General features: G+C 54.2%; 50 protein-coding genes. 43 read left to right on the top strand and 7 right to left on the bottom strand.

The genetic code is table 11. The annotated features are described in order from the left end of the window. The first annotated feature begins 294 nt into the window (after positions 1-294). On the top strand, positions 295-2,115 hold the full coding sequence (locus tag PT964_RS16035) for an extracellular solute-binding protein (protein WP_274364373.1): 1,821 nt from the start codon (positions 295-297) through the stop codon (positions 2,113-2,115). Positions 2,116-2,483: 368 nt separating this feature from the next. Here the strand turns inward: PT964_RS16035 and PT964_RS16030 are convergent, their stop codons facing one another. Then, on the bottom strand, positions 2,484-3,506 hold the full coding sequence (locus PT964_RS16030; protein WP_274364372.1) for a LacI family DNA-binding transcriptional regulator: 1,023 nt from the start codon (positions 3,504-3,506) through the stop codon (positions 2,484-2,486). A gap of 257 nt (positions 3,507-3,763) precedes the next feature. Between PT964_RS16030 and PT964_RS16025 the strand changes: the two genes are divergently transcribed. Genes PT964_RS16025 through PT964_RS16015 form a run of 3 tightly spaced genes read left to right on the top strand, consistent with a single transcriptional unit; the run spans position 3,764 to position 6,738 of the window. Beyond that, complete coding sequence (locus tag PT964_RS16025; protein ID WP_274364371.1) at positions 3,764-4,726, top strand: MTP-1 family protein; 963 nt, start codon at positions 3,764-3,766, stop codon at positions 4,724-4,726. Positions 4,727-4,766: 40 nt separating this feature from the next. Then, positions 4,767-5,702, top strand: coding sequence for an MTP-1 family protein (locus PT964_RS16020; protein WP_274364370.1), 936 nt, complete (start codon positions 4,767-4,769; stop codon positions 5,700-5,702). Positions 5,703-5,727: 25 nt separating this feature from the next. After that, a complete protein-coding gene (locus tag PT964_RS16015; protein ID WP_274364369.1) occupies positions 5,728-6,738 on the top strand; it encodes a zinc-dependent alcohol dehydrogenase family protein in 1,011 nt (336 codons plus the stop codon). Positions 6,739-6,757: 19 nt separating this feature from the next. Here the strand turns inward: PT964_RS16015 and PT964_RS16010 are convergent, their stop codons facing one another. After that, complete coding sequence (locus PT964_RS16010; RefSeq protein WP_274364368.1) at positions 6,758-7,450, bottom strand: DUF421 domain-containing protein; 693 nt, start codon at positions 7,448-7,450, stop codon at positions 6,758-6,760. A 175-nt stretch (positions 7,451-7,625) separates the two neighbouring features. On the opposite strand from PT964_RS16010, the gene PT964_RS16005 reads away from it, so the two are divergent. The 21 genes from PT964_RS16005 to PT964_RS15905 all read left to right on the top strand — a co-directional run bounded on the left by PT964_RS16005 (position 7,626) and on the right by PT964_RS15905 (position 34,965). Continuing rightward, positions 7,626-8,690: a LacI family DNA-binding transcriptional regulator gene (locus tag PT964_RS16005; RefSeq protein WP_274364367.1), complete on the top strand. Its 1,065-nt coding sequence runs from the start codon at positions 7,626-7,628 to the stop codon at positions 8,688-8,690. Positions 8,691-9,244: 554 nt separating this feature from the next. Continuing rightward, positions 9,245-10,198, top strand: coding sequence for an ABC transporter permease (locus PT964_RS16000; RefSeq protein WP_274364366.1), 954 nt, complete (start codon positions 9,245-9,247; stop codon positions 10,196-10,198). Between the two features lie 60 nt (positions 10,199-10,258). Further along, complete coding sequence (locus tag PT964_RS15995; RefSeq protein WP_425262757.1) at positions 10,259-11,095, top strand: carbohydrate ABC transporter permease; 837 nt, start codon at positions 10,259-10,261, stop codon at positions 11,093-11,095. 45 nt (positions 11,096-11,140) lie between these two features. Next, complete coding sequence (locus tag PT964_RS15990) at positions 11,141-12,808, top strand: type 2 periplasmic-binding domain-containing protein (protein WP_274364364.1); 1,668 nt, start codon at positions 11,141-11,143, stop codon at positions 12,806-12,808. Between the two features lie 97 nt (positions 12,809-12,905). Then, on the top strand, positions 12,906-14,174 hold the full coding sequence (locus tag PT964_RS15985) for a Gfo/Idh/MocA family protein (protein ID WP_274364363.1): 1,269 nt from the start codon (positions 12,906-12,908) through the stop codon (positions 14,172-14,174). A gap of 211 nt (positions 14,175-14,385) precedes the next feature. Then, positions 14,386-14,895: an SRPBCC family protein gene (locus tag PT964_RS15980; protein WP_274364362.1), complete on the top strand. Its 510-nt coding sequence runs from the start codon at positions 14,386-14,388 to the stop codon at positions 14,893-14,895. A 198-nt stretch (positions 14,896-15,093) separates the two neighbouring features. Then, positions 15,094-15,573 carry a DUF6530 family protein gene (locus PT964_RS15975; protein WP_274364361.1) on the top strand — a complete coding sequence of 160 codons (480 nt, stop codon included), beginning with the start codon at positions 15,094-15,096 and terminating at the stop codon, positions 15,571-15,573. Between the two features lie 12 nt (positions 15,574-15,585). Then, positions 15,586-15,972, top strand: coding sequence for a GIY-YIG nuclease family protein (locus tag PT964_RS15970; RefSeq protein ID WP_274364360.1), 387 nt, complete (start codon positions 15,586-15,588; stop codon positions 15,970-15,972). A 136-nt stretch (positions 15,973-16,108) separates the two neighbouring features. Continuing rightward, positions 16,109-16,582: a hypothetical protein gene (locus PT964_RS15965; RefSeq protein ID WP_274364419.1), complete on the top strand. Its 474-nt coding sequence runs from the start codon at positions 16,109-16,111 to the stop codon at positions 16,580-16,582. Between the two features lie 256 nt (positions 16,583-16,838). Further along, positions 16,839-18,908, top strand: a complete 2,070-nt coding sequence (locus tag PT964_RS15960; protein WP_274364359.1) for a bifunctional aldolase/short-chain dehydrogenase — start codon at positions 16,839-16,841, stop codon at positions 18,906-18,908. 29 nt (positions 18,909-18,937) lie between these two features. Continuing rightward, complete coding sequence (gene rhaA, locus PT964_RS15955) at positions 18,938-20,221, top strand: L-rhamnose isomerase (protein ID WP_274364358.1); 1,284 nt, start codon at positions 18,938-18,940, stop codon at positions 20,219-20,221. A 19-nt stretch (positions 20,222-20,240) separates the two neighbouring features. Continuing rightward, entirely contained in the window at positions 20,241-21,722 is a 1,482-nt protein-coding gene (locus tag PT964_RS15950; protein WP_274364357.1) for a rhamnulokinase, read from the top strand. Positions 21,723-21,760: 38 nt separating this feature from the next. Further along, positions 21,761-22,525 carry a DeoR/GlpR family DNA-binding transcription regulator gene (locus tag PT964_RS15945; RefSeq protein WP_274364356.1) on the top strand — a complete coding sequence of 255 codons (765 nt, stop codon included), beginning with the start codon at positions 21,761-21,763 and terminating at the stop codon, positions 22,523-22,525. Between the two features lie 33 nt (positions 22,526-22,558). Continuing rightward, on the top strand, positions 22,559-23,287 hold the full coding sequence (locus PT964_RS15940; protein ID WP_274364355.1) for a (Fe-S)-binding protein: 729 nt from the start codon (positions 22,559-22,561) through the stop codon (positions 23,285-23,287). After that, positions 23,284-24,804 (top strand): LutB/LldF family L-lactate oxidation iron-sulfur protein, encoded by a 1,521-nt coding sequence (locus PT964_RS15935; protein ID WP_274364354.1) that lies wholly within the window; start codon positions 23,284-23,286, stop codon positions 24,802-24,804. Before PT964_RS15940 ends, PT964_RS15935 begins: the two co-directional genes overlap by 4 nt. Then, on the top strand, positions 24,797-25,528 hold the full coding sequence (locus tag PT964_RS15930; protein ID WP_274364353.1) for a LutC/YkgG family protein: 732 nt from the start codon (positions 24,797-24,799) through the stop codon (positions 25,526-25,528). The genes PT964_RS15935 and PT964_RS15930 overlap by 8 nt, the downstream gene beginning before the upstream one ends. Before the next feature lie 227 nt (positions 25,529-25,755). Then, positions 25,756-30,213 (top strand): glycerophosphodiester phosphodiesterase family protein, encoded by a 4,458-nt coding sequence (locus tag PT964_RS15925; RefSeq protein ID WP_274364352.1) that lies wholly within the window; start codon positions 25,756-25,758, stop codon positions 30,211-30,213. Positions 30,214-31,740: 1,527 nt separating this feature from the next. After that, positions 31,741-32,238 (top strand): GNAT family N-acetyltransferase, encoded by a 498-nt coding sequence (locus tag PT964_RS15920; protein ID WP_274364351.1) that lies wholly within the window; start codon positions 31,741-31,743, stop codon positions 32,236-32,238. A gap of 80 nt (positions 32,239-32,318) precedes the next feature. After that, entirely contained in the window at positions 32,319-33,200 is an 882-nt protein-coding gene (locus PT964_RS15915; protein WP_274364350.1) for an ROK family protein, read from the top strand. A 165-nt stretch (positions 33,201-33,365) separates the two neighbouring features. Continuing rightward, positions 33,366-34,664, top strand: coding sequence for an ArsB/NhaD family transporter (locus PT964_RS15910; RefSeq protein WP_274364418.1), 1,299 nt, complete (start codon positions 33,366-33,368; stop codon positions 34,662-34,664). A 19-nt stretch (positions 34,665-34,683) separates the two neighbouring features. After that, positions 34,684-34,965 (top strand): hypothetical protein, encoded by a 282-nt coding sequence (locus PT964_RS15905; protein ID WP_274364349.1) that lies wholly within the window; start codon positions 34,684-34,686, stop codon positions 34,963-34,965. A 47-nt stretch (positions 34,966-35,012) separates the two neighbouring features. On the opposite strand, the gene PT964_RS15900 is transcribed toward PT964_RS15905, so the two are convergent. Further along, positions 35,013-35,717: a hypothetical protein gene (locus PT964_RS15900; RefSeq protein WP_274364348.1), complete on the bottom strand. Its 705-nt coding sequence runs from the start codon at positions 35,715-35,717 to the stop codon at positions 35,013-35,015. 231 nt (positions 35,718-35,948) lie between these two features. On the opposite strand from PT964_RS15900, the gene PT964_RS15895 reads away from it, so the two are divergent. The 6 genes from PT964_RS15895 (at position 35,949) to PT964_RS15870 (ending at position 42,705) form a co-directional block, all read left to right on the top strand. Beyond that, complete coding sequence (locus PT964_RS15895; protein ID WP_274364347.1) at positions 35,949-36,875, top strand: nucleotidyltransferase domain-containing protein; 927 nt, start codon at positions 35,949-35,951, stop codon at positions 36,873-36,875. After that, complete coding sequence (uvrA, locus tag PT964_RS15890; RefSeq protein WP_274364346.1) at positions 36,872-39,778, top strand: excinuclease ABC subunit UvrA; 2,907 nt, start codon at positions 36,872-36,874, stop codon at positions 39,776-39,778. The genes PT964_RS15895 and uvrA overlap by 4 nt, the downstream gene beginning before the upstream one ends. Positions 39,779-39,885: 107 nt before the next feature. After that, positions 39,886-40,443, top strand: coding sequence for an NUDIX hydrolase (locus PT964_RS15885; protein WP_274364345.1), 558 nt, complete (start codon positions 39,886-39,888; stop codon positions 40,441-40,443). 39 nt (positions 40,444-40,482) lie between these two features. Further along, positions 40,483-40,779 (top strand): DUF6509 family protein, encoded by a 297-nt coding sequence (locus PT964_RS15880; RefSeq protein WP_274364344.1) that lies wholly within the window; start codon positions 40,483-40,485, stop codon positions 40,777-40,779. Between the two features lie 151 nt (positions 40,780-40,930). Further along, positions 40,931-41,464 (top strand): YceI family protein, encoded by a 534-nt coding sequence (locus PT964_RS15875; RefSeq protein WP_274364343.1) that lies wholly within the window; start codon positions 40,931-40,933, stop codon positions 41,462-41,464. 134 nt (positions 41,465-41,598) lie between these two features. Then, a complete protein-coding gene (locus tag PT964_RS15870; protein ID WP_274364342.1) occupies positions 41,599-42,705 on the top strand; it encodes a polysaccharide deacetylase family protein in 1,107 nt (368 codons plus the stop codon). A 20-nt stretch (positions 42,706-42,725) separates the two neighbouring features. On the opposite strand, the gene PT964_RS15865 is transcribed toward PT964_RS15870, so the two are convergent. Then, on the bottom strand, positions 42,726-43,310 hold the full coding sequence (locus PT964_RS15865; RefSeq protein WP_274364341.1) for a GNAT family N-acetyltransferase: 585 nt from the start codon (positions 43,308-43,310) through the stop codon (positions 42,726-42,728). Between the two features lie 165 nt (positions 43,311-43,475). Between PT964_RS15865 and PT964_RS15860 the strand changes: the two genes are divergently transcribed. From PT964_RS15860 to PT964_RS15845, 4 genes are all read left to right on the top strand, one after another. Beyond that, positions 43,476-43,970, top strand: coding sequence for a DUF2243 domain-containing protein (locus PT964_RS15860; RefSeq protein WP_274364340.1), 495 nt, complete (start codon positions 43,476-43,478; stop codon positions 43,968-43,970). Between the two features lie 491 nt (positions 43,971-44,461). Further along, positions 44,462-45,289 carry a sugar phosphate isomerase/epimerase family protein gene (locus PT964_RS15855; RefSeq protein ID WP_274364339.1) on the top strand — a complete coding sequence of 276 codons (828 nt, stop codon included), beginning with the start codon at positions 44,462-44,464 and terminating at the stop codon, positions 45,287-45,289. Positions 45,290-45,412: 123 nt separating this feature from the next. Continuing rightward, the gene (locus PT964_RS15850) at positions 45,413-46,771 is read left to right on the top strand and encodes an MATE family efflux transporter (RefSeq protein WP_274364338.1); all 1,359 of its coding nucleotides are present in this window, start codon (positions 45,413-45,415) and stop codon (positions 46,769-46,771) included. Positions 46,772-46,817: 46 nt separating this feature from the next. Next, positions 46,818-47,198 carry a VOC family protein gene (locus tag PT964_RS15845; protein ID WP_274364337.1) on the top strand — a complete coding sequence of 127 codons (381 nt, stop codon included), beginning with the start codon at positions 46,818-46,820 and terminating at the stop codon, positions 47,196-47,198. On the opposite strand, the gene PT964_RS15840 is transcribed toward PT964_RS15845, so the two are convergent. Further along, the gene (locus PT964_RS15840; protein WP_274364336.1) at positions 47,173-47,775 is read right to left on the bottom strand and encodes a CGNR zinc finger domain-containing protein; all 603 of its coding nucleotides are present in this window, start codon (positions 47,773-47,775) and stop codon (positions 47,173-47,175) included. The genes PT964_RS15845 and PT964_RS15840 overlap by 26 nt on opposite strands. A 312-nt stretch (positions 47,776-48,087) precedes the next feature. On the opposite strand from PT964_RS15840, the gene PT964_RS15835 reads away from it, so the two are divergent. The 3 genes from PT964_RS15835 (at position 48,088) to trxA (ending at position 49,951) form a co-directional block, all read left to right on the top strand. Next, on the top strand, positions 48,088-48,669 hold the full coding sequence (locus tag PT964_RS15835) for an isochorismatase family protein (protein WP_274364335.1): 582 nt from the start codon (positions 48,088-48,090) through the stop codon (positions 48,667-48,669). A 432-nt stretch (positions 48,670-49,101) separates the two neighbouring features. Continuing rightward, complete coding sequence (locus tag PT964_RS15830; protein WP_274364334.1) at positions 49,102-49,539, top strand: RrF2 family transcriptional regulator; 438 nt, start codon at positions 49,102-49,104, stop codon at positions 49,537-49,539. Between the two features lie 97 nt (positions 49,540-49,636). Next, the gene (gene trxA, locus PT964_RS15825; protein ID WP_274364333.1) at positions 49,637-49,951 is read left to right on the top strand and encodes a thioredoxin; all 315 of its coding nucleotides are present in this window, start codon (positions 49,637-49,639) and stop codon (positions 49,949-49,951) included. A 50-nt stretch (positions 49,952-50,001) separates the two neighbouring features. Here trxA and PT964_RS15820 read toward each other — a convergent pair whose 3' ends face one another. Next, the gene (locus tag PT964_RS15820; RefSeq protein ID WP_274364332.1) at positions 50,002-50,907 is read right to left on the bottom strand and encodes a GNAT family N-acetyltransferase; all 906 of its coding nucleotides are present in this window, start codon (positions 50,905-50,907) and stop codon (positions 50,002-50,004) included. Positions 50,908-51,128: 221 nt separating this feature from the next. Between PT964_RS15820 and PT964_RS15815 the strand changes: the two genes are divergently transcribed. Genes PT964_RS15815 through PT964_RS15800 form a run of 4 tightly spaced genes read left to right on the top strand, consistent with a single transcriptional unit; the run spans position 51,129 to position 56,590 of the window. Beyond that, positions 51,129-51,791 carry an ABC transporter ATP-binding protein gene (locus PT964_RS15815; RefSeq protein ID WP_274364417.1) on the top strand — a complete coding sequence of 221 codons (663 nt, stop codon included), beginning with the start codon at positions 51,129-51,131 and terminating at the stop codon, positions 51,789-51,791. Beyond that, positions 51,784-52,821, top strand: a complete 1,038-nt coding sequence (locus PT964_RS15810; protein ID WP_274364331.1) for an efflux RND transporter periplasmic adaptor subunit — start codon at positions 51,784-51,786, stop codon at positions 52,819-52,821. Before PT964_RS15815 ends, PT964_RS15810 begins: the two co-directional genes overlap by 8 nt. Before the next feature lie 30 nt (positions 52,822-52,851). After that, positions 52,852-55,704, top strand: a complete 2,853-nt coding sequence (locus PT964_RS15805; protein WP_274364416.1) for an ABC transporter permease — start codon at positions 52,852-52,854, stop codon at positions 55,702-55,704. A 4-nt stretch (positions 55,705-55,708) separates the two neighbouring features. Continuing rightward, positions 55,709-56,590 (top strand): ABC transporter ATP-binding protein, encoded by an 882-nt coding sequence (locus PT964_RS15800; RefSeq protein WP_274364330.1) that lies wholly within the window; start codon positions 55,709-55,711, stop codon positions 56,588-56,590. A 16-nt stretch (positions 56,591-56,606) separates the two neighbouring features. Here the strand turns inward: PT964_RS15800 and PT964_RS15795 are convergent, their stop codons facing one another. Next, positions 56,607-57,056, bottom strand: coding sequence for a MarR family winged helix-turn-helix transcriptional regulator (locus tag PT964_RS15795; RefSeq protein WP_274364329.1), 450 nt, complete (start codon positions 57,054-57,056; stop codon positions 56,607-56,609). Positions 57,057-57,202: 146 nt separating this feature from the next. Between PT964_RS15795 and PT964_RS15790 the strand changes: the two genes are divergently transcribed. Continuing rightward, the gene (locus tag PT964_RS15790) at positions 57,203-57,586 is read left to right on the top strand and encodes a hypothetical protein (protein ID WP_274364328.1); all 384 of its coding nucleotides are present in this window, start codon (positions 57,203-57,205) and stop codon (positions 57,584-57,586) included. Positions 57,587-57,671: the final 85 nt, after the last annotated feature.

The raw sequence follows: 57,671 nt of genomic DNA, 5'->3' as shown, positions 1-57,671 counted from the left end.
AGACGCTATATCGCCGTTTTTGCCACCGCCAAACCGCTAACGGACGCCACAGACGCTAAACCTCGATTTTTGGCACTAATCCCTGCTATTTCGAGGGAATAACTGCAGTGGCGTCCGTTACATCTGCAAACTCGATTCAAAACGCCGAATAACTGCATCCCTGACCGTTAGAGCGAGCTTATCCGCCACCTGCAAGGAAGGAACCGGCTTAACGGCTAACGAACCATTAAGGAACCGGAACGTTATGCACGTTCTCATCGATGCTTTTCGTCTGATGGATAGAGGAGGTAGAGAATGAATCTTATTCCGGATGCAGAGCTCGTAAAGAAAGCGTTGGCGGGAGACGTCGAGTCGTTCGCGTCCTTGGTCCGCAGCTATTCGAATGCCGTGTTCACCGCAGCGTTTCAATATGTGAAAGATTACCACCACGCCCAAGATATCGCTCAAGAAGCGTTTGTCCGCGCGTGGCGGAACCGGATGCGCATTCAAGATCCGGAGAAGTTCGGTAAATGGCTGTATACGACCACAAAACGAATCAGCATCGACTGGATTCGCAAATCCGGCAAGCTCGGTCAGTGGTCGGAGCTTGATCGCGCCGAAATACCGGCAAATCAAACGACAGAGGATCAAGCAATCCAGAACGAGCGGAAAGCGATGCTGCGGGATGCTTTGCATCGGCTGAGTGAAAATGATCGCACGGTTATTTTGCTCTATTACATGAGCGGGCTCAACACCCGAGAAATTTCCAGGTTTCTGGGGGTTTCCGTAAATACGGTGGAAAGCAGGCTCAGAAGGACGAGAGAGAAGCTGAAGGGGGAGCTGTTCGTAATGGTCGGAGACGTATTGAAGGAGGAAAAAGGATCCCGCGGGGAAGGTAAAACAATCCATCTATCTTATGCTCTCGGTTCATTTTATATTGATTTGTTTAATGAACATGTTGTGAAGCGTTTCGAGCAGGCAAACCCGAATATAAAAGTGAAAGTAACAGCTTACGACCTTTGCGAGCTGCCGAACTTTACCTTCGAGGAAGAGTTAATAAAAATGGCCGCCAAGGGAACGTTGCCGGATGTTGCTCTATTCGATCCGGCTCATATTCCTTCTTGGGCGGAGAGAGGACTGCTGCACTCTTTAACCGATGATGTGAAGGAAGATCGGATCCGGTTCGAACGATTTTATGAAAGCGCTTGGGACTCTTGCGGCTACATGGGAGAAGTGTTCGGCTTGCCATGGAACATGAGCAACGCGGCGTTGTTTTATAACAAAGCCTTGATGAGGGAAGCGGGATTGGATCCCGAGCGCCCTCCCGCAACGATCCGAGAGCTCGATCGAATGGCGGAGCTTATGTTTAAGAAGGACGGAAACGGGGAGTACACGCAGGCTGGCTTTATTCCATGGTTCAGTGCGGGAAGCTTGTTCTTGAACAGTCTCATTTGGGGCGGGGAATGGAGCCGGGACGGAAAGCTAACTCCGAGCGATCGGAATATCATCGAGTCCTTGTCATGGATGAAGAGCTATGCGGATCGATATGATCGAGGCAAGCTCGAAGCTTTTCTGCATTCGGTTTGCCAGGAGCGAAATCCGTATGAGCGATTCGGCTTTGTATTTCTAGGATGCTGGGATATGTACAGCATTTATCCCCGCTACGTTCATGCCGACGACGATTGGGGAATTGCGCCGCTTCCGACAAAGGACGGGATCACGCGAACGACATCGCTGGGGGGGTTCTCCTTCGTTGTTCCGAAAGGCGCGGCTCATCCGAAGGAAGCATGGGAATTTATGAAATACGCCGCTTACGACGAAAGGCTGAAGCTTTGGGTGAAGGCGGATCCGGAATCGAACCACGCCGCAATGCCCGAAGCAAACCGCACGCATCCGCTGGCCGGGGAACCGAAGTTTCAGGTGTTCTTGGATGCCATATCGTATGGAGTACGCAAACCCCAAAGCCCGCTGTTTCCCGACATGTGGCTCGAATTGCAGCGAATCACCGAGGCGGTTGTTTCAGGAATAGGCAATCCGCAGGAGTTGCTGGAGCAGCTGCAGGCGAGGCTAGACGGCCGCTCGCAGCCGACTCCCGGCTGGATCCGGGCCGCTAATTGCCGACCTCTGCGGAGCTAACGGACAACACGGACGCTATATTGCCGTTTTTGCCCACCGCCAAACCGCTAACGGACACCACAGACGCTAAACCTCGATTTTGGGCGCATACCCCTGCTTTTTCGAGGGAATAACTGCAGTGGTGTCCGTTAAAACTGCAAACTCTATTCAAAACGCCGAATAACTGCATCCCTGACCGTTAGAGCGATCCGCCAATGGCCGCGACTGACTACGAGCACCCTGTTGCTTACCGGATCGTGCAGGACGCGGCATGTGTGCCGATCGAAAAGCGGCGCTAAAATGGAGCGTGTGTGGGATATGCCGGAGGCGCGGCTTTTGCAGTGTTAACGGTTTTTTCGGCGGACTCTTCTGCTGCGCTTCGGGCAAGCTTAAGCATGCTTCGCCGCGCGATGCTGTAAAGTAACTACCGAGTTTCTTTCAATTAATTTCGTGTGTATATAAATGCGCTGCGGTTCGCCGGTCATGTTATTCAGCCTCCACAGCATTTGCTGGAACGACTTTTGGGCGAATTCGCGTTTGCTGATATCTATGGTTGTCAGAGGCGGCGTGCAATTGCGGCTTAGCTCCGTGTTGTCGAAGCTCACAAGGGACACCTGATCCGGCACGGAAATTCCGAGCGTCTTGAACCGCTGCATCAGATGCCACGCCGCCATATCGCAATGGCAAATAAAGGCCGACGGAAGTTTGTCGGGCAGCGCATAATCCATAATGTAAGCTCCGGAAGAATCGTTGTTCACGATATTCCACTCCTCCCGAAACTCCAGCCCGTTGCCCCGGATTGCCTTTAAATATCCGTAAAATCGATCCAGAACACTGGACGTATAATTCGGGTCGCCAACGAACCCGATATTTTTGTGGCCTTTGTCGATCAAATGAAGGGTGGCTAAGTAGCTTGCGTAAAAGTTGTCGGTAATAATGCAATCCGCTTGGATGTGATGATTGTAGAAGTCGATCGCCACAACGGGAATATTCAGATTTACGATGGCTTCAATAAACGAATTTTTAAACTCGCCCGCGATAAACACGCCGTCCAGCGCCCCGTACGAGAAGGGCAGCACCAGGTTGTCCTCATCTTTGGAGTTGACGATGTACAAGCTTAAGTTTACGTTTTTTTGAGCGCATTCCTTGCTTAAATAGTAATAGATTTGAGTATAAAAGTTATCGCTCTCCAAAAAAAAGCGCTTTGAAATCAAGAAGGCCAATTTTACGTCTTCCTTCGCTTGTTTCTGGCTTCCTCTTTTTGAATACCCCATTTGGGCGGACACTTCCAAAATACGCTGTTTCAATTCTTCGCTGACGCCCGGTTGATTGTTAAGAGCTTTCGAAACGGACACTTTCGTAATTCCAAGATGATCCGCGATCGCTTGCATTGTAACAGATTTCGTATTCATTACTTTCTCTCCGTGTATTTACATTTTATTTTTGTAAGTTAACTATTTTCTTCTTTTGTAACTTAACTTTTGTGTGCAGATTCATCATGTAAAATTTATTCCCTGTAATTGATTTTATACGTTAAACGGCGATATATCAAGGTTTTCGACGGTTGTAAATTTATCTTGTAAATGAAATGTGAATCATTTAGAATGGCGTTAAGTTATTTTGGTTAATAAATTGTAAAGTTACTTAGTTTACAAAAGGAGTAATAACGATGACGACAAAATTGGTAGAGCAAAGAAAGCTTTTTGAGAACACGAAGCGGATCTATGAGAGCACAAAGCTTACCTACTATGGCGTTGAAGGATTTGACGTGTACAACCCGTCGATCCCCTTTGAATGGAAGGGCAAAACATACATGTTCGGACGCGTTGAGCACCGCGACGAATGGGCGCGCTCTTGGGTACGGCTGTTTGAAAATACAGGCAAGGACGAATGGACGCTGGTGCCAGATTCTATGATCTATCAGCTTGAAGATCCTTATATTCAAATCATCGGGGACACCTTGGTGCTTGGCGGCACGCACGTTAGATACAAGCAGGGCAAGCTGGACACATTTTACGGATATTTCTATAGAGGGACAGATATCCACAATATGTATTATTTTACGACAGGCCCCGATTATATGAAAGATATTCGGCTTGTCGAGCTGGCGGACGGACGGATCGGCGTATTTTCCCGGCCGAGGAACGAAGAAGTGCGGAAAGCGTACGGGAGCGAGTCGATCGTAGGCTTTGCGATTATCGATCATCTGGACGACTTGACTGCTGAAGTCATTGAAAATGCCCCCTACATACCCGGACTTTTCGACAATGACGAATGGGGCGGCTGCAATCAGGCCTATCTGCTTGACAGCGGATTGATCGGCGTGATCGGCCATAAATCTTATAAGGAAACGGATGATGGCGGACAAGAAATTTTGTGCTATATGAATTTTTCGTTCGTATTCGATCCTGAGCAGCATGAGGCGAAGGACGTCAAGATTATCGGAACGCGCCCATGCTATCCTGATGGACCGGCCAAAAAGCCCGATTTGGTGGATTGCGCGTTTACTGCGGGCATTGTGATGAGAGACGACGGAAAGGCGGAATTATACAGCGGGATCGGAGATTGCGAAACGGGAAGAATCGCCATCGATTATCCGTTCGAAGGCTATGGAAACATCGTATCGCGCTAAATAGGCAGCCATCTAACCGGTTGAATGGAGGAATCTACACATGGTAAAAATGCAAGGCAAAGCGCAAACGTGTAAAGAGCTGTTGGAGCTTTATGTAAACCGAGGCGTCAAGCCTTCCCGCCCGGAACGGATCATGTTCGCAGGCGTCGGAGACCGCGACGTATACAATATTACCGCTCCGTTTGAGGACGAAGGGCAGAAGGTCATTGCCGGGCGCGTGGAATCGAGAGACAGCGAAAGCTCGACCGTCGTCTTCTTTGTGAAAGGCGCAGACGGCGTTTGGTCGCCAAGGGAAGGAGCTCCGACCTTCGATCTGCAGGACCCGTTCTTTACTCGAATCGGCGGCGATTTGGTGCTGGGCGGCGTTCAAACGTTCCCGCACCCGACCAATCCGCACGGCTTGATGTGGAGAACGATGTTTTACAAGGGCTCTAGTATTGCGGCGCTGCGGCCGCTCTTTAAAGGGCCCGACGGAATGAAGGATTTGCGGCTCGTAGAGCTCAAAGACGGGAGCATCGGCATATTCACCCGTCCGCAAGGAGAGAAGGGCGGCCGGGGCAAAATCGGCTATACTCGCATTCCGTCCCTTGATGCGCTTTCCATCGAAGCGATCGAGCGGGCGCCTTTGCTGGAGGGACAATTTATCGACGACGAATGGGGTGGAGCGAACGAGCTGCACCTGCTGGAAGACGGGCGAGTGGGCGTGCTCGGTCATATCGCTTCTTTTGATGCCGACGGAGGCAGACATTATTATCCGATGGCTTTCCTATTTGACCCGAGCAGCGAAAGCTTTACGCCGATTCGGCTGATCGCGCAGCGAAGCGATTTTTTGCCCGGCGCGGCCAAACGTCCGGATTTGGAGGACGTCGTATTCAGCGGAGGGCTCGTCCGACAGCCCGACGGTACGGCTGATCTTTACGCTGGGATCAGCGACGCGGAAGCCCATCGGATTACGATTCCCGACCCGTTCTTATAAAATCGGGAATAAGGAGGAGGTAACGATGCGGGCAGCGATTTTGAAGGGAAAGCGGGCAATCGAGCTGGTTACGGATCGGAATGCGCCCGAGCTCCGGCCGGACGAGGTTCGCGTTCGGGTGAAGGCGTGCGGCATTTGCGGAACGGATCAGCATATTTATCACGGTCATCCCGGCTCGGCCGAGGTTGAACCGCCGATTGTGCTCGGCCACGAGCTTGCCGGAGAGGTCGTGGAGGTCGGCGGCGCCGTGACGGAATTGCAGGCTGGAGACCGCGTGTCGATCGATCCGAACATGTATTGCGGCGGTTGCGAATACTGCCGCAACGGAACGCCTAATCTGTGCGATCGCCTGCAAGCGATAGGAGTAACGAGAGACGGGGGCATGGGGGAGTATTGCAGCGTACCCGCCGTGAACTGCTATCTGCTGCCGGCAGAGGTCAGCGACGTGGAAGGCGCTCTGGTCGAACCGCTGGGCTGCGTGCTTCACGGATTCAAGAAGCTGGACATTCGCCCGATCCATACGGTAATGATCGTAGGCGGCGGATTTATCGGGCAGCTGTTCCTGCAGCTGGTCAAGCAGGCGGCTCCGGCGAACATTACGGTCAGCGAACCTGTCGACGAGAAGCACGAACGTCTGCTAAAGCTCGGCGCCGACCGCGTCATCCGGCCGGGCGATTCGGAGGCCGTTCGCGAATGGGTGGGCAAAGCGGACGTCGTCATCGAATGCGTCGGTCGGAAGGATTCGATGGAGCTTTCGCTGCAAGCGGCCAAGAAGGGCGGGCAGGTGCTGCTTTTCGGCGTGGCTTCGCCGGAAACGGAAATTTCCGTTTCGCCGTTCGCGATCTTCTCGAAGGAATTGAAAGTGATGGGCTCGTTCATTAACCCATATACGCATGAGGAAGTGATAGCGCTGATCCGGAGGAAGGCCGTTCGGGTCGAGGAGCTGGTCAGCCATCGGTTTTCGCTGGAGGAAATCCCGGAAGCGATGGAGAAATACCCGCAGCTGAACGTGTCCAAAGGCGTCATTGTGTATTGAAAAATAGGATTCTGTCGTGTTAATGCATGGCGGAATCCTTTCTTGCGTCAATATACAACCGGCCAAGCTCGTCCACTTGCGCGAGGGCTACGCCGTTCACGTCAGAAATTCCTTGAGCGTCAAGCTGCCGTTTTAGCCATTCCATATCTTTTTGGGCCGCCATAAGGTTATGGGGTAATACCGATCCGTCGATAATGACCGTTCGCGGCATCCCTCTGGACGGCGTAAATAATTGCAAATCTTTCCTCGTTACAGGCTGGGCGTCGCTTTTTTTAAGAACCGACAAGCTTCCGTCAATCTCGAAGAAAGCGAGCTCAACCTCATCGACGTAAAATACATTCTTCTTTCGGAGCAGCAACAATAAACTATTCATCGTCATGCGGGTTTTCGACAAGCCGCTTTCAAGAATTTGCCCGTTCCGTATGATCAATACCGGCTCCGAATTGATCCATTTTCTCATTCGAAGGCTTTTTAAAGAAAGTACGTCGGAAAGAAGCGCCAAACCGCAAAAGACGCTTAACCCGATAAATCCTACCGCTACAGATATCGATTTCGTAAACATAATGCTCCCGCCGATCGTTCCGATCGTTACGCCGGCGACGAAATCAAATAAAGTCATTTGCGAAATGAGCTTCTTTCCCAGCAGTTTCGCCCATAACAACAAAAATAGAAACGCGAAGAAAGCACGCAAGGCCAGTTCATACCAACTCATGATCGGTTCCTCCCGTGAGCGGTTTTGGTTTGGCATAGTTTTCCATGTTCCGAATTTTTGTATACCTTTTGGAGTGCGAACGTGCCGTAACATACAATTGACTCCAAAAACATGCAGGCTTATGATAGTGAATTAGATAGCTAGTCCTAGATTTGCCTAGAAGGGAGGGATGCATGTGACGACGTTGAAGCAGATCGCCGAGCATGTAGGCGTTTCGATTTCGACGGTTTCGCGTGCGATCAGCAACGATATGTCCCGTCCCGTAAATGCGGAAACCCAGCGTAAAATACGAGAAGCGGCCACCCGGCTCGGCTATGAGTGGAACGAATCGCAGAAAAAACAGAAGCGTTCGGCTTCAAAACCGGCATCCAAATCATCCAAACGAATCGGCTGCATCGCCAAACAATCGTTGTTGGACAATCATCCCTTTTTCTCGTCCTTGCTGTCCGGATTTCGCAAGAAGTTGGCCGACATGGGAAGCTCCGCGGAGTTCGTACGCACGCTTGAGGAAGTTGACGATGAAACGAAAATGCGCGATTACCTCCGGGAAACCGGCGTTCAAGGAATTCTTGCCATCGGATGGTACGACAAAGCGCTGTTCGAATTATTGAACGAATCCGGCATCGTGCTGCTGGGCGTCAGTATGAATGACGAGACCGTTACGATTCCGATCGTCGATTGCGACCGCGTTTCGGCCGCCCGCACGGCGGTACGGCATTTGATTGCGCAAGGGCACCGGAAAATCGGGTTTATCGGAGGAACGGATTTTTCCAGAATGACGATGGAGTCGGAGGAACGGTTTCTTGGGTATAAATTCGCCATGCTGCAAGCCGGTCTGGAAATAAACCGCGATTGGGTTCTCAACGCGAACTGGAACGTAGACCGCAGCTACAGCGTGATGGCGGATATGCTCGAGAGGCTCAAATCCGACGAAGAACGTCCGACGGCCATGTTTTGCGCAAGCGACATGCTGGCGATCCCTGCCATGCGTGCCGCCCATGAGAAACAATGCTTGATTCCCGGGCATATCGCGTTTGCCGGCATGGACGATATCGAGGTGGCGCAGTATACGTCGCCGCCGCTCACTTCCATTCAAGTGCCCAAATATGAAATCGGCGAAACGGCGGCCAAAACGCTCATCGAGCTTCTGGAGGGGCAGTATGCTCTTCCGCCTAAAATTTTGCTGCCCTATAAGCTGATCGTACGGGAATCTTCGGAATTTACGAGGACCCCGCAGTAGCCCCCAGCCTATACGCAAGCCTCGGCGATATCGCCGAGGCTGTTTGTTTTTTCCGTTCCTCGCTAACCCCCGCGGTGCTAACGGACACCACAGACGTTATACCGCCAATTTGCCCGCCGTAATCCCGCTAACGGACACTACAGGCCGTAAACCACGAATTTTGAGGCGTATCCATGCTTTTTCGAGGCAATAACTGCAGCGGTGTCCGTTAAAACTGCAAACCCCCTTCAAAACGCCGAATAGCTGCATCTCTGTCCGTTAGAGCGAAGCCCGCGCGCTAAAGTGGAACGGGTGCGGGATATGCCGGAGGATAGCCTAACACTCTAAAAAAAACGCCGACTGGCGTTTTTTTTACGTCTTTCCAAGGCGGAAATTTGGCGCCAAACCGACAAAACAAAATCGTTGACACAACAATGTAAGCGGTATTATGATTGTGAAAATGAAAAGTTTGGCGCAAAATATATGCAATTTTACGCCAAATACAGAGTTTTTGGCTTCGGGTATGCTGTTTTTGGCTCAAAAAAATGAAACAAGATGAGGTGGGCGCTTTGACGATGCATCCGGCAGCACGGCCGTCCGCGAATGCGGGTGCAAGGAGTAAAGGCAGGATCAATTGGCGGCTCGTTACGCGCAATTGGCAGTTGTACTTGTTGATCTCTCCGGTAGCGGCGTACTTCATTTTATTCCATTACGTGCCGATGTACGGAATCCAAATCGCATTCAAGGATTTTGTCGCAACGAAAGGAATATGGGGGAGCGAATGGGTCGGATTGAAGCATTTCGAGCGGTTTTTCAACAGCTACTTCTTCTGGCGGTTGATCAAAAACACGCTGGGCATCGGTCTGTACAGCTTGGCCGTCGGCTTCCCGATTCCGATCCTGCTGGCGCTTATGCTGAACGAAGCCCGGAGCGAGCGATTCAAAAAATTCGTGCAAACGGTTACGTACGCCCCGCATTTTCTTTCCACCGTCGTCGTTGTCGGCATGCTTATGATTTTTTTGAACCCCCGTTACGGCATCGTCAACCGCTTTATCGAAATATTCGGCGGCAAGCCGATCAACTTCATGGCCGAGCCTTCCTGGTTTAAGACGCTCTATGTGTTTTCGGACGTTTGGCAGACGATGGGCTGGAGCTCGATCATTTATTTGGCGGCGCTTGCCGGAGTGGACCATCAATTGCATGAAGCGGCGCGGGTCGACGGCGCAAACAGACTGCAGCGCATTTGGCATATCAACATCCCGAGCATTATGCCGACGATCATCATTCTTCTCATTCTGAACTTGGGGAGCGTCATGGCGGTAGGCTTCGAAAAGGTGTTTCTGATGCAGAACAATCTCAATCTGCAAAGCTCGGACATCATCGCAACTTACGTTTACCGCAGCGGCATTTTGGATGCGGAATACAGCTTTTCGGCAGCCGTGGGGCTGTTCAACTCCGTCGTCAATTTCGTGCTGCTTGTCATCGTCAACTTCATTTCCAAACGCGTAAGCGAAACGAGCCTATGGTAGGGGGTGGCGGATGTGGTTGATCAAACGGCGGGAGACCGCATTTTTAACGCAATCAATTATATGCTTCTTACGCTGATCGTGCTGATCGTCCTGTACCCGCTAATATTCGTCGTAAGCGCCTCCTTCAGCGACCCGCAAATCGTGCTGCGCGGCCAAATGCTGCTGTGGCCGAAAGGCTTCAATCTGGAATCGTATGCGAAGGTTTTGCAGGACGACGGGATCATAACCGGCTTTATAAACACCGTTATATACACCGTCCTCGGCACGACGGTCAACCTGATCATGACGATCTGCGGCGCGTATCCTTTGTCCCGACGCGATTTTGTCGGCCGGAACGCCTTCATGGCGCTGTTCGTATTCACGATGTTTTTCAGCGGAGGGCTTATCCCGACCTACATGCTGATCAAGAAGCTGCAACTGATGAATACGCTATGGGTCATGATTTTACCGGGCGCGGTTTCGATCTGGAACATTATCATTATGCGCACCTTTTTCCAAATGACGATTCCTTACGAGCTTCAAGAGGCGGCGACGATCGACGGCTGCTCCAATTTTCAAATTTTGCGGAAGGTCGTATTGCCGCTATCCATGCCGATCAACGCCGTAACCGTTCTGTTCTATGCGGTCGGACATTGGAACGCCTTCTTTAACGCGCTGCTTTACTTGTCGGACAAAGGGAAGTTTCCGCTCCAATTGATTTTGCGCGAAATTTTGATCCAAGGACAAATGGACGATATGATCCGCGCGACGACGGAGTCCGCGATCAAGCAGCAGCGCGCCGTCGAAGGCATTAAATATGCCGTGCTCGTTGTCGCGAACATTCCGATCCTTGCGCTTTACCCGTTCCTGCAGCGTTATTTTGTCAAAGGCATTATGATCGGGGCCATTAAAGGGTAATTCCCTTGATGGATACATGATTTCAATCATAAGGGAGGAATCGAAATGATGAGTAAAAAATGGGGAACGCTCATGCTGATTTTGATCATCGCCGCGGTATCGTTATTATCGGCATGCAGCGGCGGCGGAAGCGAAAGCGGAAGCGATAACGGCAACGGCGGAGGAGACGGCGGCGCGGCCGAAGCTTCCGGTGCGGCGGAAGGAAGCGGCAATTTGAACTTGTCCGGCTTCCCGATCGTAAACGACAAAATTACGGTGAAGGCGTTCGCGGCGAAGTTTTTTGCAAATGCGGATTGGAACAATATTAAGATTTGGCAAGAGTATGAAAAAATGACGAACGTTCATATCGAATGGGATACGGTTCAAACGAGCGTGCTGAAGGAAAAGCGCAACCTGCTGTTGGCGGGCGGCGATTATCCGGAGCTGTTCTACGCGTCGGCGTTCAGCAAATCGGATGTGTTCAAATACGGAAGGCAAGGCACGTTCCTAAAGCTGAACGATTTGATCGACCAATACGCGCCGAACTTTAAAGCGCTGATGGAAAAGTATCCGATCATCAAGAAAGGGATTACGAGCCCCGACGGCAATATTTACGGATTCCCCACAATTTACGACCCGGAGTTCAAATCGGTATTTTTCAGTACCCCATGGGTAAAGCAAGAGTGGCTTGACAAGCTCGGCATAAAGGAACCGACGACGCTTGACGATTTCGCCGCCATGCTGAAGGCGTTCAAGGAAGGCGATCCGAACGGCAACGGCCGGAACGATGAAATCGCTTGGGGCGGTACGGGCGTAGCGGGCTTGCTGGGTTATCTCAAGGGTTCGTACGGACTTAACAATCACGGCAACGCCAACGCGAACATCGATACGGACCCGGAGACCGGCAAAATCCGTTTCGTGCCTGCGGACCCGAGATATAAGGAAATGCTGCAATTCGCCAATAAGCTGTACAAGGACGGCTTGCTCGAACAGGACATATTCTCCGTAAAAAGCACGGAAATCGACGCGAAGGGCACCGAAGGGCTGCTCGGCGTCATCGACAACGTCGATCCGATCGCGATTTACAATCAGCAGGGCTACGTAGGCTTGCCGGTGCTGAAAGGACCGCACGGGGACCAAATGTACACGTATATCGGCGCTCCGCTCGGCAACATCGGCATGTTCGTCATGACCGACAAAATGCAGCATCCGGAAGCGATGGTGCGCTGGATGGATTACTTCTACAGCGATGAAGGCATCAAGCTGTTCTTTATGGGGTGGAAGGACGAAACGTACGTTGAAGATGCGAACGGAAACGTAGACTATGCGGACGTTATTAAGAACAATCCCGACGGGCTGACGCTCGACCAAGCCGTCGGACAGTATTTGGTATGGCCGGGCGGCTATTACCCGGGCTTCGTGAAACAGGCTTATTTCAAAGGAGCGGAATCGCTGCCGACTTCCGTCGACAATGCGAAGAAAGCGGGACCTTATGTGCTGAAGACGGAAGACATTTGGCCGTCGCTCAACTTTACGGAGGACGAACAATCGGAGCTTACGACGCTGCAAACCGACATTCATACGTATGTGGATGAAATGAGGGACAAATTCATCTCCGGCAACGTATCGTTCGACGAATGGGACAATTATGCAGCGACGCTTAACAAAATGGGCCTAGACCGCTACATCGCAATTTATCAAGCGGCTGCCGACCGTTATTTGAACGAAAAGTAAAAGCTGCCGGCGGCGATTCAAACGGGCATGCAGCGTCCGCGTCGATAAGATTTCCGGTACATCAAGATAAAAAGGGTACGACGAGGGAGAGAGTACGATGAGTCAACTTACAGCCATATTGATCGGCGCCGGTGCGCGCGGAGCGGGAGGATACGCTCCATATTCGCTGAATCATCCTCATGAATTAAAATTTGTGGCGGTGGCCGAGCCGAACCCGGTGCGGCGCGCTGCGTTCGCCGAGAAGCACGGCATATCGCCGGAGCGGTGTTACGGCTCTTGGGAGGAGCTGCTTTCGCAGCCGAAACTGGCCGACGTCGCCATCATTTGCACGCAGGATCGCATGCACCGCGATCCGACGATCGCGGCGCTGAACAAGAAGTACCACGTAATGCTTGAAAAGCCGATGTCGCCGGATCCGAAGGAATGCCTGGAGATGGAACGGGCCGCGAAGGACAACGACCGTCTGCTTACGATTTGCCATGTGCTCCGATATACGCCGTTCTGGAGCAAGATCAAATCTTTGCTTTCGGCGGGGACGATCGGTGACGTCGTATCGATCCAGCTGAACGAGAACGTAGGCTATTGGCATATTGCGCACAGCTTCGTCCGCGGCAATTGGAACAACTCGGATAAATCGAGTCCGATGATATTGGCGAAGTCGTGCCACGATATGGACGTTCTGGCTTGGCTGATGGACCAGCCGTGCACGCGCGTCAGCTCCTTCGGCTCGTTAATGCACTTCCACAGCGGGAACGCGCCGGAAGGCTCGACCGAACGATGCCTGGACTGCCCGATTAATAAAACATGCGCATACTCGGCGCCGAAGTTTTATTTGAGCGATCAATTTAAAGGGTGGGCGCGGCATTTCACCCCCGATCTTGCGAAGGATAACATCATCCGGGGGCTTCGCGAAACGGATTACGGCCGCTGTGTCTACCGAAGCGACAACAATGTCGTCGACCATCAGGTCGTCAATATGGAGTTTGCGAACGGCGCGACCGCGATGTTCAGCATGTGCGGATTTACGTTCGAGCAGGAGCGCCGCATTCAAATTATGGGGACGCGGGGGGAGCTGCGCGGGGAAGAGGACCGAATCGTATATTGGGATTTCGAAACGCACGAGAAGACGGAAATTACGATCCCGGATCAGGGGAGCGGACACGGCGGCGGCGACGAAGGCATCGTAGGCAGCTTCCTTCACGAGGTGCGCCATTACAACGGTCAGGAGAGTTTGACCTCCGCATCCGCCTCCGTTCGCAGCCACCTGATGGCGTTCGCCGCGGAGGAGTCCCGATTGAACGGCGGAAAGGCGATCGATTTGAACGAATACGCCAAGTCGCTGATGGAACCGGTGCGGCAACAATAGAAACGTATATGTACCGAAGAATACCCTTGACGCACCAGCAGCAGGAGCCGTCAAGGGCTTCTTATATTTTTAAAATTCCTTTACAGGAATATTCCCCATATGCTATATTTAGGTTACGAAAAAGGTTAACAGTCACCCGATTCAAGGCCCTCTTAGACGTTCAACGATGAGGAGAAAGTGAATCATTGTTCAAAAACAAGGAGGAAGTATGATGGCTGACAATCAAGCAGAAAGCAAACAATTGGTGTTAACCCGCGTCTTTGACGCACCGCGTGAGCTTGTGTTCAAGGTTTGGACGGATCCGGAGCATTTCGGCAAGTGGTGGGGACCGAAAGGTTTTTCCTTGAACGTCGTTAAGATGGATGTTCGCCCCGGAGGTATGTTCCTGGGCAGCCAATCGTCTCCCGACGGACACGTCATGTGGGGGAAGTTCGTATATCAAGAAGTAAATCCGGTGGAGCGGCTCACTTTCATCCAATCTTTTTCGGACGAACAAGGCAACACCGTAAGAGCGCCGTTTCATCCGAACTGGCCGCTTGAGATCATGAATATATTGACGCTTGCCGAGGAGAACGGCAAAACATTGCTCACGCTGCGCGGCGGGCCGCACAACGCAACCGAAGAAGAAAACGCGGTGTTTGCGGGAATGAGTCCGATGCTGGAGCAAGGCTTCGCGGGCACGTTCGATCAGCTGGCCGATTACTTGGCAAGCCGGAAATAAATCGCATCCGCCACAAACGAAAACACCCGGAGATTACGGCAATCGCCGTTTTCTTCGCGGTGTTTTTTGTTGACTTGAGAAGCGATGTGCAATATAGTTATTTTTATCGTCAGTAATTTAGTAAATTAGTAAATTAGTGAATCGGAATCGTCATTGCGATCAACCGACATATTAACGAACGATCCGGAGGAAACAACGATGAAAATACCGACTACCTTAAAACATAAGCCAGTAATCGTCGCAGAAAACTATGACAATGTGGACGGCCGGTACGCGAATCAATCGGATGCCAAAGGCCTTTCACTGGGCTTGGCGCAGTGGAACGACAGAGGAAAGGTGGACATCTCGGCCAAAGTTTGGAGGTATACCGGAGAGAAGTGGTCGAGACAATCGGAGGAGCTGCCGCTTCATCGGGTGCTGGATCTTGCGATTTTGGTGAGCCGGTCGATGCTTCATTTTCGCGAGGCATATCGGTACGAGAACTTGTACGACGCCGAACAACCCGTGATTGACCGCATAGGATTGCAGGGGGACGCCTTGACGGTGGCGGTTTGTACGGAGAACGACAAAATCAACGAGGATATCAAGCTGTTCCGCGAGGCGCTCAGCGAGGACGACGAGCTGATCGGGGAGCGGCTGAGGATGCTGTCGACCATTTTGAAGGAAATGGGATATTAAGGGGGGACAACGGTGACAATCGATAAACAAAGGAAGAAAGAGCTTGCGACGGCGTACAAATCGACGTTTCGCCCGATGGGCGTGTTTCAAATTCGTAATACGGAGAGCGGCAAAATTTATGTGGACTGCACGATGGATCTGGACGGGGCGAGAAACCGGTTTGCTTTCTCCAAGCAGATGAATATGATTACGTACAGCGAATTGCAAAGCGATTGGAAGAAGTACGGAGGAAGCAGCTTCGTATTTGAAGAGCTCGACCGGATTAAGCCACGAGAAGAAACGATGAACGACGTATCGGAGCTGAAGGAGTACCGCGATGAGGTGGAAGCGCTGCTCGGGCTGTGGCTCGAAAAGCTGCAGCCGTTCGGAGAGCGCGGGTACAATAGGCCGAAACGATAATTCGTGAAATTGCTTTTAAAAAATTGTATAAAATATACAATTGCGGGTAGCATAAGCTTACTTGGCAACGATGCCGCTCGATCGCCAATTCCTCATACGATACTGCCGACCACAAATTGGGAAATGCGGGGAAATGATGAAAAGTAAGCCTTTGGAAGTTTTGCTGTGGTCTATTGCGTTGCCGGGCTTCGGACAGCTGCTCAACAAACAGTATTTGAAGGGCGTCGTGCTTATTGCCCTGGAGTTTCTCATTAATATTGGGTCTCACCTCAATTTGTCCATCATGTACAGCTTTAAGGGAGATATTTTAGCGGCCATACAGCATACTGATTATCAGTGGCTTATGTTTTATCCCTGTGTGTACATGTTCGGAATATGGGACGCCTTTAAAGCGGCCGGCGGCGGCGCTACCGCTTTTTCGGCGCTTCCGTTCGTCAGCTGCGCGTATTTCGGCACGGTCGGCGTCATGTACTCCGACATGAGAATTTCAGGCGTGCTGCTCGGTCCGGTTTGGCTTCCGATGCTGTCCGCTTTGTTCGGAATCGCGCTCGGAATCGCGCTTAAGGCGGCGATCGGCAGGCATACCAAACCGCTTGCCGGCGAACCATAGTTCGTTTGCAGACAGCTGTGCCCGAAAGGGTGCGGCTTTTTTTGCGTCTCGCGGCCGGCTGCGCGTTGACACTCAACACGCTTGTAAATAAATAGAATTAGAATGAATATAAATTGAATGAATACAAATAAACCCGTAAAGCGCTAACATTTTTCCGTTTATATTTGAATATAGTTATATTCAAACAAAAACAAAAATGATATACTCCAATCAATCAAAAACAAAATGATAGATCGACATGGAGGTAGCCGCACTTATGGTAAGCAATTTATGGGATTCATCGAAGGCTCCGCAGCGGAAGGGCGGATTGGAGGAGCTGGTTTACCGCTCCAACCTGATCGGCTCGGACCGCCGGGTATGCAATTGGGGAGGCGGCAATACGTCCACAAAGACGACCGTGGCCGATTTCCGCGGGCGCGAGGTCGAGGTCATGTTCGTCAAAGGAAGCGGCTCCGACTTGGCCACCATGAAGGCGGGCAATTTTACCGGACTCCGTATGGAGGATATTCGTCCGCTCATCGAACGGGACGCGATGACGGATGAGGAAATGGTCGCTTATTTGGCTCATTGCATGATCGACGCCAAGCATCCCCGCGCCTCGATCGAGACGCTGCTGCATGCGTTCCTGCCGTTCAAGCATGTGGACCATACGCATCCCGATGCGATCATCAGCTTGTGCTGCGCGGATAACGGGAAGGAGATCGCCCGCGACATATTCGGCGACCGGTTCGTGTGGGTGCCTTACGTCCGCCCGGGCTTCACGCTTTCCAAGATGATCGCCGAAGGCGTCCGCAGCAATCCGAACGCGGAGCTCGTCCTGATGGAGAAGCACGGCTTGGTCACCTGGGGCGACACATCCGAAGCGTGCTACGCCAAGACAATCGCCGTCATCAATGAAGCGGAAAGCTATATCGAAGCGCGCGTGAACGAAAGCGGCCTATTCGGCGGCGTCATGCACGAAGCGCTGCCGGCGGAAGCTCGCCGACGCATTGCTGCGCAGGTTATGCCTGTCGTTCGGGGCGCCGTGAGCGACTCGAAGAAGATGATTCTCACCTTCGACGACGAGCCGGACGTGCTGCAATTTGCAGGCGGCAGAGATTCGGCGCAGCTTTCCCAAGTCGGCGCGGCTTGCCCGGACCATCTCGTACATACGAAGGTCGTGCCGCTCTTTATCGATTGGACGCCGGACGAAGAGGATGTTGAGGGGCTCGGCGCGAAGCTGAAGGAAGGCATTGCGGCTTACAAGGAGCAATACAAGGCATATTTCGAGCGGAACAAGAACGAAGGCGACGTCATGTTCGAAGCGGCGCCGCGCGTCATTCTCATCCCGGGCGTCGGCATGATCAACACGGGCAAGAGCTGGGCCATGTCCAAAGTGAGCGGCGCCTTGTACCATCGGGCGATTGCCGTTATGAGAGGCGCGACGGCGCTCGGGCGGTTCGTCTCCTTGAGCGAGAACGAGTCGTATAACGTGGAATATTGGCCGCTCGAGCTTTATAAGCTGACGCTCGCTCCGCCGGAGGCCGAGTTTTCCCGCAAGGTCGCGTTCATTACGGGCGGCGCGGGCGGCATCGGCAGCGAAACGGCTCGCCGCCTCGCATCCGAAGGCGCACACGTCGTGCTTGCGGACTTAAACCTTGAAGGCGCACAGAAGGTGGCCGCAGACATCAATGACAAGTACGGTGAAAACCGAGCGATCGCCGTGAAGATGGACGTGACGAAGGAAGAGGAGGTCGCGGCCGCTTACGCCGACACGTCGCTTGCATACGGCGGCGTCGATATTATCGTCAACAACGCGGGCCTGGCTACTTCCAGTCCGTTCGACGAAACATCGCTCAAGGAATGGAACCTGAATATGGGCGTGCTCGGCACCGGTTATTTCCTTGTCGCTCGGGAAGCGTTCAAGCTGATGAAGACGCAAGGCGTCGGAGGCAGCATGGTATTCATCGGCTCGAAAAATTCCATATACGCCGGCAAAAACGCTTCCGCCTACAGCGCGGTTAAAGCGCTTGAAGCGCATCTCGCCCGCTGCATCGCGGCCGAAGGCGGGGAGTTCGGCATTCGCGTGAACACGATTTTGCCGGATGCGATCCTGCAAGGCTCGCAAATCTGGAATTCCAGCTGGCGCAACGAACGGGCGGCCGCATACGGCATCGAGCCGGATCAGCTGGAGGAGTATTACCGGAAGCGCACGACGCTGCAAGTGAACATCTTCCCGAAGGATATTGCGGAAGGAATCGCGTTCTTTGCGTCCTCCAAGTCGGAGAAAACAACCGGGTGCATGCTGACGATCGACGGAGGGGTACCGGCGGCGTTTACAAGATAAACTTTCAATTCGCAGGAGGGGAAACACGAATGGAGAGCAATGTCGAAAAAAGCTATGAGGCGGCGAAGGCGCTCTATGCGCAGCATGGGATCGATACGGACCAAGCGCTTGAAAAGCTGGAGAGCATCAAAATTTCCATGCACTGCTGGCAGGGAGACGACGTAAGGGGCTTCCTTAACCGCGAGCAGGAGCTGACCGGGGGCATTTCGGTAACCGGCAATTACCCCGGGGCGGCGCGGACGCCGGAGGAGCTGCGCGCCGACTTGGAGAAGGCGTTCTCGCTCATACCGGGCAAGCACAAGGTGAACCTGCACGCCATTTATGCCGATACGGACGAGAAGGTGGAGCTCGATAAGCTCGAGCCGCGGCATTTTCAAGGCTGGGTCGACTGGGCGAAGGAGCAAGGGCTGGGCCTCGATTTTAACCCGACCTGCTTCTCGCACGAGAAGTCGAAGGACGGCTTCACGTTGAGCCACTCCGACCCGGCCATCCGGAAGTTCTGGATCGATCACTGCAAGGCTTCGCGGAAAATCGGCGCTTACTTCGGCCAGCAGCTGGGGCAGACGTGCGTCACGAACATTTGGATCCCGGACGGCTATAAGGACACGCCTGCGGACCGCATGTCGCCGAGGCAGCGGCTGAAAGACGCCCTCGATGAAATTTTCGCCGAGGAGATTGATCCGAACGTCCATCTGGACGCGGTGGAAAGCAAGCTGTTCGGCCTCGGCTCGGAAGCGTACGTCGTCGGCTCCCACGAGTTTTATATGGGCTACGGCATTCAGAACAACAAGCTGATTTGCCTTGACGCAGGACACTTTCACCCGACGGAGACGATCTCGGGCAAGCTGTCGGCGCTGGCGCTGTTCGCGAGCGGCATCCTGCTTCACGTAAGCCGCCCGATGCGGTGGGACAGCGACCATGTCGTCATCCTCGACGACGAATTGATGGAAATCGGCCGCGAGCTGGTGCGGAACGACCTGCTTGCCAGGACGCATATCGGCCTTGATTTCTTCGACGCGAGCATCAACCGGGTGGCGGCATGGGTCATCGGTACGCGCAATACGATTAAGGCGCTCTTGAAGGCGATGCTTGAGCCGGTGGAGGCGCTCAAGCAGGCGGAGCTGGAAGGAGATTATACGACCCGGCTTGCGCTGACGGAGGAATTTAAATCGTATCCGTTCGGAGCGGTTTGGGATTACTACTGCGCGAAGATGGGCGTCCCGGTTCGCGAGGAATGGCTTGCGGAAGTGAAGACGTACGAGCGGGAAGTGCTGCTTCAGCGCGAAGCGGCGGCCGCTATGCAGGAAGCGTAAAGAAGGCGGTGTTCCGGACGTGAGCGAGAGCATTCTGGCGTACGATTTGGGGGCGAGCAGCGGACGGGCGCTGCTCGGCCGCCTCACGGACCGCAAGATCGAAGTGGAGGAGCTTCACCGCTTCCCGAACGATCCGGTGCAGGTGGGCGGCCGGCTCCATTGGGATATTTTGCGGTTATATCATGAAATCAAGCAAGGTTTATTGAAAGCGAAGCATCAGGGGGCGAACGTCCGGAGCCTCGGAATCGACTCCTGGGCGGTCGACTTCGGACTTGTCGGGACGGGCGGCGAGCTGCTCGGCAACCCGTACCATTATCGGGACAGCCATACGGACGGAGCGATGGAGAAGCTGTTTGCGGAGATCCCTCCGTCCGACATATTCAGCCGGACGGGCATTCAGTTTCTTCCTTTCAATACGATTTTTCAGCTGTATGCTTTGAAACGGGCGGGCTCGCCGCTGCTGCGCGAGGCCGAGCGCTTTCTTATGATACCGGACTTATTGCGTTATTTTCTTACCGGCGAGACGGCGAACGAATTTACGAACGCCACGACGACGCAGCTGTACAATCCAATCGACGGCCGGTGGGATTCGGAGCTGCTGCGCCGGCTGCAGCTGCCGGAGACGTTGTTCGGCGCGGTTGTTCAGCCGGGTACCCAGGTGGGCACCCTGCGAAGCTCCGTCCGCGAGGAGCTCGGCGTCGGAGGCATTCCCGTCATCGCCGTGGCGGAGCACGACACCGGCTCGGCGGTCGTGGCCGTCCCCGCGACGGAGCGTTCGTTTGCGTATTTAAGCTGCGGCACGTGGTCGCTGATGGGGACCGAGGTAACGTCGCCGGTCATTAACGGAACGGCGCAGCGGCTTAATTTCACCAACGAGGGCGGCGCGTACGGCACTTTCCGTCTGCTCAAAAACATTATGGGGCTGTGGATTTTGCAGGAGAGCCGCCGCGAATGGGAGAGAGCCGGGGCGACCTATACGTTCCCCGAGCTCGTCGCTTTGGCTGAGCAGGCACCCGAGTTCGGCACGTTCATCGATCCGGACGATTCGGTGTTTATGCCCCCGGGCGATATGCCGGAGCGAATCCGGTCGTACGCGCTTCGAACGGGGCAGAAGCCGCCCGAGGGGCCGGGCGAGACGGTGCGCTGCATTCTCGAAAGCCTGGCGCTCAAATACCGCTACGTGTTCGAAATGACGGAGCGGCTGTCCGGGCAAAGCTTCGGCGGCTTGCACATGGTCGGCGGCGGCATCAACAATACGCTGCTCTGCGGCTGGACCGCCAGTGCGATCGGCAAGCCCGTCTGGGCAGGACCGACGGAGGGAAGCGCAATCGGCAATTTAGCGGTACAATGGATAGCGCGGGGAGAGCTGTCGGACATCCGGGAGGCGCGCAGCGTCATCCGGGAATCGTTTCCGGTCGCTGTCTATGAACCGCAGCAGCAAGACGCGTGGAATGAGGCGTACGGCCGGTTCCGCGTGTTGACGGGGTTACAAGTCGAGTAATAGAAACGCAAAGAGAAATAGAAAGAGGTAGGCAATCGATGCTGGTCGCGGAGCGCTACGAAAAAATTGTGCAGCTGGTAAACGAGAGAGGAAGCATCCGGGTTACGGAGCTGAGCGAATTGTGCGAGGTGACGGAGGAGACGATCCGCCGCGATCTGGACCGGCTGGAGCAGGCCGGGCGGCTGCGCCGCTCGCACGGCGGGGCGGTGAGCGTGAAGGGTGTCCAGACTCAGCCGGAAATTCCGTACTCGGAACGCGAAATTATTAATGCCGAAGAGAAAAAACGGATCGCAGAGGAAGCTGTGAAGCTCATTCGGCCGAAGGACCGGATCGTGCTGGACGCAAGCACCACCGCCTGGTATATGGCTCGGATCGTCCCCGATATTCCGTTGACGGTACTGACCAATTCGATTAAGGTCGCCATGGAGCTTAGCGGCAAGGAGAAAATAACCGTGCTCTCCACCGGCGGCCTGCTCGCCTCTTCATCGTTATCTTACGTAGGGCCGCTTGCGGAGCGCTCGCTGGATGCCTACCACGTCGACAAAACGTTCCTCTCCTGCAAAGGGGTCCATCCGGAGCGGGGGATCAGCGAATCGAACGAGCTGCAGGCGAAAATCAAGCAGAAGATGGTCGGTATGGCGGATGAGGTCATTTTGCTCGCCGACTCCAGCAAGTTCGGCGTTCAGGCGTTTACGCACGTGGCGGACGTAACGGAAATAAATGCGATTATTTCGGACAACGGGCTTCCTCAGAAAGAGGCGGAGGTGTACAATAATCAGGGAATTGCGGTCGTTACGGTATGACCGGATTCATTTTCGCGTAAAGAGGGTGCAGCAATGAAGGTGTCCTTATTTATTACCTGTTTAAGCGATGCATTGTTTCCTTCCGTAGGAGAAGCCATGGTTCGTCTGCTCGCAAGGCAGGGCGTGAAGCTCGACTTTCCGCCCGCGCAGACGTGCTGCGGACAGCCCGCCTTCAACAGCGGGTATTGGGACGAGGCGCGCACGGCCGCCACGACGGTTTTGGAAGCGTTTGACGAAAGCGATTTCGTCATTTCGCCTTCGGGCTCGTGCACATATATGATCCACCACTATTCGCAGCTGTTTAAGGACGATCCGGCGCTGCTTGCGAAGGCGGAGCGGCTGCAGCAAAAAACGTACGAGTTTTCGCAATTCATGGTGCAGGTGCTCGGAGTGACGGATGTCGGCGCCGTTTTTCCGCATAAAGTGACCTACCATCCTTCCTGCCACGGGAGCCGGCTCCTCGGAGCGAAGGACGAGCCGATGAAGCTGCTCGCCGGGGTGAAGGGGCTCGAGTTCGTTCCGCTGCCGTTTGCGGAGGACTGCTGCGGGTTCGGAGGAACGTTCGCGGTGAAGATGTCCGACATTTCGGGAGCGATGGTGACGGAGAAAACCGACCATGTGAAAGAGACGGAGGCAGAGGTGCTTGTCGGGCTCGATATGGCTTGCATGATGAATATTGCAGGCAATTTGCGGTACCGTGGGGAGAAGGTCCGGGTCATGCATCTGGCAGAGCTGCTGTACGAAGGGGTGAAGCAGGCATGAGCGGAGCGGGAACGAGCGGGACAAGCGTGAAGGAGCGCGCGGAGCTGGCGCTGAACAACGAGTTTTTGCGCAAGGCGGTTCGCTTTACGACGGAGCGGCTGCGCAGCGGCAAGAAGAGCGCGGCAGAGGAGCACGGCAATTGGGACGAGTGGCGCGAGCGCGGCCGGCAAATTCGGCTGCATACGATCGCCCATCTGGACTACTACCTGAATCAGTTCGCCGACAACGCGCGCGCGAACGGGGTTCATGTCCACTTCGCGGATACGGCGGCGGAGGCGGTCCGCATAACGCTCGCGATCGCGGAGCGTAAAGCGGCCAAATCGGTCGTCAAATCGAAGTCGATGGTGACGGAGGAGCTGCATCTGAACCATGCGCTCGAGAAGATCGGCGTCGAAGCGGTGGAGACCGATCTCGGGGAATACATTATTCAGCTTGCGGGCGAAACTCCGTCGCACATCATTATTCCGGCGATCCACAAGAACCGGTATCAGATTGCGGAGCTGCTGTCTGCGGAGGCGGGCGAAACGCTGCCGCCCGATACGTCGGTGCTGGCCGGCTTCGTGCGCAAAAAGCTGCGCGAAAAGTTCCTCGAAGCCGATATCGGCATGACCGGCTGCAATTTCGCGATCGCCGAGACCGGGTCGATGGTGCTGTTCGAGAACGAAGGCAACGCGCGCATGGTCACCACCGTGCCCAAGACGCAAATTACGCTGATGGGGATGGAGCGCATTATTCCGACGTGGGCCGATTTGGAGGTTATGGCGACGCTGCTGCCGCGTTCCGCGACAGGGCAGAAGCTGACCGTGTACATGTCCGGCATTACGGGACCGCGCCGGCAGGACGACGCCGACGGACCGGAAGAGATGCATATCGTCATTGTCGACAACGGAAGGTCGAATCAGCTCGGCGACCCCGAATTTCAAGAGCTGCTCAACTGCATCCGCTGCGGCGCCTGCCTGAACGCTTGCCCGGTATACCGTCACATCGGCGGCCATGCGTACGGCGGGACGTACAGCGGGCCGATCGGCGCCGTGCTCACGCCCGCGCTGCAGAAGAACGTCGCCGAATGGGACGACATCGCGAACGCCTCCAGCCTGTGCGGTGCTTGCTACGAGGCGTGCCCGGTCAAAATCCCGCTTCACGACATGCTCGTCTACTTGCGGCGCCGGAAGGTCGAGAGCGGGCACGGCAACAAGCTCGAATCGCTCGGCATGAAGGGCTATGCGATGGTGATGGCGAAGTCGGGCCGGTTTAAGGGCGTGCTGAAGCTGGCGAAGCTCGGCCAGCCGCTCGTCGTCCGCGACGGCGGAATCCGCGCGCGGATCGGGCCGCTTAAGGGCTGGAACAGCTATCGCATCGCGCCGAGCCTGCCGAAGGAGACGTTCCGCGACCGATGGGAGACGATTGACCGCGAGCTTGCGCAGGATGGGTTGCGGGAGACGGACCCTGCCGTGAAAAGCCGCTTGGAGGCCGTCGCCAAAGCGCGGAAAGAAGGAGGGGGGCACCGACATGAGTGACATGCAGCACGAGCAATGGCTGCGTCAGCTGGACGAGGAGTCTAAGCGCAAGCAGTCGGAGTTTATGAACGGCATTGCCAAACGGCTCGGCCGTGCGCGGGTGTTGGAAAAGCCTGCGCATCCGTACCGGGGTGCGCCCGATTTCTGGAACGCGTTCGAATGGACGGCGGAGGAGCGGATCGAGCGGTTTATCCGAAATTTCACGGCCGTCGGCGGGCATGCCGCCCGGCTCCGTTCGATGGATGAGGCGAAGCGTTTCATTGTGGAGAAAGCGCGGGAAATGAGCGCCCAATATATCGTTCGCCAGCATCAGCCGGAGCTCGACGCGCTCGATTTGGAGGAAGCGCTCGGCGAAGGAGCGCAAGTTACGGTGTGGAACAGCGAAGCGGAGACGAATTGGAAGGCGCGCGCCGCCGAAGCGGACTTCGGGGTCGTCGTGGCGGATCACGCCGTCGCTTACACCGGATCCGTCGCGGTGCTGTCCTCCAAGGACAAAGGCCGTTCCGTCAGCCTGCTTCCGACGGTGCTTATGGCAATCATTCCGGCAGAACGGATCAAAACTCGTTTGGGCGAAGTATTGACGTCGTTCGACGAGGCCGGGAGAGAGCAATTGCCCGCAGGCATCCACTTCATATCGGGTCCGAGCCGGTCGGCCGATATCGAGAACGACTTGACGATCGGCGTGCACGGACCGGGCATTGTTTACGCGTTAATCGTCGGCTGAAGCAGAAATAGCTTCTCACATTAATGAGAACCGTCATCTTTGGGACAAAGTCCTTCAATGGCGGTTTTTTTTATTCCTCTCGAATCGAATGACGAAATTTTCCTTTTTATCGAGTTCTAGCAACTTGTCTATCTTCATAATATCTTAGCATCTCGTTAATGTACCGATTACCTTTAATGGGTATATTTGGCGCGTAATCATATTTTCATAGAAAGGATGAAGTTGATGTGCGAAAGCGAAGAAAGCTGAATTTATTGCTTGCTACGGCCGTATTTTTATCGTCATTCTCGTTCGCAGGCGCAGGAACAGGAACGAAAGCGGAAGCGGCCGGAGGGGCGGAAAGAAAAGAGGCTGCCATCAGCAGAACGGTTACGGCTCCGGTCATCGACGGAAGGCTGGACGAGCCTTTATGGAGCGGGTACCGGCCGCTGGAGGTCAGGATGGGGAGCGGGACGTTCCAAGACTCCTCATTCAGCATGCTTTGGGACTACAAGTATCTTTATGTCGCCGTCAAAGTCCAAGACGATACCTTAATGAACAACGGAAGCGGGTATTGGTTCGAGCAGGACCATATCGGCATGTTTTTCGACCCGACGCTTCACCGTTCGGGTCCGTTCGTAGACAACGACATGCAAATCGGATTCGTGTACGCGCCGGACAGCTTTACGCCGAGCTTTTATTTCGGTGCGGCTCCGAACCATGCCGGGAAAGATGAGAAAAACATTCTCCGCGCGATTTCTACGACCGCCGATGGGTGGACGGCCGAAGCGGCCATTCCGTGGGATATGCTCGGTTTCGACCCGCTCAAGAGCAAGCAGTTCGGCTTCGAAATCGGAGTGACGGACCGGGATGCGAATGACGAGGCGAGCCGATCGAGCTACTGGAGTGCGTACAACTCGGAATCGTTCTGGAACGACACGTCCGGTTACGGCACGATTACGCTTTCGGACGCTCCGCCGATCAGCGGCGAAGTGAGCGATACGCTGCTTGCGGAAAACTTCGATTCGTACGAGAGCGGGCAAGCGCCGTTCGGCTGGATCTCGGATGTGAATGCGGGAACCGCGCCGATGACGGTGACGAAGGATACATACGGCGACGGGCGGCTCGTGTTTGACGGCAACGCTTCCGGAAAGCAGGGCCGCATCACCGCTCCCGTACAATGGGACAATTATACGGTGGAAGCGGACCTTCGTTTTGAAAGCGTGCTGAACAATGCCCGCTGGGGCGCAATCATGTTCCGCGTTCCGTCCGGCGGCAAGCAGCCGTACAATCAAATGGCGGTAAGACAGAACGGCACCTACGAGTTTGCGTACCGCAAGCCGGACGGCAACTGGTCCGTCCCTGCGAGCGGAGTATGGCAGCCGCTTACGCTGGGAGCGGATTACACACTCAAAGTGAGAGTATTCGACAACAACGTAAAGGAATATATCAAGCCGAAGGATGCGGACGATTTCACGCTTCTATTGGACCGCAGCTTTACATCCGATTTGCTGGAGCGCGGAAAAATCGGCCTTCAAGGGGACCAGAGCAAAATATCGTTCGATAATGTAAAGGTGACGAGAGTTAGCGCAGAAAGCATGGAGCTCGACATCCCGGCCTCCGTCGAGGCGTTGACCGGACCGGTCCCGGTTTCCGCCGCAGTCGGCTTCTCCGACGGAATTGCCGAAACCGTTCCTTCCGGGCGGCTTAAGCTTTCCTCTTCCGATGAGTCGGTGCTGAAGGTGATTGACGGGACTCTTCATCCGCTCAAGGAAGGAATCGTTACGATTTCGGCCGTATATGACCGGATCGTTTCGCAGCGGGAAGTGTCGGTGACGCCTTCCAAGACGGGGCCTACCATTGTTTCTTTGAAGCATGACGCCGGCTACTTGCTTGCCGAAACCGGTCAAACGATCGATCCGAATACGATCCCGTTCACCGCAGAGTATAACGATCTGACGAGCAAGCCGATTACGGGCGGCGAGCTCTCATGGAGCTCAAGCGGCGGAGGAGTTGCGGTGGAGAACGGAATGCTTGTCGTCAAGCAAAAAGGTGTCTCCGCCGTAACCGCTCAATCCGGCGATGCGTCCGTACAATTGCTTATTGTGGCGAAGAATGCCGCAGACAGCGAGTACGTGCTTTATGAGGAAAGCTTTGACGATGCTGCCGACGGAGCGCTGCCGCAGGGCTGGATCCGCATTCAAGGCACGACGGCAAGCAAAGCCGGCGTCGTATCGGGCGCGTTCGAGCTTGATGCGCGGACTTCGCCGGACAATCCGTCGCGCGTGCTGCTGCCGGAATACTTAGGATTGTTCGGCAATTACAGGATCGAGGCGGACGTGACGCATCTCGCCGCGAACGATCCTTCTCGCTGGCATTCCATCATGTATCGGGTGCAGAACAACAACTATCCGTATTACCAAATGGCGGTAAGGCAAAACGCCACCGCTGCGAACGGCGTCGAATTTGCCGAGCGGACGCCTGCGAATCAGTGGAACGTGCCGGATCGAGCTTCTTTTACGGAGAACATTTCAGCAGACAAAATGTACCGCTACAAAATCATGCTCAAAGGCAACCGGGTACAGGAGTGGATCGACGACAAGCTGCTTATCGATAATGATTTGGCTGACACATATTCGAAGGGCCGAATCGGGCTGCAGGCGGACGGAAGTCATATGAGAGTGGACAATATTAAGGTTTCGCTTCAGGAAGATCCGCTTCCGCCGCTGCCTGCGGACCGGTTCGTCAACGTGGTTGAGCCGGAAACCGATATTGTCTTGGCGCCGACGGTTGTGACGGAAATCGAGTCGACTGACGATCTTGCAGCGTTGAGTACGAAAGGGACGCTGCCCGCTACGGCGATTTTGACGGTCAATAGCGGCTTAGCCGTTACGAATCGTGACGGAACCGTCGAGTTAGGAAGCTTGGACTCCGTCATTCCTCAGCTCGGTACGAAGGTGATGCCTGCCTTCTATGTGAAAGACGGAGCAACGGTGGATGCATTAATCGGTTACCTGAAAGCGCAAGAGCTGGAGGACGCGTTCGTCATTTCGGATAACGGGGAGCTTGTAAAACAAGCGAGATCTCAATATCCGATCATTCGCGGAATCGTCGATTTCCGGGGTGCCTCGGCGTCGACGCCGGAGCAGCTGATGGACATTCGCCGCATCACGAACGGCAGCTTGGCGAAGATCGCGCTGCTCTCCGGGAATACGGCGAGCTTGGAACAAGTCCGTTATTTGCAGAAACGGCTGATCACGGTTTGGGCGCTTGACGAAGAGGCCCAGCCGCTGTCGATGCACCGCCTGATTACGGCAGGTGTGAACGGCATCGTTACCGATGCTCCCGAAGCTCTGTTCGACGCGCTCAAGGTATACTCGGGCGGAACGACGCTCATTCGAAAGCCGTGGGTGATCGGCCATCGCGGCAATCCGTCGCTTGCGCCGGAGAACACGATGGAAAGCTTTCGGCTCGCTTACGAGAACGGGGCGGATATTCTCGAAACGGACATTTACTTGACCAAAGACGGTCATGTCGTCATCATGCACGATCCGACGCTCGACCGGACGACGAACGGAACGGGCTACATCGAAGATTATACGCTGGCCGAGCTGAAGCAGCTGCTCGCCAATAAGCAGTTCCCGGCGGAATATCCGGATGCGCGAATTCCGACGCTGGCGGAAATGTTCGATGAGTTTAAAGGAAAAGACGTAAATCATTTTGTTGAGATTAAGAGCTACAAACCGGAAATTGTCGACGCGCTCGTGCAGCTCATCGCCGAAAAAGGAGTCGAGGATCAAGTAACGGTTATCTCCTTTACCGCCGAACAGCTGAAGCTGCTCGGCCAGAAAATGCCGGGCATGTCGGCGGGCTTCCTTACAGGCGGATATGCGAACGAGGCGAATGTAAGCAAAGCGCTCCGGGAGACGCTAAAGGTGATCGGCCCGCTGAACACGACGTTCAATACGAGCTACCCCGGACTCGGCACCAATTTTATGGAGGCGGCGAAGCATCGCGGAATGACGATTTGGCCGTGGACGTACCGCAGCGAGGCGGACTATATGACGTATTTCCGGCTCGGAACGTACGGCCTCACGACGGATTATGCGCAATGGTCCGCGAATTGGGCGGAATCGCTCGCCCCGCAGCAAGAGAGGTATGACTTGATTCGGGGAACCGACCTTGCGATATCGGCAAAGCTTGTAACCTACACAGGCGTCGAGACGGTCGTGACGCCGGAGGTCGTGCTGCTGGACGGCGGGGATGCCGTTGAAGTTGGCGGGAACATTTTGACGGGAAAAATGAAAGGCACTGCGCACATCTTGCTGCGTTACACGGTCACGATGAGCGATAACGGCACTTATACACTTTATACTCAGCCGATCGAGATTGCAGTAAGAGAGCCGTATACTTTAACCGTAGAGCCCGAAGTGTTGACGATGAAAGCCGGGCAGCAAAAGAAAGTGAAGCGCGTGATATATACCTCTGAGGGCGTTGCGCTCGATGTGACGAAAGAGGTCCAATTCTATCCGCGCGATACTTCGATTGCTGTGTTTGAGGACGGAAAGTTTCACGGATTGCGTAAGGGCAGCACCGTCGTGGATGCAAAATACGGCGATGCGGTTGCACAGTTTACGGTACAGGTAGAGGCGAAGAAGTCCGGCGGATCTTCCGTCGCGGACGACGATGATGATGATGTTGAGTAACCGTTGAACGGTTTGCCGGCTGCGCTTTGCAGCCGGTTTTTCTGTTGCTGTTGCGGCTTAACGGTAGTTGTGCCTGCGGTCGCCCGTCGATCGTCTGTCTCTCGTCGGTCGGACTACGGGGCCCGCGCTCCTTTTTACCGTTATCCCCATCACTCAGCATCTCGGCGATCGCTCGCCGGTCGGACTACGGGGCCCGCGCACCTTTTTACCGTTATCCCCAGCACTCAGCATCTCGGCGATCGCTCGCCGGTCGGACTACGGGGCCCGCGCTCCTTTTTACCGTTATCCCCATCACTCAGCATCTCGGCGATCGCTCGCCGGTCGGACTACGGGGCCCGCGCTCCTTTTTACCGTTATCCCCATCACTCAGCATCTCGGCGTTCGCTCGCCGGTCGGACTACGGGGCCCGCGCTCCTTTTGACCGTTATCCCCATCACTCAGCATCTCGGCGTTCGCTCGCCGGTCGGACTACGGGGCCCGCGCTCCTTTTGACCGTTATCCCCATCACTCAGCATCTCGGCGTTCGCTCGCCGGTCGGACTACGGGGCCCGCGCTCCTTTTGACCGTTATCCCCATCACTCAGCATCTCGGCAATCGGTCGCCGGTCGGACTAGGGTCCCGCGCTCCTTTTTACCGTTATCCCCATCACTCAGCATCTCGGCGTTCGCTCGCCGGTCGGACTACGGGGCCCGCGCTCCTTTTTACCGTTATCCCCCTCCCTCAGCATCTCGGCAATCGGTCGCCGGTCGGACTAGGGTCCCGCGCTCCTTTTTACCGGTATCCCCATCACTCAGCATCTCGGCAATCGGTCGCCGGTCGGACTATGAGTCCCGTGCTCCTTTTTACCACTATCCCTATCACTCAGCATCTCGGTAATCGGTCGCTCTTATTAGAGCTGCTTTACTTGAGTTTCGCCGTGGCATTCAGACATTAAGTTCTGAGGCGTTGGGATAGTGGTAAAAAGGAGTTGTGGAAGAGATTTGTTGCCGATGGAAAGTGGACAAAGGTGAAGAGAGGGAGCAGATCGAGTAGGTGTATTTCTGATTCAAGGGGATTACGGTGAAAAACGTGTTTCTGACGCAAGGGGATAATCGTGAAAAAGGGAGGACGGAAGGGAACGTGTTTGGTGATTCAAAGGGATAGTGAGGATAAGAGAGTGCGAAAGGGAAATGTTGCTGAAGGAAAGGGATAACGATGAAAAGAAGGGGGGGGTAGCGGTAGGGTGTGTTTCTGACGCAAGGGGATAATCGTGAAAAAGGAGATCGGAGTAATAGAGGTGCGGAGACGGGAGAATAAGGCAGACACATATACTACGGACCCAGGCCAGCCGAGGCTAGCCGAGGTCGAGCGTTGGCCGCCGCAGAAAATTATTGTTTCCATAGGATAAATTTGTTAATTTAGATACAAATTCAGTTTGGCCGGTGCAATCATGGACTATCTTTATCATTATTTTGACGTCTCTTCAGGGCCTTTTTGCAATTTATCGGATTTGGATGCCGATAGCAAAGCTTACAAGGAGAAATACCGATGATTCTGCAGGAGGGAAACGTTCGGATCCGCCCGGCAATACTGCCCGATGATATTCATGCGGCGGTTCCGTGGTACCAAGACCCGGAAGTTCTCTATTATTCCGAAGGCGGCGAATCCGCGGCACCATACGACGCTGAGCGAGTAGAGAAGATGTACAAGTATTTACTCAATAAAGGCGAGGTATATATAATCGAAAAGGAAGAAGAGGGCGGATGGCTCGCGATCGGCGACGCAGCGCTTTGCAGCGATTGCCTGCCGATCGTAATCGGCGACGGGCGGTATCGTTCGCAAGGTATCGGCAAGCGCGTTCTAAAGCTGTTGATCCGACGCGCGGAAGCCGTGGGAATTGCAAGACTGCTTGTAAACGGGGTATATACGTTTAACGAACGTTCGCGCCGCATGTACGAAGGCGTCGGCTTCAAGCCGATCGAGACATATGTCGATGGCGACGGCATCGAAGCGACTCGTTTTGAAATGGTTCTTCCCATGATTTGAACAGCAGCAACAATGGAATCGCGGCGGCAATTGGTTTATGATAAGCAAAGAACTGAAATATGCAGGAGTGGTGAGGCAGCATGCGTATTGGCGCAATTGAAGCAGGGGGCACGAAATTCGTTTGCGGAATCGGCAATGAGTCGGGAACGGTCGAGGATCGGATCAGCTTTCCGACGGAAAGCCCGGAGACGACGATCGGCAAGGTCATCGATTATTTTAAGGATAAGCAAGTGCAAGCCATCGGAATCGGAAGCTTCGGACCGATCAATGTCGATCCGAGCAGCCCGAAATACGGATATGTGACGACGACGCCGAAGCCGGGCTGGGGGGATTATCCGTTCCTCCGAACGATGAAGCAGTGGTTCGATGTTCCGCTCGGCTGGGATACCGACGTCAACGCGGCGGCGCTGGGCGAAGCGGTATGGGGAGCGGCCAAAGGATTGGACAGCTGCGTCTATTATACGATCGGGACCGGCGTCGGTGTAGGCGTCTATTTGGAAGGGAAGCTGGCGCACGGCCTCGTTCACCCGGAAGGCGGACACGTCCTGATCAGACGCCACCCGGAAGACAGCTTTGAAGGGGTTTGCCCGTATCACGGCGACTGTCTGGAGGGCATGGCCGCGGGACCGGCGCTTGAAAAGCGCTGGAAGGCAAAAGGCCACGAACTGGGCGAAGACCATCCGGCTTGGAAGATTGAAGCGTTCTATATCGCTCAAGCCGTTGCCAACACGATCCTCTTGCTTTCGCCGAAGAAGGTCATTCTTGGCGGCGGAGTCATGCACCAAATGCAGCTGTTTCCAATGATCCGGTCCGAAGTGCGGAGCATGTTAAACGGTTATGTTCAGCACGAGGCGATTCTAGAAAATATCGATCAATACATTGTCCCGCCGGGCTTGGGCGACAACGCCGGCTTGTGCGGTTCGTTGGCGCTGGGCTTGAATGCATATAAAGGCAAATCATAGGCTCGGTGCTTGCGACTCTACTATTTACATTTTGCCCGGCGCGTCATATAATTCTAGAGGATTAATTTTCATACGGACGTTATCGGAGGAGCCTGCCAAATGCGGGCTCTTTTTGTCTTTTTTTGGATAAACTCCGGTAGAGAGCGGCAAACTAATCAGGAAAAAATGTGCACAGGAGGAACTATGGAACAACAAGCGATTTATGCCATTGCAATCTTTCTCATCATTTACGCGCTGATCATTTCAGAGAAAATTCACCGAACGATCGTCGCGATGACGGGAGCCGTGCTGGTCGTCGCGCTGGGCATCGTCGATCAGGAAACGGCAGTTCACCACATCGACTTTAATACTTTGGGCTTGCTCGTCGGGATGATGATCATCGTCAACATTACCGCCGAGACGGGACTGTTTAAGTACGTCGCGGTTTTGGCGGCCAAGCAGGCGAAGGGCGACCCCATTCGAATTCTCGTTGCGTTATCGTTAATTACCGCATTCGGTTCCGCATTTTTGGACAATGTGACCACCATTTTGCTGATGGTTCCGGTGACATTCAGCATTACGCGCCAGCTTAAAGTAAATCCCGTACCTTATTTAATTACACAAATTATTGCCTCCAACGTCGGAGGGACCGCGACTTTAATCGGCGACCCGCCGAACATTATGATCGGCAGCGCCGTTAAGGAATTAACCTTCATGGCGTTCATCGTCAATTTGGCTCCGATCGCCGCCATCATTTTGGCGGTATATGTGCCGATCTTTATTCTCATGTTCCGTAAACAAATCCAGACCAAGCCGGAGCTGAAGCAGCGGATTATGGAGATGGACGTGGCGGAGCTGCTTACGGACCGAAAATTATTAAACAAATGTCTGATCGTGCTGGGACTTACGATTCTCGGCTTCTTCCTTCACCAATCGCTGCATCTCGAGTCGGCCACCGTCGCTTTGGCGGGCGCGTTCCTGCTCCTGCTGCTTACCGGCGAGCATAAGATGGAAGAAGCGCTTGCGCGTGTGGAATGGCCGACGATTTTCTTCTTCGTCGGATTGTTCGTGCTCGTATCCGGACTTGTAGAAACGGGGGTCATCGCCAAGCTGGCGGCGGGAGCGATCGATCTTACGGGCGGCGACGTGACGATGACCTCAATGCTGATTTTATGGCTCAGCGCGGTCGCATCGGCGTTCCTCGACAATATTCCGTTCGTCGCTACGATGATCCCGATGATTACGGAGATGGGCAATATGGGAGTAAGCAATCTGGAGCCGCTGTGGTGGAGTTTGGCGCTTGGGGCATGCCTCGGAGGCAACGGCACGTTGATCGGCGCCAGCGCCAATTTGATCGCAGCAGGCATGTCCGGACGGGAAGGCTATCCGATTCGATTCGTGCAATTTTTAAAGTACGGCTTCCCGCTCATGCTGCTTTCCATTGTAATATCCAGCGTCTATATTTACCTTCGGTATTTAATGTAACGGGAAGGGAGAGAACCGAATGCTGATCTATCGATACGATACGCAAGCGATGAAAATTGCCGAGACGGAAAGTGAATCGGATATTGAATTTCGGTTTATATTGCCGGAAAATTCGCCGCATATTGAAGGCTTGAAGCAGGTCCGCGATTTTTTTGAAAATAACGAGGTCTATACGGATGTACTCTTTTATGCGTTTCCGAATCATGAATATATCGCCAATGTGCGGAAAGATTATTACACCGATTTTATTTTGGCATTGTTCAAGCGCAAGCTGGTGCAAAGCGTAGAGTGGACACCGTAAAAAAAGATACCGGGTACGGCCGCGTCGGCCTGCCCGGTATCTTTTTTTCATCTAATAATATGGCCCATGACGGAGTGGACGAGAATGCGGCAAAGGATGCCCGGCCCTTCTTCCGTCTCAACCGTAGCGGAGACCATATACACCAGCGGAGTACCGTTTCTTTCGGGCAAATAGTACAGCTGCACCGAAGGGTCTCCGACGATCGGCTTGCCGGCGGGCAGGCAGGATAATGCAATTCGGACCGCATCCTTCTCCTTTATAGCCGGTTTGATCGGCTTGTAAAACTTTTTTTTCTCGAGCCCCGGATGAATCGTTCCTTCAACGTTTCGGACGACGCCTTCGCCGTCAATCTCAATCGTGAGCGCATTTCCGAGCACGGGGATTCCGAACAAGTATCTCTGCATTTCAACGAGGACGGAGCCCGTTGACGTCTGCCGGATCTCGGTAATTTCCAAGTCCCGGTCCGGATTCGCGATACCGTAAAGCGCGCGTACCTCGTTCATAAAGGAGTATGCGATCCACGGCGGCGTATGCCGCGAAGGCCCGCTTAATCTTCCCCGCATTCGGTATGGGGTGCCGGAAGCCTCGTTCCACCGAACGGATAAGGTTCCCCCGCTCGTTTGATGCAGCCGTTTCAGCGCGGCATCCGCCTTCGGCGACAATTCCGGCATGGCAGCCGCAAAGCGCAGTCCGGTAAAAAATAGCGAAGCGGCAACGATGACCGCCGCGAAGTGAGCAGCTCGCCTTTTCAATCGATCACCTCAATGATTTACATCGCTTATCTAAAGTATTGGTAACGATTAGAAAGCTTAATCGTCCGGAACGTTAATCGGGAAGGAAAATGATGGGACCTTTAGAATATATAATGGATAAATGTTGGATTGGATTAACAATTTATCATTTACACGGGAACAAATGTTTGGTAATGTATTTGGTAATGTGTAAGATGTTGGGAAAATACGGTTCTTTGGGGAGGAGAACGGATGAACGATGTTCAACAAACGTACCGCGCCGCGCTCGAATCGATAACCGATAAGCTCCGGCGGGATCAGCGCGTCGTTGCGGCGTTTGTCGGGGGAAGCTTGTCATATGACGTTGTTTGGGAAAAGTCCGATATCGATATGACCGTTGTCGTTGACGACGATAAACGTCCTTACGCATCGCTGCTATTAGTGGAGCACGGCATTTGCATCAGCGCGAACGTATCGTCGAGGCAAAGCTTTAAGCAGCAATTCGAACGGTCGCTGCAGGCAGGCTTTATGCATTCGTTCCTCGCAAAGAGCACCATGCTGTTCTGCAACGATCCCGCGATTCGCGATTTGTACGAACAGATCCGGCACGTAGGGGAAAGAGATTTGGACGTGCAATTGCTTCTGGCCGCGTCATGGGCGGTTACGGTGCTCGAGAAGGCGGAGAAATGGCTCGTCGTCAAGCGGGATCCGACGTACAGCTTCCTATGGCTGCTGAAAGGGGTGGAGCAGCTGGCGCAAATCGAGGTTATGCTCAACAGAGACATTCCTACCCGCGAAGTCATTCAGCAGGCGCTGAAATATAATCCGGAATTTTTCCAGCGGATGTATCATGGTGTAATCGAAGGGCCGAAGACGCTGGAGACGATGAAGGCGGCCGTGGCCGAGGCAGACCGGTACATCGAAGAGCGGCACGAACGATTGTTTAAACTCGTCACCGACTACTTGCGGTCCGAAGGCGACGTTCGCTCGTTCTCGGAGATGATGCAGCATATGAAGCAGCGTTTCCGGATGGAAGATATGCTGATCGTTCACGGCTGCGAGTGGCTCGCCCAGAAGGGTTATATTCAGCGCGCCTCTTCATCCGTGCGTCTTACGGCGCGGAGCCGGTTCGAGCTCGATGAGCTCGCTTATTTTGACGGGAAGGGGTTTTTCGCTTGAGGCAGACGATATCGATCCGCGGTGCGCGGGAGAACAATTTGAAGAACGTATCCGTCGAAATTCCCCGGGAAAAGCTGACGGTAGTGACCGGAGTAAGCGGCTCCGGCAAATCTTCTCTAGCGTTTGACGTCATCTATGGGGAAGGACAGCGGCGTTTCCTCGAATCGCTGACCTCCTCCTACGCCAAACGGTATATTTCCCAGCTCAAAAAGCCCGCCGTCGACTTTGTGTACGGTTTGTCCCCGGTCGTATCGATCGAGCAGAAGACCGGGACGCCGAACCCGCGGTCTACGGTCGGTACGATGTCCGACGTTTACGATTATGTCAGGCTGCTGTTTGCGGCGGCGGGCACGCCGCACTGTCCGCGGTGCCGTACCGAGCTCGAGTCGAAAACCGCAAACCAGATGGCGGAGCATATATTGTCTTTGCCCGCCGGAACGACGGTGGAGCTGTACGCGCCCGTACAAAAAATTTTCGGAGAAGAATATAACGTCCTGTTCGACGAAATTCGGACGAAAGGCTACCGCCGCTTTAAGATCGACGGGATTTTATACGATACGAGCGACCGGATCGAAATCGACGAGCATATGCCGCACGACATGGAAGTGCTGATCGACACGTTCGAAGTGCGGCGCGATATTTACAAGCCGCTTGTCCAATCGATCGAGCAAGGCGTAAAGATCGGCGAAGGCTTCCTTCACATTGTGCCGGACGGGCCGAAGCTGTCCGATGCGGATCGCGAACGCTTCTATCGGGGGTTCGCGTGTCCCGAGCATCATTTCGCCGCCGGCGAGCTCCAGCCGTACTACTTTTCCTTCAACGATCACGAAAGCGCTTGCCGCACCTGCCTGGGAATCGGTTCCTACAAGTACGCGCAGCCGGAATTAATGATCGCTAGCAGCGAGCGCAGCATACGGAAGGGCGCTTTGAACGAAAGAATTTATAATTTGAAAAACCCGCGCGCATGGCGAAACATGATCATATACAGCCTTTCTCAGCATTACGGGTTTAGTTTGGATACGCCGTTTAAGGAGTATTCTCCCGAAGTGTACGATCTTTTGTTCTATGGGACGAAGGGGGAACGATTCCCGTTTCTCGGCTCCGAAGACAACAGCCAAGATTGGTGGATTCAACAGCACGTCGGCAAAATGTTCACCTTCGACGGCATTGTCGGCGACATCGACCGCTGGTACCGCAATTCGCGCAGAAAGCAGGAGCTCAAAGGGTACGAGGAATCGATGTTCAATCTCGTCATGGTGGAGCAGACGTGTCCCGAATGCAAAGGAACACGGTTTAAAGCGGAGCGACTGCTCATTACCGTCGGCGGCCGTACGATCCATGAAGCCGGCTCGATGGCGCTGGACGATCTGAAATCGTTCCTGCTGTCGCTCGAGCTGCCGGAGCGCAAGCGCCAAGTAGGAACGCAGATCATCGGGGAGCTGGTCGGCCGGATTGATCTGCTGCTCGACATCGGCCTCGATTATATGAATTTGGACCGGCGTTCGGACACGTTATCCGGCGGAGAGGCGCAGCGCATTCGGCTATCGACCCAGATCGGCTCGGGCTTGATGGGGATGCTGTATGTGCTGGACGAACCGAGCATCGGGCTTCACCCGAGAGACAGCCAGAAGATGATCGATACGCTCAAGAAGCTTCGCGATTCCGGCAATACGGTCATTATCGTCGAACATGACGTAGAGACGATTGCCGCTGCCGACCACATTATCGAAATCGGACCTGGTCCGGGCCAGCATGGCGGAACGGTGGTGGCCGAAGGCACGATCGCTGCAATTACGGCGAACGAAGCGTCTTTGACAGGACAATATTTGAGCGGCCGAAAGAAGATTCCGATGCCGGAGAAGCGGAGGAGTATCGGCGGAACGTCGCTGAAAATCGTCGGAGCCAAGGAAAACACGCTAAAGAACGTGGATGTCGAAATTCCGCTCGGCGTGCTTACTTGCATCACCGGCGTATCCGGTTCGGGGAAAAGCAGCTTGATTAACGACGTGCTGTACAAAGCGCTGCACAAGCACTTTCAAGACGCGCGAATCATTCCCGGCAGCCATGAACGGATCGAAGGGATAGAGCACATCAGCGGCGTCATCAATATCGACCAGTCGCCGGTCGGCCGGATGCCGACATCAAGCCCTGCCACCTACGTTGGGCTGTTCGACCGAATCCGCAAGCTCTACGCCTCGCAGGAGCTCTCCGTGGAACGCGGATATACCGAGACGTTCTTCAGCTTCAATGCGAAGGGCGGACGATGCGAGGAGTGCAAGGGACACGGCACGATCACGTCGCAGCTATTGTTCATGGCCGACATCGAATCGACATGCCCGGCTTGCAAGGGCGCGCGGTTCAGCAGCGAGCTGCTCGAGGTGACCTACAACGGGAAGACGATCGCCGACGTGCTCGAAATGTCGATTGAGGACGCGGAGAGGTTCTTTAAGGATGAGAAGTACATCGCCCACAAGCTGAAAGTATTGAACGAGCTCGGCGTCGGATACTTGAAGCTCGGCCATTCCGCAACGGTGCTCTCGGGGGGAGAAGCGCAGCGGATCAAGCTGGCCGCGGAGCTCGGCAAAATCAAGAAAGGCGCGCACAATTTGTATATTTTCGACGAACCTACGACAGGGCTTCATCTGGCCGATATCCAGAAGCTGCTCGATTGCTTGAATCGTCTTGTCGACGCCGGACATACGGTAGTTGTCATAGAGCACCACCTCGATGTCATCAAGACGGCGGATCACATTATCGACATGGGTCCGGAAGCGGGCCGCCGCGGCGGCTATGTCGTCGCAGCGGGAACGCCGGAGCAAATTATGCTGGTGCCGGAATCGCACACCGGCCGATGCTTGAAAGAGCTCCCGGAATTTGCCGCCGGAGCCGTGCCAGCCCGTTAAAAGCCGCGAATGCGGCTTTTTTTCGTGTATGCCGAGCCGCGCGATACTTGATGTGGTAGTATGAAAATTACGTATGATGCCAGCTAATTTAATTCGAGGTGGTAACGATGGACGCAAAGTATTGCCTGCAGTGCGGCAGCCCCCTGGAAATCAGGGATATTGACGGGTATCCGAGGAAAGCGTGTACGTCTTGCAGCTTTGTACACTGGGGGAATTACAGCATCGGAGTCGGGGCGTTGATGGTAACGGACGGAAAAGTGCTGCTCGTACGGCGGGCTCAGGACCCGGGGAAAGGGTACTGGACCAATCCGGGCGGATATATCGAGCAGCTGGAGCCGATTCAAGAGACGATGAAGAGGGAGCTATTGGAGGAAGCCGGGATCGAAGGCGTTGTAAAAAATATTGTCGCGCTCCGCGATCAGCCGAGGAGCATACATAACGTTTATATCGCTTTTTCGATGGAATATGTGAGCGGGGAGCCGACGCCCGATGGGGTGGAGGTAGACGCCGCGGGATTTTTCGCCGCGGAAGAGATGGAATCGATGAATGTCGCTCCGTTTACCCGCTGGCTGGTCGATGTGGCGTTGAACGGCAAGACGGAAGGCTTGGCGGTCGATGCGCAGCCGATTGTTCGATTGGACGGGTATGGATTGTTTCGGGTTTAGCAAAAATAAACAATGTACAAGGGAATTGGAGGAACGTCAATGGTAACGATTACGGAGTACAGCGTGGAGTTGGTAAAGGATCCGTTCGGAATCATAAAAGGAAAGCGGTACGAGTTCATTCTCGATATCGACGTGGACGAGGACGATGAATTGTATTCCGAACAAGGCGTTGCGCTTCGGGTCATTTACGGAGTAGAGGAAGAGAAGCAAAGGATCGTAAAATACGACATCCTGGAAAGAAATACGGAGAAGCATCTGGATTTCGATCTGGAGGACGATGAGCTCGAAGAGGTGGAAGCTTTTTGCAAGGAGCATCTTACGGAGGCGGAGCTATAGCCGGAGCGGAGCAATCACCGCTTCGCACTAAATACTTCAAAATTGAGATTGACAAATCGAAGGATAACCCATAAAATGATAATCGTTGAGTGGTTACAAAAAGTTACTAATGTATGAAACGACAGCGAAAATATAATGGAGGTTATGAAAAATGGCAGTTTCCAACTGGGTAGTCGACGCTTCGCACAGCAGCATTGATTTCACGATCAAACATATGATGATCGCAAAGGTGAAAGGTACGTTCCACACGTTCGACGCGCAAGTTTCCGCGGATCCGGAGGATCTGACTTCCGCATCGATCAAATTTTCGGTGGACGTCGCTTCCATCGACACGCGCAACGCCGACCGCGACGCGCACCTGAAGTCTGCAGATTTCTTCGATGCGGAGAATCATCCGAAGATGGAGTTCGTATCGAACGGCGTTCGGAAGACGGGCGACGGCGAGTACGAGGTGACGGGCAGCCTGACGATCCGCGGCGTTACCCGCACGGAAACGTTCAACGTAACGTACGAAGGCTCCGGCAAAGATCCGTGGGGCAACGAGAAGGTCGGCTTCAGCGGCTCCGGCAAAATTAACCGCAGCGATTACGGCTTGACTTGGAACGCTGCGCTTGAAACCGGCGGCGTGCTTGTGGGCGATGAAGTGAAATTCTCGATCGAAATCGAAGCGGTAAAGCAAGCGTAATATCCGCGTCATACCAAGAGTCGCGCCTGAATCGGCGGCGGCTCTTTTTTTGTCGAAAGTTCGAAGTCTATTAATCGAACGTCCCCCATATAATCTAGTAAACAGTTTGAGAATCGCAAACGGGGGGTTCATACATGAAAGTTTATATATCGTGGAAATCGGGTTTCTTCCTTCTGGCTTTAACGGTTATGGCATTGATTTGCTTAATAATGATGCCGCAGATGACGAGCGCTGCCGAGACGTCGGCTTCGATGCGCCAAGAAGCGGAAACGTCTAACCGGCCCACGGTATATTTGACATTTGACGACGGCCCCAGCAAGCTGACGCCCAAAGTGCTTGATATATTGAAAGAGCATGATGTAAAAGCGACGTTCTTTGTGCTCGGGGAGCTGGCGTCGGCCAGAGAAGAAACGATTCGCCGGATTGCGGCCGAAGGCCATGCGCTCGGAAATCATACATACGACCATAAGTACCAACATCTTTACAAAAGCTTTGACGGCTTCTTGCGCCAAGTACAAGCCACCGACGAAGTTCTCAAGCGCATTACGGGGAACAGCGTTCGATTGCTGCGGGCGCCGGGCGGGACTTCCGGTAACTTTGACGAGCTTTATTTTCACTATTTGCGGGAAGCGGGCTTTTCCATCCACGACTGGAACGTCGATTCCGGAGATTCGAAGCGGCGCGGCGTACCGGCCAAAGAGATCGTCGGCAACGTAAAGCGATCGAAGCTTGGCGGCGACTTGGTCGTCCTGCTGCACGACGGCGCAGGCCACGAGGAAACGGTAAAGGCGCTGCCCGAAATCATTGCCTTCTTTCAGGCAAAAGGATACCGGTTTGAAGCGCTGTCGGAGCAAGTGAAGCCGGTAACGTTCCGCGTCGGGAAACTGAAATGGGACAGAAGCAAGGCGGAGCTTCAGGACGCGGAGCTGCTGGCGGCCGTCCAACAGTTGAAGCGGGATTCGACGGCGCCTGCGACGGTTTCGGGGCGATGGGTCGCGCTGCGGGATTGGGCGGACGGAAAAGGGGCGGTAACGTGGGACAATACGAAGAAAACCGCGGGACTCGTCCTTTCCGGGGGAGTGCTGCAATTTAACGTGAGCGCGAAAACATCGGTTTGGACGGGAGCCGGAAGTATGACGGAGGCGAAGCTTTCCTTCAAGCTGGAAAACAATAAGGTGTACGTGCTGGAAACCGAAGCGGAGGCGCTTTATGCGATGGTGCGGGCAACGGAAAGCGTGTGACGACTGCAGTTTTCCGCTCGCTATAGGAATTGGCCAATTGGAAGGCCGAGATCGATAGTTGAATGACGCAGCATCGACTCATAGGCATGGGCTTTCGCAGAAAACAGGCGCATCAAAACGACAACCTGCAAATAATCGCTGGACAAAGCGCCTTCTTCTCGGCTGCCAATGAGCCTTACATCCGGAACGACCGGCCAATCGCCGGCACGTTTATAAAAATAGGCTAAAGACGGGTTGCACGTGAATATACCAAAATCTATGTCCACCTGTTCTTCGATCCATTCGGTAGCTGCAGCGACTGTGCGCAAACCGAACCCTTGGCCCTGAACATCGGGATCAGTTGCCACACAGCTAAGCCCAGCGATGTTGAATGTCCGCCTTCCGTGCATAATGGTTTTACGGACAACACCTGCATAGCTGACCAGCCTTCCACTAGAGCAGGAATAAAATGAGCGCGCATGAAGCTCTGCATCGTGGGTGTCCGGAATCGTCCCGCCCGGCATTGGACAAAAATTCGGCCAAACCTTATGCATCAATATAGCAATCTCACGCCGTAAGGTGTCGGAAGCTTGATTATAGAAAGTCGATTGTACGATATCAGTCATCGTCGATTCATCCTCTTGTTTACAGCACTCGCTCATATTTTATCATGACGGTATGTATTAGAAAAAGGCGGGACTCGTCCTTTCACGGGGAGTGCTGCAATGGTTTAGGTTTGCCGAAACTAGGAAATGATAGCTGGTAGAATATTACTAGATAGGAGTGTTCCTATGTCGGCAAAACAAAAAGAAAGGCTGTTTCATCTTGGCGGACTCATATTGGGCTTTGGATTGCTGGGCGCGGTCGACGGCATCGTATTTCATCAGCTGCTGCAATGGCACAGCGTGTATATGGGGACGCACCGGCACGGGCAAATCGTCAGCGACGGGCTGTTTCATGCATTTACCGTCATTGCGCTCGTTGCGGGTTCCTTTGTCCTATGGAAGGGCGGACTGCCAAGCGGCATCCGCAACCGATGGGCCGTGCTTTGGGGGAACATTTTGATGGGCGGCGGCGTGTTTAATGTGGTAGAAGGCATCGTCGACCATCACATCCTGCAGGTTCATCACGTGAAGCAAGGAGATCCGAACGAGCTGCTGTACGATCTGGCATTCCTCGCCTCCGGCTTCGTGCTCTTTTTGATCGGGTATTTGGTCAGACGCAGCGCGGAAGGAAAAGACTTCATCGAGGTGAGTTCGAGGAAGAGCCGGGCGAAAGCGCGATAAAATAAAACAGAACAGCAAACGTCAACCGTGAGTGAGGTTGGCGTTTTTTTTCGAGCAGGGACACCCCTTTTTGTGGGAAGTAACGGACACCACAGACGCTATATCGCTAATTTGCCCACCGCTAATCCGCTAACGGACGCCACAGACGCTAAACCCCGATTTTTGGCGTCCATCCCCGTTTTTTCGAGGCAATAACTGCCGTGGTGTCCGTTACAACTGCAAACACTATTCAAAACGGCGAATAGCTGCATGCATGTCCGTTAGAGCGGGCTGCCTGCCTGCTATCCCAATTCGATAGGTCCGATATCCGAAAAATCTGGAATTCAATACGGACTTTTATCCGGAATAAGCTTTCATTAAAACTTCTATGCAAAATTGCTCTCCATCGGGAGTTTTTTGGCATTCCAAGGAAAATTTTGATGATATAATTCAAAAGGAAGGGTTTGTCGATCAAAGCTGCACCATATCAAGTATAAACGGAGGTATCATGTATGCCCTACTTATCAATAACGACTTGGAGCTTGCATCGAAACTTAGGCCCGCTTCGCTGGACGCAGTGGGATGCGCGGGAGCAAAAGCATATTACGGTCATCGACGATCAGCCGGAGCGGATCTCGCTGCTTGAGCTGCCGTCCTTTTTGGCGGATAACGGTTTTTCGGCGATGGAGGTGTGCCATTTCAACTTCCCCGATACGAGTGAAGCATACTTACAGCAGCTGAAGGAAGCGGTTCGCAAAGCGGGAATTACGTTCTATACGCTGCTCGCCGACTACGGAGATATTTCAAACGCGGATGAAACCAGGCGCTCGGCCGATATCGAATGGCTCAAAGGATGGATCGATATTGCTTCGGCCGTCGGGGCCGAGCGGATAAGAGTGATTGGCGGGGATGCGGATCCATCGGATCGGGAAGCGCTGGGGCGCTCCTGCGAGGCGATGAAGCAGCTGTGCGATTATGCGGAGGGGAAAGGCGTGAGGGTCATTACGGAAAATTTCAAGCCGCTGACCTCCACCTCCGAAAACTGCTTGGCGCTGCTCGAAGCATGCGGGGGACGGCTTGGGCTGACGAGCGACTTCGGCAACTTCGCGGGAGCGGAAAAGTACGAGGAGCTCGGCCGAACGGTGCCGCGGAGCGAATCGATTCATGCGAAAGCGCAGACGGATGCGCAAGGGATGCCCGATGCGGAAGAATTTATACGCTGCATGGAAGTCGTGCGGCAGAGCGGGTACCAAGGGCCGATCACGCTTGTGTACGACGGTCCGGGCGAGCTGTGGGACGGAGTCGGCCGCGTGCGGTCGCTGGCGGAGCCTTATTTGTAAAGTCGTTGTAAAATATTCGTTTCCTAGTTTTTTGCATATATATTTAGGCGCCGCGCTGGGTTATAATGTTGCCTATTGCTATCAAGGAAATCTACATCTCAGACCGGTGGTGCTAAAATCATTGTGCAGCTAGTTAAACAAATACTTAGACTCGCGATTCCGTCCATTGCAACGTTTTCTTCTATGACATTCACGGGATTGCTTGTGTTAATGACCGTCGGCAAGCTTGGCGCGGCGTCGATCGCCGTCGTCGGGATTACCAACATTTTGATGTACAACGTTTGGGCGATGTGCTCCGGCATTCAAGGCTCGATCAACTATTTGGCCGCTCAAAATTACGGATCGGGGAATATGCGCCTCGCCAATCAACAGATGCAGATCGCTCTGCTGGGGACGGCCGTTCAAGCGGGGCTGATGCTTGCATTCAGTTTTTTTGCCCCTTATTATGTGCTCAAGTTACTAGGCTCGAATGCGGAAATCGTAAGCTTGGGGACCGCCTACGTCCAAGTTCGGATGCTTGCGTTGATGTTCGGAATATTCAGCGGCGTGTTTTACGCTTATATGCGGGCGATCGGAGATACGAAAACGCCGATGACGATATCGATCATTAACAGTGCGTTGGTCGTCGTTCTAACTTATGTGCTTGCCTACGGCAAATTCGGCTTTCCGAACTTAGGGCTGCAGGGCGCCGCCTGGAGTATGGTCATCGCGGAGCTGATTACGCTATTGCTTTGTATTCTGGTGCATTACGGCTTCTTGAACGGTTTCTTCTTCACGCGCTCATGGGTGCCGGTTGAGCGCAAGCAAGTGAAGCTTATATTTTTCGAAAGCGCCAAGCTGAGCGTTATGGAGCTGTCCAACAGTCTCGGCATGCTCATTTTCACCGCCTGCATCACCCGTCTCGGAACAACGGCGGTCGCAGCGAACGAAATTGCGCTGAACATTTTGTCCTTCGGCTTTATGCCTTCGAACGGCTTCGGGGCAGCATCGACGATCGGCATCGGCCAGGAGATCGGCAAAGGAAGGCCGTCCGAGGCGCGCCGGTTCGGGCTTGTCACCGTTTATTTGGGAATATTGTTTATGATCGTCGTTTCCAGCCTCATGTTTATTTTCGCGCTGCCGATATCAAAGCTGTATACGTCGGAAGCCGCCGTATTTAATGCGGTCATTCCTCTGATTCATCTGGCTGCCTTCATTCAATTGTTTAATACGACGGGTATCATATTTGGCGGGGGGTTAAGAGGAATCGGGGACACGACGTTCCTTTCCCGTGCGGCGCTGCTGCTTAACTGGGTTTTATTCATACCGGCGACGGTGGTGCTGACCGCCGTATTCGATCTCGGGCAGGTGGGGGCGTGGATCGCGCTCTGCAGCCTTATGATCTTCGGCGCCGCAGTAAACGGATACCGCTTTTTGAGTCTCGATTGGACGAATGCCAAGAGCAAGGCCGCCTCGGTGCCGCTCGCGCATGCCGCCCATTAACGGCTGATCGGCGGGAGAAAAGCAGGGATGAAGGGGGAGTCGTTCGATGGTTCGCTGCGAAGGAATACATCATGTCAGCTTGATTGTGACCGATCTGGAACGGGCCAAGTCATTCTACAAGGACATTCTCGGGCTGCGGGAAATCGAGCGTCCGCCTTTCGACTTCCCCGGCGCGTGGCTGGCTGTCGGCGAATCCGGCCAGCAGGTTCATCTGCTCGTACACGACGGAGAGACGAAGCGGCAAGGAGGCATCGACACCCGTGACGGCCACTTCGCGCTGCGGGTTCAAAGCTACGAAGAGACAAGGCGGCATTTGACGCAAAAAGGGATCGAGCATACGGCGAATCCGAACAGCATTACGGGGTTTGCGCAAATATTTCTGCTTGATCCCGACCGCAACGTCATCGAGTTGAATGCGGTTCGGTAGTGTTGCTTTGCGCTTCGCTTCGCGTTTTGCTGTGTGCTTTGCCTTTCGCCCGATAACGCCGAACCTTCAATAAATTGCCGCACATCCGGTCGTCGCAATAGCGCTTCGACCGGTTTTTCGTGTCGTCGTAAAACACCCAGAGACAGTCCGTATTTTCGCAGATGCGCACTCGGGAATGGTCGCCCTTGCCGATCCATTCGGCGAAGGACGCCGCAATCGACGCCATGAGCTGATCCGTACCGTTCGAAAGCGGAACGGAGCTCATCTTATAACCGTCCTCATGTGCGGCGATGCGGTATACGACCGGCCCTTTGCTCATGATTTGGTTAAGCGCATCGATTTGGTCGGCGCGCATCGGCTCGCCGGCAGTAATCGCGCCGGTCATTCGGCCGATCAGCTCTCTAAGGTTTCTTAGCCTGTCGATATTCCCGGGATCAGCCGGTTCAAGTCCGGGGAGATTCCATTTCGCAATAAAATGCCGCAGCCACTCCGCGTTCTCCAGCCGGTCCTCCGACTTGCCGCTGCCGCGCCAATCCCGCCAAAAGCTGTTTACAAAATCCATCCATAATAGCTCCATGCCGCAGCTTCCCCTTATCGGCCGAAAATCGTTATTTCAAAATTGTAGCACCTTGGTGCCGATTTCTCCATGGTTGCCGTCGATTTGCCGGGGTAGAATCATTTTTTTTTGGAATGATGAGTAACATTTTGGACGGGGAAGACGTTATATTAGGTAGTACGGCAAACAAGAAAAATTGACATTGATTGTAAGATGTAATATTTTAGATTTGCAGTTCATTCTGTGAATACAGAAATATTGCTGATATTAGCAAAACCGACATACATAGAGAAGCTTACTTCAATCGGAGAATGGGAGAAGGCGGGAGAGAACTTGAAAACGCTGAAGACCGCATTAGTATTGATCGGAGTTCAGAAAGATTACCGCGGACCGAGCTGGGGAAAGGCGTATCCCGCACAGACGGAGGCGGAAGCTTGCATGCGTAAGCTGCTGTTCGAATGGAGGCGGCACGACTTGCCTGTCGTACATATCCGGGAGGAATCGGAGCATCCCGGATCGACGACATTACGGGGCGAGCCGGAGTGGGAGTTTTTGCCGTTCGCAGAGCCGCTGCCGGGCGAAATCGTCGTTGCGAAGCCCCACGTATGCGCGTTCGAGGACACCGGTCTGCAGGCTAAGCTGGAGGAGGCGCAGATCGGCAGCCTGATCATTGCGGGCTATACGGCCGACCGGAGCGTGCTCGTTACGGCATGGACGGCTCACGAGCTGGGGTACCGGCCCATCGTAGTGTCCGATGCGTCGGCAGCCTTCGATGTCGCAGGATACGACGAGCGGACGTATTCGGCCAAAGAGGTGCATATACGGGCCATGAACGGGCTTTCCAAATTCGTCACGGTGACCGACACCCAGTCGGTGTTGAACTCCGTTTTACGCCCGGTAGTGACGACCGCATAGGAATCAATGGTTGACCTTACCTTGAACGTTGGGTAGGGTCATTTTTATTAGGATCAAGAAAGTGCGACGTTCCGAACCGCGGGCTTGTCGTGTCGCATGCAGGTCAAGCGAGTAGGGTCGGCATGTGTGACCCGGTCAGCCTTTTGACCGCTCTTCCCTTCGCTCAGCCTTTTGACCGCTCTCCCCATCGCTCAGCTTTTCCAAATATCTAAGCTCCGGAAAGCCCGGCGGCAGGGGCGGCCCATGTTTCGAAAACTCTCCCCCGATCACCTGACATTCTCCATCCAAACGCAACAATTTCTGAGTGAAGGGGATAGCGGTAATAAGGATGCGCGAAACTAAACTAGTATAGAACGCAATACATGACCGATTGACAAAAACAACTGTAATTAATACAATAACAGTAATAGATTGATGCAGAGGGAATCCGAAATGAACAGCGAATTTACGATTGCGGTGCACAGCTTGGTTTTACTTGCATATAAGTGCGGAAATATGGCGACGAGCGAGCAAATCGCAGCCAACGTCGCAACGCACCCGGCCCGAGTCCGCAAGGTGATGGGCTGCCTGCGCAAAGGCGGCTTCGTTTCCACCAAGGAAGGGCTCGGCGGCGGCTATCTTCTTAGCTGCGATCCGGAGCGGGTGACGCTTGCGGACATTTACCGCGCGATGTGCCCCGGAAGCTTGAAGCCGGGATGGTCATCCGGCGATCCGGAGCAGTACTGCATGGTATCGTCCAATATCCAGTGCGTCATGGACACCGTGTTCGCCGAAGCCGAACGGCATCTGGAAAGCTTCTTCGAACGGTTGACCGTAGCGGACGTGCTGACTCAAATTCGGGAGGCCGATTTGAGCAAAGGCGCGGACTAAATCGCCTGTTCATAACCGCGGAACGGTTTCCGCTGAATCAAAACTGTTACAAAAATAGTTACAAAATAAACGATTCGATCCCAGGGAGGAATGAACGATGACGGTGATTCACACAACCGACAGCGAGTTTAACGAAACGATTAAAGAAGGGGTCGTGCTGGTCGACTTTTGGGCGCCTTGGTGCGGACCGTGCCGGCTGATCGCCCCGGTGCTGGAAGAGCTGGCCGGAGAAGCGGAAGGACGGTTTACGATCGCGAAAATCAATGTGGACGACAATCCGGCTACGGCGCAGCAACATGGCGTGATGAGCATTCCGACACTGAAGCTGTTTAAGGACGGCCAAGAGGTTGATATGACCGTAGGCTTCCAAGACAAAAACACGCTCAAAAATTGGGTGTTAGGCCATATCTGATGACGACAACGAAGCCCCGAACGTTACGAGTTCGGGGCTTTTATTGTTCACTATGGTTTTACCGTCATATGCACGAGCTTATGCCTGAGCGTGAAGCCGAGGCTTTCGCACAAGGAGACGAGGGCCGGCTGGGACGAAGGCGCGCCGAACACGCTCCTTCGCAGAACGGGCGCTTCCGACCGGGCAGAAAATACATAATGCAAGGCAGCGCGCAGCACCGCTTCCTCATCGCCCGACTCCGGCGCAGCCACGGCTTGCAGAAGCGTCGTGGCGGTATGCGCGCCCTGCGCGTCGAACAACCGCCGAAACAACGCGTAGCCTACCGTTTCGCCGCTTGCCCGGTCCGATACGATCACCGCTTCCCCGTCTCTTCCGCTTCTCCATTGCGTCTGCCAAGCGACCAGCTTCGGATAAAACGGCAGCAGGGAAAGCTCCCGAGGAGTCACGCGCACAATATCATACTTCGCCGATAAGTGCGCCGGCTCTCCCCACTCAGGCTCCGCCTCTCCCTCAATAGCGAAAGAATGGATCATGTCCGCAACCTCATAGCCGAAGGAGCGATACAGCGCAATCGCTCTTTCGTTCTGCTCGAACGCCTCCAGCAGCGCCGTTCCGACGCCTCGCTCGCGGTAGCTTTCCAGCGCTTTCGCCATCAGCGCCTTGCCGACGCCCAGTCTGCGAAACTCGGGCAGCACGGCCGTGCCTCCGTTCCATGCGGTTTTTTCCCCGCCTGCATCGCGAAACGCGCTAAGCAGAAATCCCGCAGGCTTATGATCCGCGAAAGCAATGAAAGAAAGCTCCGGATCAATTTCCTCAATGCCGAATTTCAAAGACGCAAAAACTTGGGGAGTGATCGGCATCTTGATGTAGTAGTCGCTGAAGCCTTCGTTCCACACTTGCACGGCTTGCCCAATCGTCGTTTCAAGCAGGCTCTTCATACGTATGCTCGTTGTCATGGCTCAAATCCCACCGCTTTCGGAATAGTTTGATATTCATCAAACCTATGAATATAGTTTGATGATATTAGGTAATTCGGACTGGTGTCAATTGGAATTTTTCAAGAAAAAAAGCTCCCAATACCCATACAATGAGTGTAGAATAGCAATAGGACAACAAGAAAGTGCTTTCAAAGACAAATTATTTCGGACGGGAAGGAGCGACAGCCGCCTTGACGGAGATGATTCGCGCACAAGGAGTGACCCGAGTTTTCGGGAGAGGAAGCGGAGCCGTACACGCTTTGAAAGGTGTCGATCTCAACATACCTACTGGGAAGCTGGTGGCTTTGCGGGGCCGTTCTGGCTCGGGCAAGACGACGCTCATTAATTTGCTCGGGACGCTCGATCGGCCGACGGAGGGCACCATCGAGCTGGACGGGGAAGATCTTACGCACCTGTCGGACCGGAAAATGGATGAGCTGCGGCGTAAGCATATCGGACTCATTTTTCAATCGTATGCGCTTGTGCCTTACATGTCGGGACTGGAAAATGTGGAGTTCGGCCTGAGATTGTCGGGGGCGCCCTCCAAAGAGTCGAGAGCGGCCGCGGAAAGAGCGCTCTCCATGGTAGGTCTGAAGAAGCGGATGCATCACCGCCCGTTCGAGCTGTCCGGGGGCGAGCAGCAGCGGGTGGCGATTGCGCGCGCGATCGCGCATAAGCCGAAGCTTGTGCTTGCGGACGAACCGACGGCGGAGCTCGACAGCAAGACCGGACTGCAAATCGTAGGCTTGTTTAGAGAATTGGTGGAGCGGGAAGGGCTTACGGTCGTTATGACGACTCACGACCCGGCGATGATGGAAATCGTCGATCATGTATATGCATTGGAGGATGGGGTCATTGTTTAATGGAAATGCAAACCGACTTGCGAAATTGACGTCCGGAGCGTTATCCGGCATGCTGCTGGCCGTTTCTCTTGCCGGCTGTTCCTTGCTTCCCGAGGAGGAAGCCGCGCTTGCGCCTCCGCTGATCAAACCGAGGGAGGACAGCGTTACGACCGCTGCGGTCAAGAAGGGAACGATCGAGAAATACGTCCGCGGCGTCGGCACGTTCGAATCGACGTCGATCGCATATCATTCGTTGAAGGAGCCGGGAGCGACGGTTGAGGAAGTGCTCGTAAAGTCCGGCGATACGGTTCGTAAAGGCGACGTCCTGATTCAGTTTAAAGTCGGCGATTTGGATTTGGCCATTCAGGAAGACGAGCTGAAGCTGAAATACGCCGAGAAAAATTTGAAGGACGCGATTTTCTCCAAGGATCAGGACATGATCGAAATTCGCAAGATCGAGCTCGGCATCGCCAAGACGAAGCTCGAGAAGACGAAGAAGCAGCTTGAGAGCAAGCAGCTTCTGGCCGAGATGGACGGCGTCGTTATTTACATAGAAGGCCTGAAGCGGAACGACTGGGTCGATAACGGCCGGACGCTCGTATCGGTGGCGGATCCGTCAAAGCTTCGGCTCATATACGAAGCGTTGAACCGTACGGCGCTAAACGGAGTGAAGGTGGGAATGACGGCGCAGTTCGACGTGGACGGCGCTTCATATACGGGAGCCGTGACCCAGACGCCGGATTCGGCGCCGACAACGACGAATCCGGACTTGGCGGAAAAGTACGGCAGAACTTTATACGTGGAGCCCGACAAATTGCCGCCGAACGTTAAGATGGGCACCTTGGCGGACATTCGCGTGCTGACGCAAAAACGCGAAAATACGCTCATTATTCCGAAGGGGGCGCTCCGCAGCTATTTCGGGCGCACGTACGTGCAAGTTTTGGACGGCGAAACTCGCAGCGAAGCGGACGTCGAAGTCGGAATCGAAACGCAAACGGAAGTAGAGATCGTGAACGGCTTGAAGGAAGGACAGACCGTCATCCTGCAATAAACTGGAAATGGGGTGTAGCCCTTGCTGCGCATGGTTTTGCACAAAATGATCAATAACAAGTGGCTGCAGTTGAGCTTGCTTGCGGGACTCGTCGTGACGGTTGCGCTGGTAAGCAGCATTCCGGTCTATATCGATGCGGTCTTACAACGCATGTTGATGAAAGATATGGAGCGGCTGCAGCAGCAAGATAACGTATATCCCGGCGCCTTATGGACGAAGGTGTACAGCTCGGCCTGGAGTGAAAACGACAAGGTGTCCAATGCGTTCAAGCGAATCGATACGTACATGGATAACGTGGAAAGCCGCATGCCGGTGCCTGTGATCCACTACGTGGAAGAGCGCGAAACGATCATGGTCGGGTTTGACCCTTTGCATCCCGACAAGGTGGATCCCACCAAGCAGCGCGCCGGGAAAATCGCCGCGTTGAAAGGGGTCGAGGACAACGCCGTATTGGTGGACGGACGATGGGCGAAGCCGGGCTTGCAGGACGGCGCCTATGAGGCCGTAGTGTTCAATTCCGCGCTGACGGAGCTTCATATGGTGCTCGGCAACGAGTTTGTCGTCGCTCCCAAGTACACGGACGAGAAAATCGTCATCAGACCGGTCGGCGTCATTAATCGAAAAGATGAGCGCGATCTGTTTTTCTACGGAGGCTCGATTTCGAAATATAAAAACTATTTCTTGATTCCTTTCGAAACGTTCGAGACCGTCTTTGAGTCGAAAGAGCCTCCGGTCAAGCTGACTGCGGCTTCTTGGTATTATGCCGTCGATTACACCAAAATTACGTTGGACAATGTAAAAACGTATCTGGGCATCACTTATCAAATCGAGCGCTACGTCAGCCGCTATTTCGATACGAACGGGGTGCACAATACGGCGGGCGCCACGCTTCAGAAATATTTCGAACGGGAAAAGCGGCTCAGGACGCTGCTGTGGTCGCTGAATGTGCCCGTGCTCATTATGCTTAGCTGGTACTTATTTATGGTTTCCAATCTTATTATTTCCAGGCAAAAGACCGAAATAGCCGTGCTAAGGAGCCGCGGCGCCAGCCGGATTCAAATTTTGATTTCGTATGCGCTGGAAGGCATCATACTCGGCGGCATTGCGTTCCTGATCGGCCCGATCATAGCGCTCGGGCTGACGAAATGGCTCGGCGCGTCGAACGGTTTTCTGGAGTTCGTTCAGCGCGCGTCACTGCAGGTCAAGCTCGACCGGGAAGCTTACGAGTATGCGTTATACGCTGTTATCGCTTCGTTCGTGATGACGATGATTCCCGCCGCCCTTGCGACGCGGGCGACGATCGTCGATCGCAAGCGCGAGCAATCCAGAAGCGGAGCGCGTCCGCTGTGGCAAGTTATGTTTCTGGACGTCATTCTGCTGGGCGTCTCCTACTACATGCTTACCAACTTCCACAAGCAGATGGATCAGTTCACGCAGCTGGGCTTGAAGGCCGATCAATTCGCGCCGGACCCGATGCTGTTCTTTATCCCGGCCTTGTTCATGCTCGGCTTCGGCTTGCTGCTGCTGCGGGTATATCCGTGGCTGATCAAGCTCGTCTATTGGATCGGCCGCAGATGGTGGCCGCCGGCGCTGTATACGATATTGCTCGATATCGGGCGGGGCGGAGCGAGATACCACTATCTTATGATTTTCCTGGTGTTGACGGTCGGTACGGGGATGTACAGCGCCAGCGCGGCAAGAACGATCAATCAAAATATGGAGGACGCGATCCGGTACAAGAACGGCGCGGACATGGTGCTGACGACGCTGTGGCAGAACGATGCTCCTCCGGCAATTATGGGCGCTCCCGGCGGACCGCCGCCGGCGGAAAGCGCGCCTCCGAAGAAAATTTCCTATATCGAACCGCCTTTCGAGCCGTTCACGAAATTGCCGGGGGTCGAGCATGCGGCGCAGGTGTTTATCCAGGACGACGCGTTCATGCGCGCAGGGGAAGCGAGCGGCGATCTTACGCTGGTCGGAATTAACACGCAGGACTTCGGGCAGACGACTTGGTTCCGCAACGATCTTCTGCAGCACCATTTGAACGAATATTTGAATTTGATCGCCGAAGATCCGTCCGCCGTTCTCATATCGCGGTCGATGGCGGATCAGAAGGGGGTCAAGGTCGGCGATACGATGGAGATCAACTGGAAAAACCACGAGCCCGCCTTGTTCACGGTCTACGGCGTTATCGATTATTTCCCGGGCTTCTCGCCGCTTCCGGAAGCGCCGACATCGGATGGCGAAAAGCCGCCGGCTCCGATGCTGGCCGTAGGGCACCTGTCCTATATTCAGAATCGCATCGCGATCGAGCCGTACAGCATATGGCTGAAGCTGACGCCCGACGCTTCGAGGCAGGAGCTGTTCGACACGATCGTCGAAAAGAGGCTCATGGTCACGAACCTGCAGGATACGCGCGAGCAATTGATTCAGATGAAGAACGACCCGTTCCATCTGTCCGTCAACGGCGTAATGACGCTAGGCTTTTTAATATCGGTAGCGATCAGCTTTATAGGCTTCCTGCTGTATTGGATTCTTTCGCTGCAAGCCCGCGCGCTGCAATTCGGCTTATTCCGCGCGCTCGGCATGCCGCTTAGGAGCTTGCTGACGCTGCTCGGCGTCGAACAGGTGCTCACCACCGCTGCGGCACTGGCGTTCGGTCTGGGCACAGGCATATTTGCAAGCCGGCTGTTCGTCCCGCTCTTTAAAATGTCGTTCAATCAACAAGTGCAGGTGCCGCCGTTCCGCGTCATTATCGACGCGCGCGACACGTTCGGCCTGAACGCAATCGTATTTGTCATGATTGTCATCGGCTTTATCGCGCTCGGATCGATGGTGTCGCGAATTAAGATTCATCAGGCGCTTAAGCTTGGGGAGGACTAAGCCTATGATCGTTTGCGAGGACTTGGTTAAAATTTACAAAACAGCCGATCTTGAGGTGTTTGCTCTTCAAGGCTTGGATTTGCGGGTCGAGAAGGGCGAGTTGATGGCCATTATCGGAAACAGCGGCAGCGGCAAATCGACGCTGCTCAATATGCTCGGCGGGCTGGACCGTCCGACCGCCGGCAAGCTGTTTGTGAACGGAATCGATATGCTAAAATGCTCGCAAAGAGACCTTATGAAATACAAGCGCGAAACGGTAGGCTTCGTATGGCAAAACAATGCGCGAAACCTGATCCCGTACTTAACCGCGCTGCAAAATGTCGAGCTCCCGATGCTGCTGAAAGGAAGAAGGAAGCGTCTGCGGGCTCTCGACCTGCTCGAAGCGGTCGGCCTCAGCCACCGGGCGAACAACAAGCTTACGCAGCTGTCGGGCGGCGAGCAGCAGCGCGTGGCGATCGCCATTGCGCTTGCGAACGAACCGAGCCTGCTGCTTGCGGACGAACCGACGGGGTCGGTCGATTCGAAGATGGCGGACCAAATTCTCGACTTGTTCCGTAAAGTAAGCACCGAATTCGGCGTTACGGTCGTCATCGTCACGCACGATCCGCAGCTGGCGCGGAAGGTGGACCGGGTCGTGCAAATCCGGGACGGAAAAACATCGAGCGAAATCATTCGCAAAATTTCGTACGCCGACGAGCTCAAGGCGCTCCAATCCGAAGCGGAGGAAGAGGTAGCGACGCACGAGGAGTACGCCGTGCTGGACCGCGCCGGGCGCCTGCAGCTGCCGGAGGCATACGTCGACGAGCTCGGCCTGCGCAAATCGAATAAAGTCCGCGTGAAGATGGAGGACGGCTCGATCCGGCTTCTGCCTCCGGAAGAACAATAAAAAGGAACGGCTGCTGTTACAGCAGCCGTTCCGCTTCTTTGCCGAGACGTTTCATCAATTCGCTGGCAAGCTCCTTCTCTTCGTCGTTCAATCCGGACAGCGCGCGGTGAAGCGCAAGGGCGTGCTGAGGGAAAATGCGATCCATCAGCTCCCGTCCTTGATCCGTCGCCTCCGCATAAATGACTCTCCGGTCGGAATCGCAATTGCGTCTGCGCACGAGCCCTGCCTTTTCCAGCTTATCGATCGTATACGTCACGCCGCCGCTTAGAATGAGCAGTCTGGCGCCAATCTTTTGCAGGGGAATCGGTCCTTTATGATACAAAAGCTCTAGGACGGCAAATTCGGTAGGATTTAATCCGTACGTTTTGATATCTCGAAAGGAAAGCTCCTGGATATTCCCGAAGGCACGCGCCAACACCCGGAACAGACGCAATGAGCGCTCAACCGCTTCGTCGTGTTCATTCATGATGGATCACCTTGGTTTTCATATTTCTTTAATCATAGAAAAGTGCGCCGCAATCGTCAAATTAGTTTTTTCCAGCGAGCATTCGATTAAACGGTTATTGTGCGGGGGATAATGGAAAAAACGATTTTTGAAAGGACGAACGCCGCATGTTGTATGATGACGCTATTCGTTTTTCATTCCCGAATATGGATTCGGCGATCGACGCGTTCGAAACGCTGCAGGAGCTCGGTTACGACCCGGTGATGGAGGAAGGGGCTGAAGAGCATCCGACGCTGCACATTCATGTGGAACGCAGCGATGTGCAGTCCGCCTTGGAAATCGTCCAAACCCACGGAGGAGAAATTCGGGACACCGCCGAAGTCGGGAATGCTGCGGACGGGCCGGAATGCAATTTGGAGGGCCAAGGTCTGCCCGCACATTTGGTGAACGAGGATTTTTCGGAAGCGTATATGACCGGGTTGAGCCAAGCCTTGGCGGGAGACGACACGGGCGTACTGGCCGAAGGCTATAAGGACAGCGTATATGAGTGAAAAAGAAGGCGGCCGTCGATATTGCAATCGATGACCGCCGTTTTTTTCTACGACGGCATGTTTAACGAACAATCATTGTTCCAAA

Origin of the sequence: Paenibacillus thermotolerans, from assembly GCF_028745515.1 — a bacterium.
Taxonomy (GTDB): Bacteria; Bacillota; Bacilli; order Paenibacillales; family YIM-B00363; genus Paenibacillus_AE; species Paenibacillus_AE thermotolerans.
This window is presented reverse-complemented; position numbering and strand designations above follow the sequence as displayed.

Bases quoted from the DNA above. Each gene is read 5' to 3' on its own strand.
- PT964_RS16035 (WP_274364373.1), top strand. From the start codon at position 295: ATGAATCTTATTCCGGATGCAGAGCTCGTAAAGAAAGCGTTGGCGGGA.
- PT964_RS16030 (WP_274364372.1), bottom strand. From the start codon at position 3,506: ATGAATACGAAATCTGTTACAATGCAAGCGATCGCGGATCATCTTGGA.
- PT964_RS16025 (WP_274364371.1), top strand. From the start codon at position 3,764: ATGACGACAAAATTGGTAGAGCAAAGAAAGCTTTTTGAGAACACGAAG.
- PT964_RS16020 (WP_274364370.1), top strand. From the start codon at position 4,767: ATGGTAAAAATGCAAGGCAAAGCGCAAACGTGTAAAGAGCTGTTGGAG.
- PT964_RS16015 (WP_274364369.1), top strand. From the start codon at position 5,728: ATGCGGGCAGCGATTTTGAAGGGAAAGCGGGCAATCGAGCTGGTTACG.
- PT964_RS16010 (WP_274364368.1), bottom strand. From the start codon at position 7,450: ATGAGTTGGTATGAACTGGCCTTGCGTGCTTTCTTCGCGTTTCTATTT.
- PT964_RS16000 (WP_274364366.1), top strand. From the start codon at position 9,245: ATGCATCCGGCAGCACGGCCGTCCGCGAATGCGGGTGCAAGGAGTAAA.
- PT964_RS15995 (WP_425262757.1), top strand. From the start codon at position 10,259: ATGCTTCTTACGCTGATCGTGCTGATCGTCCTGTACCCGCTAATATTC.
- PT964_RS15990 (WP_274364364.1), top strand. From the start codon at position 11,141: ATGATGAGTAAAAAATGGGGAACGCTCATGCTGATTTTGATCATCGCC.
- PT964_RS15985 (WP_274364363.1), top strand. From the start codon at position 12,906: ATGAGTCAACTTACAGCCATATTGATCGGCGCCGGTGCGCGCGGAGCG.
- PT964_RS15980 (WP_274364362.1), top strand. From the start codon at position 14,386: ATGGCTGACAATCAAGCAGAAAGCAAACAATTGGTGTTAACCCGCGTC.
- PT964_RS15975 (WP_274364361.1), top strand. From the start codon at position 15,094: ATGAAAATACCGACTACCTTAAAACATAAGCCAGTAATCGTCGCAGAA.
- PT964_RS15965 (WP_274364419.1), top strand. From the start codon at position 16,109: ATGAAAAGTAAGCCTTTGGAAGTTTTGCTGTGGTCTATTGCGTTGCCG.
- PT964_RS15960 (WP_274364359.1), top strand. From the start codon at position 16,839: ATGGTAAGCAATTTATGGGATTCATCGAAGGCTCCGCAGCGGAAGGGC.
- rhaA (WP_274364358.1), top strand. From the start codon at position 18,938: ATGGAGAGCAATGTCGAAAAAAGCTATGAGGCGGCGAAGGCGCTCTAT.
- PT964_RS15945 (WP_274364356.1), top strand. From the start codon at position 21,761: ATGCTGGTCGCGGAGCGCTACGAAAAAATTGTGCAGCTGGTAAACGAG.
- PT964_RS15940 (WP_274364355.1), top strand. From the start codon at position 22,559: ATGAAGGTGTCCTTATTTATTACCTGTTTAAGCGATGCATTGTTTCCT.
- PT964_RS15935 (WP_274364354.1), top strand. From the start codon at position 23,284: ATGAGCGGAGCGGGAACGAGCGGGACAAGCGTGAAGGAGCGCGCGGAG.
- PT964_RS15930 (WP_274364353.1), top strand. From the start codon at position 24,797: ATGAGTGACATGCAGCACGAGCAATGGCTGCGTCAGCTGGACGAGGAG.
- PT964_RS15920 (WP_274364351.1), top strand. From the start codon at position 31,741: ATGATTCTGCAGGAGGGAAACGTTCGGATCCGCCCGGCAATACTGCCC.
- PT964_RS15915 (WP_274364350.1), top strand. From the start codon at position 32,319: ATGCGTATTGGCGCAATTGAAGCAGGGGGCACGAAATTCGTTTGCGGA.
- PT964_RS15910 (WP_274364418.1), top strand. From the start codon at position 33,366: ATGTGCACAGGAGGAACTATGGAACAACAAGCGATTTATGCCATTGCA.
- PT964_RS15905 (WP_274364349.1), top strand. From the start codon at position 34,684: ATGCTGATCTATCGATACGATACGCAAGCGATGAAAATTGCCGAGACG.
- PT964_RS15895 (WP_274364347.1), top strand. From the start codon at position 35,949: ATGAACGATGTTCAACAAACGTACCGCGCCGCGCTCGAATCGATAACC.
- PT964_RS15885 (WP_274364345.1), top strand. From the start codon at position 39,886: ATGGACGCAAAGTATTGCCTGCAGTGCGGCAGCCCCCTGGAAATCAGG.
- PT964_RS15880 (WP_274364344.1), top strand. From the start codon at position 40,483: ATGGTAACGATTACGGAGTACAGCGTGGAGTTGGTAAAGGATCCGTTC.
- PT964_RS15875 (WP_274364343.1), top strand. From the start codon at position 40,931: ATGGCAGTTTCCAACTGGGTAGTCGACGCTTCGCACAGCAGCATTGAT.
- PT964_RS15870 (WP_274364342.1), top strand. From the start codon at position 41,599: ATGAAAGTTTATATATCGTGGAAATCGGGTTTCTTCCTTCTGGCTTTA.
- PT964_RS15865 (WP_274364341.1), bottom strand. From the start codon at position 43,310: ATGACTGATATCGTACAATCGACTTTCTATAATCAAGCTTCCGACACC.
- PT964_RS15860 (WP_274364340.1), top strand. From the start codon at position 43,476: ATGTCGGCAAAACAAAAAGAAAGGCTGTTTCATCTTGGCGGACTCATA.
- PT964_RS15855 (WP_274364339.1), top strand. From the start codon at position 44,462: ATGCCCTACTTATCAATAACGACTTGGAGCTTGCATCGAAACTTAGGC.
- PT964_RS15845 (WP_274364337.1), top strand. From the start codon at position 46,818: ATGGTTCGCTGCGAAGGAATACATCATGTCAGCTTGATTGTGACCGAT.
- PT964_RS15840 (WP_274364336.1), bottom strand. From the start codon at position 47,775: ATGGAGCTATTATGGATGGATTTTGTAAACAGCTTTTGGCGGGATTGG.
- PT964_RS15830 (WP_274364334.1), top strand. From the start codon at position 49,102: ATGAACAGCGAATTTACGATTGCGGTGCACAGCTTGGTTTTACTTGCA.
- trxA (WP_274364333.1), top strand. From the start codon at position 49,637: ATGACGGTGATTCACACAACCGACAGCGAGTTTAACGAAACGATTAAA.
- PT964_RS15820 (WP_274364332.1), bottom strand. From the start codon at position 50,907: ATGACAACGAGCATACGTATGAAGAGCCTGCTTGAAACGACGATTGGG.
- PT964_RS15815 (WP_274364417.1), top strand. From the start codon at position 51,129: ATGATTCGCGCACAAGGAGTGACCCGAGTTTTCGGGAGAGGAAGCGGA.
- PT964_RS15805 (WP_274364416.1), top strand. From the start codon at position 52,852: ATGGTTTTGCACAAAATGATCAATAACAAGTGGCTGCAGTTGAGCTTG.
- PT964_RS15800 (WP_274364330.1), top strand. From the start codon at position 55,709: ATGATCGTTTGCGAGGACTTGGTTAAAATTTACAAAACAGCCGATCTT.
- PT964_RS15795 (WP_274364329.1), bottom strand. From the start codon at position 57,056: ATGAATGAACACGACGAAGCGGTTGAGCGCTCATTGCGTCTGTTCCGG.
- PT964_RS15790 (WP_274364328.1), top strand. From the start codon at position 57,203: ATGTTGTATGATGACGCTATTCGTTTTTCATTCCCGAATATGGATTCG.